Annotated in this window: 53 protein-coding genes, 1 tRNA gene and 2 rRNA genes (1 of these 56 running past the window's edge); 20 read left to right on the top strand and 36 right to left on the bottom strand. The window is 63.8% G+C overall.

Translation table 11 applies throughout. The features are described 5' to 3' along the window. Window positions 1–91: 91 nt before the first annotated feature. Window positions 92–1,360: a phosphonoacetate hydrolase gene (gene phnA, locus shn_RS17315; protein WP_064331523.1), complete on the top strand. Its 1,269-nt coding sequence runs from the start codon at window positions 92–94 to the stop codon at window positions 1,358–1,360. 76 nt (window positions 1,361–1,436) lie between these two features. Next, a complete protein-coding gene (gene phnY / locus shn_RS17320; protein WP_371328608.1) occupies window positions 1,437–2,849 on the top strand; it encodes a phosphonoacetaldehyde dehydrogenase in 1,413 nt (470 codons plus the stop codon). 59 nt (window positions 2,850–2,908) lie between these two features. Here phnY and shn_RS17325 read toward each other — a convergent pair whose 3' ends face one another. The 4 genes from shn_RS17325 to shn_RS17340 form a co-directional block, all read right to left on the bottom strand. Then, complete coding sequence (locus tag shn_RS17325; RefSeq protein WP_064331525.1) at window positions 2,909–4,195, bottom strand: ABC transporter substrate-binding protein; 1,287 nt, start codon at window positions 4,193–4,195, stop codon at window positions 2,909–2,911. 128 nt (window positions 4,196–4,323) lie between these two features. Next, a complete protein-coding gene (locus shn_RS17330) occupies window positions 4,324–5,409 on the bottom strand; it encodes an ABC transporter ATP-binding protein (RefSeq protein ID WP_064332669.1) in 1,086 nt (361 codons plus the stop codon). 29 nt (window positions 5,410–5,438) lie between these two features. Next, entirely contained in the window at window positions 5,439–6,299 is an 861-nt protein-coding gene (locus shn_RS17335) for a carbohydrate ABC transporter permease (protein WP_064331526.1), read from the bottom strand. Continuing rightward, entirely contained in the window at window positions 6,292–7,215 is a 924-nt protein-coding gene (locus shn_RS17340; protein ID WP_084438114.1) for a carbohydrate ABC transporter permease, read from the bottom strand. Before shn_RS17340 ends, shn_RS17335 begins: the two co-directional genes overlap by 8 nt. A 149-nt stretch (window positions 7,216–7,364) precedes the next feature. Here shn_RS17340 and shn_RS17345 point away from each other — a divergent pair, with 149 nt between their 5' ends. Continuing rightward, the gene (locus shn_RS17345) at window positions 7,365–8,552 is read left to right on the top strand and encodes a glycoside hydrolase family 88 protein (protein ID WP_084438117.1); all 1,188 of its coding nucleotides are present in this window, start codon (window positions 7,365–7,367) and stop codon (window positions 8,550–8,552) included. A 53-nt stretch (window positions 8,553–8,605) separates the two neighbouring features. Then, window positions 8,606–9,646: a LacI family DNA-binding transcriptional regulator gene (locus shn_RS17350; RefSeq protein WP_168168926.1), complete on the top strand. Its 1,041-nt coding sequence runs from the start codon at window positions 8,606–8,608 to the stop codon at window positions 9,644–9,646. Between the two features lie 44 nt (window positions 9,647–9,690). Here the strand turns inward: shn_RS17350 and shn_RS17355 are convergent, their stop codons facing one another. The 4 genes from shn_RS17355 to shn_RS17370 all read right to left on the bottom strand — a co-directional run bounded on the left by shn_RS17355 (window position 9,691) and on the right by shn_RS17370 (window position 14,256). Further along, a complete protein-coding gene (locus shn_RS17355) occupies window positions 9,691–10,452 on the bottom strand; it encodes a hypothetical protein (RefSeq protein WP_064332672.1) in 762 nt (253 codons plus the stop codon). Between the two features lie 97 nt (window positions 10,453–10,549). After that, window positions 10,550–12,007: an amidohydrolase family protein gene (locus shn_RS17360; protein ID WP_206362182.1), complete on the bottom strand. Its 1,458-nt coding sequence runs from the start codon at window positions 12,005–12,007 to the stop codon at window positions 10,550–10,552. 362 nt (window positions 12,008–12,369) lie between these two features. Then, a complete protein-coding gene (locus shn_RS17365) occupies window positions 12,370–13,329 on the bottom strand; it encodes a VOC family protein (protein ID WP_064331528.1) in 960 nt (319 codons plus the stop codon). Window positions 13,330–13,374: 45 nt separating this feature from the next. Further along, window positions 13,375–14,256 carry a fumarylacetoacetate hydrolase family protein gene (locus shn_RS17370; protein WP_064331529.1) on the bottom strand — a complete coding sequence of 294 codons (882 nt, stop codon included), beginning with the start codon at window positions 14,254–14,256 and terminating at the stop codon, window positions 13,375–13,377. A gap of 186 nt (window positions 14,257–14,442) precedes the next feature. Between shn_RS17370 and shn_RS17375 the strand changes: the two genes are divergently transcribed. Further along, window positions 14,443–15,126, top strand: a complete 684-nt coding sequence (locus shn_RS17375; RefSeq protein ID WP_064331530.1) for a GntR family transcriptional regulator — start codon at window positions 14,443–14,445, stop codon at window positions 15,124–15,126. A gap of 41 nt (window positions 15,127–15,167) precedes the next feature. Here the strand turns inward: shn_RS17375 and shn_RS17380 are convergent, their stop codons facing one another. Both shn_RS17380 and shn_RS17385 read right to left on the bottom strand, forming a co-directional pair. Then, complete coding sequence (locus tag shn_RS17380; RefSeq protein ID WP_064331531.1) at window positions 15,168–16,448, bottom strand: ABC transporter substrate-binding protein; 1,281 nt, start codon at window positions 16,446–16,448, stop codon at window positions 15,168–15,170. Between the two features lie 35 nt (window positions 16,449–16,483). After that, window positions 16,484–18,109 (bottom strand): bifunctional 3-(3-hydroxy-phenyl)propionate/3-hydroxycinnamic acid hydroxylase, encoded by a 1,626-nt coding sequence (locus shn_RS17385; RefSeq protein ID WP_064332674.1) that lies wholly within the window; start codon window positions 18,107–18,109, stop codon window positions 16,484–16,486. A 159-nt stretch (window positions 18,110–18,268) separates the two neighbouring features. Between shn_RS17385 and shn_RS17390 the strand changes: the two genes are divergently transcribed. The 6 genes from shn_RS17390 to shn_RS17415 are packed head-to-tail and all read left to right on the top strand — an operon-like array spanning window position 18,269 to window position 22,963. Further along, complete coding sequence (locus shn_RS17390; protein WP_245337317.1) at window positions 18,269–19,015, top strand: ABC transporter ATP-binding protein; 747 nt, start codon at window positions 18,269–18,271, stop codon at window positions 19,013–19,015. Further along, window positions 19,008–19,712, top strand: a complete 705-nt coding sequence (locus shn_RS17395; RefSeq protein WP_145925956.1) for an ABC transporter ATP-binding protein — start codon at window positions 19,008–19,010, stop codon at window positions 19,710–19,712. Before shn_RS17390 ends, shn_RS17395 begins: the two co-directional genes overlap by 8 nt. Window position 19,713: 1 nt before the next feature. Further along, window positions 19,714–20,577 carry a branched-chain amino acid ABC transporter permease gene (locus shn_RS17400; protein WP_064331532.1) on the top strand — a complete coding sequence of 288 codons (864 nt, stop codon included), beginning with the start codon at window positions 19,714–19,716 and terminating at the stop codon, window positions 20,575–20,577. Between the two features lie 12 nt (window positions 20,578–20,589). Further along, a complete protein-coding gene (locus tag shn_RS17405; protein ID WP_064331533.1) occupies window positions 20,590–21,588 on the top strand; it encodes a branched-chain amino acid ABC transporter permease in 999 nt (332 codons plus the stop codon). Between the two features lie 44 nt (window positions 21,589–21,632). Next, window positions 21,633–22,337, top strand: coding sequence for a CoA transferase subunit A (locus shn_RS17410; RefSeq protein WP_064331534.1), 705 nt, complete (start codon window positions 21,633–21,635; stop codon window positions 22,335–22,337). Further along, complete coding sequence (locus shn_RS17415) at window positions 22,334–22,963, top strand: 3-oxoacid CoA-transferase subunit B (protein WP_064332677.1); 630 nt, start codon at window positions 22,334–22,336, stop codon at window positions 22,961–22,963. Before shn_RS17410 ends, shn_RS17415 begins: the two co-directional genes overlap by 4 nt. A 60-nt stretch (window positions 22,964–23,023) precedes the next feature. Here shn_RS17415 and shn_RS37620 read toward each other — a convergent pair whose 3' ends face one another. From shn_RS37620 to shn_RS17455, 9 genes are all read right to left on the bottom strand, one after another. After that, complete coding sequence (locus shn_RS37620; protein ID WP_084438121.1) at window positions 23,024–23,302, bottom strand: hypothetical protein; 279 nt, start codon at window positions 23,300–23,302, stop codon at window positions 23,024–23,026. A gap of 115 nt (window positions 23,303–23,417) precedes the next feature. Continuing rightward, complete coding sequence (locus shn_RS17420) at window positions 23,418–24,440, bottom strand: ABC transporter permease (protein ID WP_064331535.1); 1,023 nt, start codon at window positions 24,438–24,440, stop codon at window positions 23,418–23,420. 29 nt (window positions 24,441–24,469) lie between these two features. Then, the gene (locus shn_RS17425; protein WP_064331536.1) at window positions 24,470–26,011 is read right to left on the bottom strand and encodes a sugar ABC transporter ATP-binding protein; all 1,542 of its coding nucleotides are present in this window, start codon (window positions 26,009–26,011) and stop codon (window positions 24,470–24,472) included. A gap of 62 nt (window positions 26,012–26,073) precedes the next feature. Next, window positions 26,074–27,006, bottom strand: a complete 933-nt coding sequence (locus shn_RS17430) for a sugar ABC transporter substrate-binding protein (RefSeq protein WP_064331537.1) — start codon at window positions 27,004–27,006, stop codon at window positions 26,074–26,076. Window positions 27,007–27,175: 169 nt separating this feature from the next. Further along, on the bottom strand, window positions 27,176–28,351 hold the full coding sequence (locus shn_RS17435; RefSeq protein WP_245337318.1) for a Gfo/Idh/MocA family protein: 1,176 nt from the start codon (window positions 28,349–28,351) through the stop codon (window positions 27,176–27,178). Between the two features lie 12 nt (window positions 28,352–28,363). After that, a complete protein-coding gene (locus shn_RS17440) occupies window positions 28,364–29,416 on the bottom strand; it encodes a sugar phosphate isomerase/epimerase (protein WP_064331538.1) in 1,053 nt (350 codons plus the stop codon). 19 nt (window positions 29,417–29,435) lie between these two features. Continuing rightward, window positions 29,436–30,245, bottom strand: coding sequence for an SDR family oxidoreductase (locus tag shn_RS17445; RefSeq protein WP_064331539.1), 810 nt, complete (start codon window positions 30,243–30,245; stop codon window positions 29,436–29,438). A gap of 14 nt (window positions 30,246–30,259) precedes the next feature. Beyond that, window positions 30,260–32,101 carry a 3D-(3,5/4)-trihydroxycyclohexane-1,2-dione acylhydrolase (decyclizing) gene (gene iolD, locus shn_RS17450; protein ID WP_064331540.1) on the bottom strand — a complete coding sequence of 614 codons (1,842 nt, stop codon included), beginning with the start codon at window positions 32,099–32,101 and terminating at the stop codon, window positions 30,260–30,262. A gap of 94 nt (window positions 32,102–32,195) precedes the next feature. After that, window positions 32,196–33,386, bottom strand: a complete 1,191-nt coding sequence (locus shn_RS17455; RefSeq protein WP_064332679.1) for a Gfo/Idh/MocA family protein — start codon at window positions 33,384–33,386, stop codon at window positions 32,196–32,198. A 115-nt stretch (window positions 33,387–33,501) separates the two neighbouring features. On the opposite strand from shn_RS17455, the gene iolG reads away from it, so the two are divergent. Continuing rightward, window positions 33,502–34,503, top strand: coding sequence for an inositol 2-dehydrogenase (gene iolG / locus shn_RS17460; protein WP_064331541.1), 1,002 nt, complete (start codon window positions 33,502–33,504; stop codon window positions 34,501–34,503). Between the two features lie 43 nt (window positions 34,504–34,546). Here the strand turns inward: iolG and shn_RS17465 are convergent, their stop codons facing one another. The 6 genes from shn_RS17465 to shn_RS17490 all read right to left on the bottom strand — a co-directional run bounded on the left by shn_RS17465 (window position 34,547) and on the right by shn_RS17490 (window position 41,704). After that, window positions 34,547–35,398, bottom strand: coding sequence for a MurR/RpiR family transcriptional regulator (locus shn_RS17465; RefSeq protein WP_245337319.1), 852 nt, complete (start codon window positions 35,396–35,398; stop codon window positions 34,547–34,549). A 216-nt stretch (window positions 35,399–35,614) separates the two neighbouring features. Next, the gene (locus shn_RS17470) at window positions 35,615–38,140 is read right to left on the bottom strand and encodes a methyl-accepting chemotaxis protein (RefSeq protein WP_064331543.1); all 2,526 of its coding nucleotides are present in this window, start codon (window positions 38,138–38,140) and stop codon (window positions 35,615–35,617) included. A gap of 111 nt (window positions 38,141–38,251) precedes the next feature. Further along, complete coding sequence (locus shn_RS36825) at window positions 38,252–38,449, bottom strand: hypothetical protein (RefSeq protein ID WP_064331544.1); 198 nt, start codon at window positions 38,447–38,449, stop codon at window positions 38,252–38,254. 2 nt (window positions 38,450–38,451) lie between these two features. Further along, complete coding sequence (locus shn_RS17480) at window positions 38,452–39,441, bottom strand: hydroxyacid dehydrogenase (protein ID WP_064331545.1); 990 nt, start codon at window positions 39,439–39,441, stop codon at window positions 38,452–38,454. Beyond that, window positions 39,442–40,257 (bottom strand): HpcH/HpaI aldolase/citrate lyase family protein, encoded by an 816-nt coding sequence (locus shn_RS17485; RefSeq protein ID WP_064331546.1) that lies wholly within the window; start codon window positions 40,255–40,257, stop codon window positions 39,442–39,444. A 10-nt stretch (window positions 40,258–40,267) separates the two neighbouring features. Continuing rightward, window positions 40,268–41,704 (bottom strand): NAD-dependent succinate-semialdehyde dehydrogenase, encoded by a 1,437-nt coding sequence (locus tag shn_RS17490; protein WP_064331547.1) that lies wholly within the window; start codon window positions 41,702–41,704, stop codon window positions 40,268–40,270. Between the two features lie 397 nt (window positions 41,705–42,101). On the opposite strand from shn_RS17490, the gene shn_RS17495 reads away from it, so the two are divergent. Beyond that, window positions 42,102–42,491, top strand: coding sequence for a tautomerase family protein (locus shn_RS17495; RefSeq protein ID WP_064332680.1), 390 nt, complete (start codon window positions 42,102–42,104; stop codon window positions 42,489–42,491). An 11-nt stretch (window positions 42,492–42,502) separates the two neighbouring features. Here shn_RS17495 and shn_RS17500 read toward each other — a convergent pair whose 3' ends face one another. From shn_RS17500 to shn_RS17520, 5 genes are all read right to left on the bottom strand, one after another. Beyond that, window positions 42,503–43,255 (bottom strand): sulfite exporter TauE/SafE family protein, encoded by a 753-nt coding sequence (locus tag shn_RS17500; RefSeq protein ID WP_064331548.1) that lies wholly within the window; start codon window positions 43,253–43,255, stop codon window positions 42,503–42,505. 16 nt (window positions 43,256–43,271) lie between these two features. Then, window positions 43,272–44,705, bottom strand: coding sequence for an NAD(P)(+) transhydrogenase (Re/Si-specific) subunit beta (locus shn_RS17505; protein ID WP_064331549.1), 1,434 nt, complete (start codon window positions 44,703–44,705; stop codon window positions 43,272–43,274). A gap of 19 nt (window positions 44,706–44,724) precedes the next feature. Continuing rightward, window positions 44,725–46,311 (bottom strand): Re/Si-specific NAD(P)(+) transhydrogenase subunit alpha, encoded by a 1,587-nt coding sequence (locus shn_RS17510; protein WP_064331550.1) that lies wholly within the window; start codon window positions 46,309–46,311, stop codon window positions 44,725–44,727. A gap of 69 nt (window positions 46,312–46,380) precedes the next feature. Next, complete coding sequence (locus tag shn_RS17515; protein WP_064331551.1) at window positions 46,381–46,560, bottom strand: hypothetical protein; 180 nt, start codon at window positions 46,558–46,560, stop codon at window positions 46,381–46,383. A 23-nt stretch (window positions 46,561–46,583) separates the two neighbouring features. Next, a complete protein-coding gene (locus tag shn_RS17520) occupies window positions 46,584–47,705 on the bottom strand; it encodes a Gfo/Idh/MocA family protein (RefSeq protein ID WP_064331552.1) in 1,122 nt (373 codons plus the stop codon). A 196-nt stretch (window positions 47,706–47,901) separates the two neighbouring features. Here shn_RS17520 and iolE point away from each other — a divergent pair, with 196 nt between their 5' ends. Next, window positions 47,902–48,801 (top strand): myo-inosose-2 dehydratase, encoded by a 900-nt coding sequence (gene iolE, locus shn_RS17525; protein WP_064331553.1) that lies wholly within the window; start codon window positions 47,902–47,904, stop codon window positions 48,799–48,801. A 168-nt stretch (window positions 48,802–48,969) separates the two neighbouring features. Here iolE and shn_RS17530 read toward each other — a convergent pair whose 3' ends face one another. Further along, a complete protein-coding gene (locus tag shn_RS17530; protein ID WP_064331554.1) occupies window positions 48,970–49,995 on the bottom strand; it encodes a LacI family DNA-binding transcriptional regulator in 1,026 nt (341 codons plus the stop codon). A 201-nt stretch (window positions 49,996–50,196) separates the two neighbouring features. Between shn_RS17530 and shn_RS17535 the strand changes: the two genes are divergently transcribed. From shn_RS17535 to istB, 6 genes are all read left to right on the top strand, one after another. After that, on the top strand, window positions 50,197–51,228 hold the full coding sequence (locus shn_RS17535; RefSeq protein WP_064331555.1) for a sugar ABC transporter substrate-binding protein: 1,032 nt from the start codon (window positions 50,197–50,199) through the stop codon (window positions 51,226–51,228). A 102-nt stretch (window positions 51,229–51,330) separates the two neighbouring features. Beyond that, on the top strand, window positions 51,331–52,287 hold the full coding sequence (locus tag shn_RS17540) for an ABC transporter permease (RefSeq protein WP_064331556.1): 957 nt from the start codon (window positions 51,331–51,333) through the stop codon (window positions 52,285–52,287). A 17-nt stretch (window positions 52,288–52,304) separates the two neighbouring features. After that, the gene (locus shn_RS17545) at window positions 52,305–53,081 is read left to right on the top strand and encodes an ATP-binding cassette domain-containing protein (RefSeq protein ID WP_064331557.1); all 777 of its coding nucleotides are present in this window, start codon (window positions 52,305–52,307) and stop codon (window positions 53,079–53,081) included. Further along, window positions 53,081–53,254, top strand: coding sequence for a hypothetical protein (locus tag shn_RS35885; RefSeq protein ID WP_245337320.1), 174 nt, complete (start codon window positions 53,081–53,083; stop codon window positions 53,252–53,254). Before shn_RS17545 ends, shn_RS35885 begins: the two co-directional genes overlap by 1 nt. A gap of 55 nt (window positions 53,255–53,309) precedes the next feature. Next, window positions 53,310–54,842, top strand: a complete 1,533-nt coding sequence (istA, locus tag shn_RS17550) for an IS21 family transposase (RefSeq protein WP_145925847.1) — start codon at window positions 53,310–53,312, stop codon at window positions 54,840–54,842. Further along, a complete protein-coding gene (gene istB / locus shn_RS17555; protein WP_064328778.1) occupies window positions 54,832–55,626 on the top strand; it encodes an IS21-like element helper ATPase IstB in 795 nt (264 codons plus the stop codon). Before istA ends, istB begins: the two co-directional genes overlap by 11 nt. Before the next feature lie 116 nt (window positions 55,627–55,742). Here istB and shn_RS36830 read toward each other — a convergent pair whose 3' ends face one another. The 5 genes from shn_RS36830 to shn_RS17580 all read right to left on the bottom strand — a co-directional run. After that, window positions 55,743–56,120: a hypothetical protein gene (locus shn_RS36830; RefSeq protein WP_064331558.1), complete on the bottom strand. Its 378-nt coding sequence runs from the start codon at window positions 56,118–56,120 to the stop codon at window positions 55,743–55,745. Then, window positions 56,117–56,467, bottom strand: coding sequence for a hypothetical protein (locus shn_RS36835; protein WP_064331559.1), 351 nt, complete (start codon window positions 56,465–56,467; stop codon window positions 56,117–56,119). The genes shn_RS36830 and shn_RS36835 overlap by 4 nt, the downstream gene beginning before the upstream one ends. Window positions 56,468–56,597: 130 nt before the next feature. Continuing rightward, window positions 56,598–56,674, bottom strand: a tRNA-Met gene (locus tag shn_RS17570). 160 nt (window positions 56,675–56,834) lie between these two features. Further along, a 5S ribosomal RNA gene (gene rrf / locus shn_RS17575) occupies window positions 56,835–56,949 on the bottom strand. A gap of 226 nt (window positions 56,950–57,175) precedes the next feature. Beyond that, a 23S ribosomal RNA gene (locus shn_RS17580) occupies window positions 57,176–57,252 on the bottom strand; it runs 2,802 nt beyond the window's last position.

Raw genomic sequence — 57,252 nt, forward strand, 5'->3', positions numbered from 1 at the left:
TTCAAATGGATGACTTTGCGTCAGAAAAAGCGGGAGACAATGCAAGGCCGGCGGGACGCCGACCGCTCATCACAAGGAAGGACCGCCCGCCATGAACCAGATGTCGCCCGTCACCGTCACCGCCAATGGCCGCGCCTATCCCTGGCCCAAGGTGCCGGCCATCGCCATCTGCCTCGACGGCTGCGAGCCGGCCTATCTCGACGAGGCCATCAAGGCCGGCCTGATGCCGACCCTGGAGCGCATGCACAAGACCGGCACCGTGCGCACCGCCCACAGCGTCATTCCAAGCTTCACCAATCCCAACAACCTCTCGATCGCCACCGGCCGTCCGCCAGCCGTGCACGGCATCTGCGGCAATTACCTCTATAACCCGGCAACAGGCGAGGAGGTGATGATGAACGATCCGAAGTTCCTGCGTGCACCCACCATCTTCAAGGCCTTCTACGACGCCGGCGCCAAGGTGGCGGTGGTGACGGCGAAGGACAAGCTGCGCGCGCTGCTCGGCCATGGCCTTGCCTATGACGAAGGCCGTGCGATCTGCTTCTCCTCGGAAAAGGCCGACACGACCACGAAAGCGGCAAACGGGCTCGACAATGCGTCCGAGTGGCTTGGCCGCCCCGTACCGGAGGTCTATTCGGCCGAACTCTCCGAATTCGTCTTCGCCGCCGGTGTCAAGCTCCTCAAGGAGTTCCGCCCGGATGTCATGTACCTGACCACCACCGACTACGTGCAGCACAAATATGCGCCGGGCGTGAAGCAGGCGAACGACTTCTACGAGATGTTCGACAAGTACCTGACCGAGCTCGACGCGCTCGGCGCGGCGATCGTGGTGACGGCCGACCACGGCATGAAGCCGAAGCACAAGGCGGACGGGTCGCCGGATGTCGTCTACGTCCAGGACCTGTTCGACGAATGGCTCGGCAAGGATGTCGCCCGTGTCATCCTGCCGATCACCGATCCCTATGTCGTGCATCACGGCGCACTCGGTTCCTTCGCCACCGCCTACCTGCCGGAGGGCGCAGACCGGGAAGCCATCATGAAGCGGCTGCGGGCGGTCAACGGCATCTACCTCGTCCTCGGCCGCGAGGAGGCCTGCCGCACCTTCGAACTGCCGGAGGACCGCATGGGCGATATCGTCATGCTTTCCTCGGAGAACAAGACGATCGGCACCAGCGAGCACCGGCATGACCTGGCCGCCCTCAACGAACCGCTTCGCTCCCATGGCGGCCTGACGGAGCAGGCCGTGCCCTTCATCACCAACCGGGTGCTGCCCGACCAGCCCTACGCGCCCGCGCTGCGCAACTTCGACGCCTTCTATTATGCCGTCACGGCTGCGGCGCAGGCCGACCGGAAAGCCTGATGTTACCCGCCCTTTTCGCGAACAGGAGCAAGCCGTGACCCGCCCCGAGACAGCCATAAAGGTCCCTCACGAACCGATGCGCATCGCCGGCAAGCATGTCGATGCAGAAGGCGCCGTCGAGGTGCGCTATCCCTATACCGACACGGTGATCGGCACCGTGCCGGCGGGCGGCGCCGAGCATGCCCGCAAGGCCTTCGAGATCGCGGCCAGCTACAAGCCGACGCTGACGCGCTACGAGCGGCAGCGCATCCTGCTGCGCACGGCGGAACTGCTGAACGCCCGGAAGGAGGAGATATCAGATCTCGTCACGCTGGAACTCGGCATTTCCAAGCAGGACTCGCTTTACGAAGTGGGCCGCGCCTTCGATGTCTTCACGCTCTCGGGGCAGATGTGCATCCATGACGACGGCGAGATCTTCTCCTGCGACCTCACGCCCCATGGCAAGGCGCGCAAGATCTTCACCACACGCGAGCCATTGAAGGCGATTTCGGCGATCACACCCTTCAACCACCCGCTCAACATGGTCTCGCACAAGATCGCGCCGGCGATCGCCACCAACAATTGCGTGGTGGTCAAGCCGACGGAACTGACGCCGATCACCGCTCTCGTGCTCGCCGACATCCTCTACGAAGCGGGCCTGCCCCCGGAAATGCTCTCCGTCGTCACCGGCTGGCCGGGCGATATCGGCGACGAGATGATCACCAATCCCAATATCGACCTCATCACCTTCACCGGCGGGGTTCCGGTCGGCAAGCTGATCGCCTCGAAGGCGGGCTACAGGCGCCAGGTTCTGGAACTCGGCGGCAACGATCCGCTGATCATCCTCAACGACCTCTCGGACGACGATCTCGCCCGGGCGGCGGACCTCGCCGTGGCCGGTGCGACGAAGAATTCAGGCCAGCGCTGCACAGCCGTCAAGCGCATCCTGTGCCAGGAGCGCATCGCCGACCGCTTCGTGCCGATGGTGCTGGAGCGGGCGAAGAAGCTGAAGTTCGGCGATCCCATGGACCGCACGACCCAGCTCGGCACCGTGGTGCACGAACGGGCGGCGGCCCTCTTCGAGACGCGGGTGCACATGGCCGCCGAAGCGGGCGCCGAGATCCTCTATCACCCGGGCCGGCAAGGTGCGCTGCTGCCGCCGATCGTCGTCGACCGCGTCCCCCATTCCAGCGAGCTCGTCATGGAGGAGACCTTCGGGCCTATCGTTCCGATCATCCGGGCACCTGACGACGACGATGCCCTGATCGCGCTCTCGAACTCCACGGCCTTCGGCCTTTCCTCCGGCGTCTGCACCAATGACTTCCGCCGCATGCAGAAATACATAGCAGGCCTCGAAGTCGGCACGGTGAACATATGGGAAGTGCCGGGCTATCGTATCGAGATGTCCCCCTTCGGCGGCATCAAGGATTCCGGCAACGGCTACAAGGAAGGCGTCATCGAGGCGATGAAGTCCTATACGAACGTCAAGACGTTCTCCTTGCCCTGGTGACAGGAGGACATCCACGTTGCCGGGCTGAACGTCGCCATTCAGCCCGGCTGGAAGCGCCGCTAGCGGGACAGGATTGCCTGAGCTGCCGAAACCAGCTCCTGCCCTGCTTCCGCAGCGGAAATCTGGCCGAAGGCCAGGCGGTCTGCGACCGTTCGATAGACCCGATCCTCCAGTTCCGATGCCCCGACCGGCACCTGCGCCGGGAAATCGCCCACGAAATCAGCGATGGATTCGACATAATCGAAGGACCGCTTCTGGACATCGTCCAATGTCGGCGCCACGGCGGTACGGACATCGAGGTTGATCGGCACCCCGCGCTCGACACCGAGAATCTTGCCGGCTTCGACATCGTTGATGAAGAAGTCGAGAAACTTCGCGGCGAGTTCAGGGTCCGGCGCATTTCGGGCAATGCCGAAATGAAGCCCCGCGCGATAGAACAAGCCCGACCGCCCGCCGACCTCGGACACCGGCAGATTGGTTATTCCGACCGGGTTCTTCTGCAGCGCCTGATAGGCGACGAGCATGTTCGAGAAAGCAATGGCCATGACGGCATGCCCCCGGCTCATCGGATTGGAATCGATCTGGTTCTTGTCGAGCGCCTGCACTTCCGCCGATACGCATCCACCATTGGCGGCGAGGCTCTCCCAATAGCCGTACCAGTCCGTGGCATCCTTCACATCGAAGCCGATCTGGCCATCCTCGCCATAAAGGCGCTTGCCGCGCTGCACCAGGAACGCTTCGAGCGCATAACTGTAGCGCGCCGCATTGCCGACAGCCCAGACGCCTTTCTTGCCGAGCGCCTTGGTCATCTCGATGCAGAGGCGGGCAAAGTCATCCCAGGTCGTGCCGCGCCCGGGCGGCGTCAGGCCCGTTTTTTCGAACGCCTCGGTGTCGTAGAGCAGGGCGAAGGCGTTGTTTGAAAGCGGCAGTCCGGCCACCTTGCCCGCCACCGTTCCGAGCTTCATCGTACCCGGCAACAGCCGGTCCGTCCGTATGGTGCGGCCGAGATAGTCGTCGAGCGGGACCATCGTCCCCCGCCCGGCATAGTCGGCAAACCGCCCCGGCTCCAACTGGAAGATGTCGGGCGCATTGCCACCGGCCAGCATGGTCGTGAGCTTCGACCAATAGTCGTTTCCGCCGACCTCGCCCAGGATGCGCACGCCGGGATTGGCGCCCTCGAACAGCCTGGCGACGGCAAGCGTCCGCTCGGCGCGCCCGGGCGAGCCGAACCAGAACAGCCGCATGTCGCGCTCGTTCGCCCAGGCGGCACGCGCGGGAAGATGCGAAACGGCGGCGGCCGCGCCGAAAGCAAGGGTTTTCTGAAGGAAGGTGCGTCGGTTCAGCATGGATTGTTCTCTCGATGAAAGGGATCGGCTTGCGAACCTCCACACGGGAGGCACGCGGCGGAAGACACGCAATGGAGGCGGCGGGCTCGCAGAATGGTGTTGGCTTGGCAGACCAATTCTTGTCCGGTCTATGCCGATTGGACTGCGACCCTGCGGCCGCCAGCGTCAAAAACATGGCACTGCGCCAGGTCGGCGGTGAGGCGCAACTCCTCCCCGGCCCGTACCGATTTCTGGCCATTGAGCGTCGCGACGATCGGCTGCCGGTCCTTGAGCGATCCGTAGACGATAGTCTGGCCGCCGAGCTGTTCGACATGCGTCGCGATCATCGCCCCGAGCGGCGTGCCCCGGTCCGATCCGACGTCGAGATGTTCCGGCCGCACGCCGAGGCACAGCCCTTCCGGCCGCGCATCGATGCCGCGAACGGCCAGCTTCGTCCCTGCAAGATCGAGCGTCACGGCCTCGCCAGCGCGTCCGTCGACGCTAACATTGAGGAAGTTCATCTTCGGCGAGCCGATGAAGCCCGCGACAAACCGGTTGGCAGGCGTGTTGTAGATTTCCAGCGGCGTTCCCGCCTGCTCGATCCGGCCACCGTTCAGCACCACGATCCGGTCCGCCAGCGTCATCGCCTCGACCTGATCGTGGGTGACGTAGATCATCGTCGCGCCGATATCGGCATGGAGCTTGGCGATCTCGACGCGGGTCTGCACCCGAAGCTCCGCATCGAGGTTCGACAACGGCTCGTCGAAAAGAAAGACCTGCGGATCGCGCACGATGGCGCGGCCGATGGCGACGCGCTGGCGCTGGCCGCCCGAAAGCTGCTTGGGCTTGCGATCCAGAAGCTTGGTGATCTGCAGGATTTCGGCCGCCTTGCGCACGCGCTGGTCGATCTCGGCCTTGGGCATTCTGGCCGTTTCCAGCCCGAAGGACATGTTCTTGTAGACGCTCATATGCGGATAGAGCGCATAGGACTGGAACACCATGGCGATCCCGCGCTGTGCGGCCGATACCTCGTTCATGCGCGCGCCGGCGATGCGCAATTCGCCGCCGGTGATCGGCTCCAGACCCGCGATCATGCGCAGGAGCGTGGACTTGCCGCAGCCCGAGGGGCCGACGAACACGACGAACTCGCCGGGTTCGATGGCAAGGTCCACACCATGGATGATGTCGATGGCGCCGTAGCTTTTCTTGATGCCGGTGAGAGCCAGGGAGGTCATGTCATGCTCGCTTTCTGAATAACGGGCGATCAACGCTTCATGCCGGTCGTCGCGATACCCTCGATGAGAAGGCGCTGGAACACGACGAAGAGAATGAAGATCGGCAGGATGGTCAGGGTGGACATCGCCAACAGGGCGCCCCAGTCGGACTGGGCGGTGGCATCGACGAAGGTGCGCAGCCCGAGCTGGGCGGTGTATTTCTCGATGTCGTTCAGATAGATCAGCGGTGCGAAGAAATCGTCCCAGGTCCAGATGAAGGAGAAGACGGCGGCCGTGGCCAGGACCGGCGTGGACAGCGGAAGGATGATCTTGAAGAAGATGCGCAGCGGCCCCGCGCCGTCCATCACCGCCGCCTCGTCGAGATCGCGCGGGATGCCGCGAAAGAACTGGATCATCAGGAAGATGAAGAAGGCATCGATCGCGAGAAATTTCGGCACGACCAGCGGCAGGATCGTGTTCACCCAGCCGAAGTTCAGGAACATCAGATATTGCGGGATCAGCACCGCATGCTGGGGCAGCATCATGGTGCCCAGCATCAGGGCGAACCAGAAGCTCCGGCCCTTGAACTGCAGGCGCGTGAAGGCATAGGCCGCCATCGAGCAGGAGACGAGATTGCCCGCGACGGCCAGAAGCGCAATGACGGTCGAGTTCAGGAACATCCAGCCGAAGCTGACGCTCAGCCCGTTCCAGCCGCGCCGATAGGCATCGGTGGTGAAGGTTTCCGGGATCAGCGAGGTGGTGGAAAAGATCTCGTTTTCCGGCTTGAACGAGCTGGAGACCATCCACAGCAACGGATAGAGCATCACGAAGCTGACGGCGAGAACGGCCGCATAGGCGAAGGCGCGCAGCAAGGGCGAAGATCCGGTGGCGTCCACGGTGGTCTCAGTCATCGTAGTGCACCCAGTATTTTGCGGAGAGGAAGGAAAAGGCCGTGAACGCCGCGATGATCGCGACCAGCACCCAGGCGAGAGCAGACGCATAGCCGAAGCGGAAGTTGGTGAACGCTTCCTGGTAGAGGTAGAGCGTGTAGAACAGCGTCGAATCGATCGGCCCGCCCGTGCCGTCGCTGATGACGAAGGCCGGGGTAAAGGCCTTGAAGGCGTCGATCGTCAGGATCACGGCATTGAAGAAGATGACCGGCGTCAGGAGCGGCAGCGTGATCTTGAAGAACTGGCGGCTACGGCCGGCGCCGTCGATGCTGGCAGCTTCATACATATCCTGCGGGATCTGCCGCAGCCCGGCAAGGAAGATGATCATGGAGGAACCGAACTGCCAGACGGCAAGCGCGATCAGCGTGTAGATCGAGGTCGAGGGATTGGCAATCCAGCTCGGCCCCTCGTAGCTGAAGAGCGCCATCAGGACCTGGTTGAGAATGCCGTCGCCGGCAAAGACCTGCCGCCACAACACGGCAATGGCAACCGAGCCGCCGATCAGGGAGGGCAGATAGAAGATTGCGCGAAACCAGTTCAGCCCACGCAGTCCTCTGTTCAGCAGGACCGCGACCGCCAGCGCGAAGACGAGCTTCAGCGGAACCGAGAGCAGCACATAGGTGAAGGTGACGTTCATGGCGGCGCGGAAGCGCGGATCACTTGTGGCGATCTGCATATAGTTATCGGCACCGACCCAGCGCGGCGCGGACATGAGGCCGTAGTCGGTCAGCGACAGGTAAAGAGACGAGGCCGCCGGGCCGAGCGTGAGGACGAAGAAACCGAGCAACCAGGGCGACAGAAAACCGTAGCCTGCCAAGTGCTGGCGCAAATGTGTCCAGCGATGCACCCGCCGATGCGGTACGTCGTCGACAAGCATCGTTCACCTCCTCCTCTCTCACCGGAACCCTCTCTGCCCGGGAGTGACTTGAGCATGCCGACAAGAAATTTCTTCGTCAATCGAAATTTTCGTAGTTGACGAAATTTTCTTTTCGAAGGAAAGTTCTCTCAGCCTGAGGAGAGAATTCCATGAATGTCGAAGCCAGAAGTTACTTCGCGGCCACCGAGCCTGCCGCCGCAACCCGCAATCATGCGCGCCATCAGGCCGCGATCGAGCGGTGCGTGGAAAAGTTGCGCGCGACGATGCCGGTGATCGGCCTGCGCAATCCCAAGATCGGAACGGCCGACAACCAATGGGTCTATTGCGGTCCTTTCGACTGGGTGGTGGGCTTCCATGCCGGGCAGTTGTGGCTTGCCCTGCAACTGACGGGAGACCCCGCCTTCCTGCACGCGGCCCAGGCACGCCGGCCGGTGTTCCGGTCGATCCTCGCCCACCGGCAGGCGCAGGACCATGACCTCGGCTTCCAGTTTTCGCTCGCCTGCGTCTCGGACTGGCTGATGACCGGCGCGCGCGAACCGCGGGACATGGCCCTGGAGGCGGCGCGGCTGCTGCTGGAGCGCTTTCGCCCCGAAGGCAGGTATCTTCAGGCCTGGAACGCGATCGCCCCGCATGGCCAGGTCGATCCCCATCATGCCAGCGGCCGCATCATCGCCGATACGCTGCAGAACCTCGCGCTGCTCTACTGGGCGCATGGCGAAACGGGGCGGGCCGATTTCCGCGTGGCAGCCGATGGCCATGCCCAGACGGCTCTCGCCCATCTCGTACGGCCCGACGATACCAGCTTCCACACCTTCCTGTTCGACCCCGTGACCGGCGCGCCTCTGCATGGCGCAACACACCAGGGATATGCCGACGATTCCTGCTGGTCGCGCGGCCAGGCCTGGCTGATCCACGGCTATGCGCAAAGCGCCCGCGTCACCGGAAATCCCGTCTATCTCGATGCCGCACGCCGCCTTGCGGCAAAGGCCGAGGCCCTGATGGGCGAAGACAGCGTGCCGGCATGGGACTATATGGCACCAGGCGGCGCCAGCGCCTATCGCGACAGCTCCGCCGGGGCCATCATGGCGGCCGGCGCCTATATGCTCGCCGAGCAACTCCCGATGGAGGTGGCCCGCTGGCGGGATTTCGGCGACCGGCTGCTCGGCGGCCTGCTCGATACATGCGACCTGACGGCCGATCCCAAGGCGCTCGGCCTGCTCGCCCATGGCGCGGCCCATGTCGGCTCGCAGTTTGCCGACAACATGCTCCCCTATGGCGACTATTATTTCATGGAGGCTTTGATGCGTTCGCTGGGACACACGCAATTCTTCTGGTGAGAATGCTCCCGCCAAGGGATACAAAGATCGAGCCAAACGTGCCGGGGAAGAGAATGTCTGATACGCCTACAACCACATTGCGCGACATCGCCGAGGCCGCCGGGGTCTCGGTCGCCGCCGCGTCCAAGGTGCTGAACAACCGCGGCGGGGTCAGCGACGAGAGCCGCCAGCGCGTGCTCGCCGCCGCCGACCAGCTCGGTTACCAGGGGCGAACCGCAAAGGCGATGCAGCGCGCCGGTGTGGCCACGGCGACGATGATCATTCCCGCCGCCTACTATTCGGACTCACAGTTCTACGAAGACATCATCAAGGGCGTACTGGACGCATGCGCGGCCAATGCGCTGGCGGTGGAGGTCAGGTTGATCGCGACGGCGAGCGAAGGCGGCTATGCCGAGATCGAGGAAATTCTCGCGGCCGAGGATCGCGGCGCCCTCATCCCCATCGGCCTCGACGATGCCGGGATGATCCGCCGCATCGCGGCGGCAAACGTTCCCGCCGTGCTGATCAACGTCATGGACCGGTCGATGCGGCTCGACAGCGTGCTTCCCGACAACTGGTCGGCCGGATGGCTGGCCACGCAGCATCTTCTGGCCGCCGGCCACCGTAACATCATGCACGTCACCCTTCCGCACCGGTTGACGATGCAGCGCCGCATGGACGGCTTCTCCGTCGCGATCGACGAGGCCGGCCTCGCCTTCGATCCGGCCCGCCACATTCTCGACCTCGGCGAGATGGGATATGCGGAAACACAGGCTCGCGCGGCCATCGTTTCCGCTTTCGAAGCCGGGCGGCTGGAGAACGTCACCGCCCTTTTCTGCAGCTCGGACATGGTCGCGTTCGGGGTTATGCAGGGCCTGCAGTCGCTGGGTTTTGTCATTCCCGAGCACTTCTCGGTTATCGGCCTCGACGATGTCGCCATGTCGGGCAATAGCCGCCCGCCGCTCACGACGATGCGGATCGAGCGGACCGAGCTTGGCCGCACCGGCGTGGAACTGCTGCTCGACCGCATCGCCAATCCGACCCGAAGCGCTGTCCGGTTGAACCTCGGCGTCGATCTTGTCGAGCGCGCCACCGTCGGCCGACCGCGAGGCTGACGGAAGGGCCGGACGACGCCCCACCCGAACCGTACCTTTCCAGATCAAAACCGATAAGTCAGTCCAAGCACCGGACCGGAGAGCCGGGTATCGAAGACATGCCCGTCCTTCTCATAGTCGACATCAAGCACCTTGTACCCGGCCGAAACGGACAGGCTGTCGGTGAACGTGTAGTTCACCGTCGCCAACACCGACCACGTAATGTCGGATCCAACGCCAAAACCGCCGACATCCGCCTGCGCCTGAACGGAAAGCTTGTCCGTCAGGCTGAAAAAGAGCCGCGCGCCGACAACCGGGTCCACCCAGCTGAAACTTTCTTCGTGGCTGCCGGAGATCGTGCCGGCAAGAGGATGGGTTGCCGTGACCGACACGTCGTTCGAAATGTACCAGAACCGCGCGCCGCCGAGCGCATCGAGGGTGAACTCCGGTGTATCCACAACGCGATAGCCGCCTTGCAGGGTCGCCATGAATTCAGTCGTATCGACATCCGCATCGACGCTCGCCCCGGGCGGGATCACGCCGAGGCCGGGGATCTGAAACGCCGGCAGCGGGCCGGTTGCATGGCTGTCCGTCGTGTTGACATACATGATGTCGCCGGAGAGCACGAAGCGGTCGTAACGCCCCCAGACATTGAGGAAGCCACCGAAATTGAGGTCGTCCATCACATCGGAGAACGACTTCTCGACGTGCAGCGTCGGTGCACGGCGGAAGGGCGAGATGTCCCCGTCAAGACCCGTCGCCCACATATAGGGCGTGACCTGCAGCGCCCAATCCGAATGCCTGCTCGCGGCGGCCGGGTCGGTAATACCTTCAACGGCATTCTCGTCGGCACGGGTCGCGTGAGCGGTGCACAGCGTCACGATGACCGCAGCAAAATATCTCTTCAAGGAAGCCCCCTCCCTTTCACGCCGGCAGCGTATTCTTGTGAATGCGGCCATCCTTCATCACCAGCATCAGCGTCCGCTCCGGATCGGCGATCAGTGAAATGTCCTCGAGCGGATCGCCGTCGAAAACCAGCAGATCGGCATAGGCGTCCGCTTCGATGTGACCAAGCTTTGCCGGATAGGGATTGCGCGGCCCCGAGAGCCCCATCAGCCCGGCATTGCCGCCGGTCAGCATGCGCAGCACCTCGGCATTGTCATACCATCGGGCAAACTTCGCAAGCTGGCGGCCCTGGGTCGCAGTCCCCGTCGGGCTGAACAGAATGTCCGTGCCCAGCGCCATCTTGACCCTGTGCGTTCTCCCCAGCTCGATGGCGCGCACCGTTCCCCCGGCAATCTGCTCCTGCTGGGCACGTTGCTCCGGCGACGGTTTCGCATTGGCATCCTCGTCGGCAAGGAAGGGCTGGATGCTCCACCAGGCATCCGCGTCCGCAAGGCGCTTGACCGTCTCCTCGTCGATCAGTTGGCCGTGCTCGATCGATTTCACGCCACAATCGAGCGCCCGGCGAACGGCCGCGGATGTATAGGCATGGATGCAGACATAGGTCCCCCAGTCTGCCGCCGCAGATACGGCCGCCTTCATCTCGGCTTCCGTATACTGGAGCGAATCGATCGGATCGAAGGACGACGAAACGCCGCCGCCGCCCATGATCTTGATCTGGCTGGCACCGAGCATGAGTTGCTCGCGCACACGGCGCAAGACCTCGGCTTCGCCATCCGCGATGGCGGAGATACCCGCCTGCTCGGCGACGCTGAGGTCGGTTTGCGCCGCGCGCGGCAACTCCGTGCGCATGCGGAAATCACCATGCCCGGACGTCTGCGAGATCATGGCGCCGGAGGGGTAGATGCGGGGGCCGGCAATGCGTCCTTCATCGATAGCCCTCTTGAGGGCGAAGGACGGGCCGCCGACATCGCGGACCGTCGTGAAGCCGCGAAGCACGGTCCGTTCCGCCTCCTGCGCGGCGACAAGATGCACATAGGGGATATCGGCGGTCATGGCCGCGACTTGCGAAATGCCGGCAAGGATCGAATGCCAATGGGCATCGATCATGCCGGGCATCAGCGTGCGCCCGCCGCAGTCGATCACCTCGGCATCGGAAACGGTATCGGCAGCGGGAACCAGCGCCTTGATGCGGCTGCCTTCGACAAGCACGCCCTGGCCGCGGATCAGCGGGCTACCGGTTCCGTCGAATATGCTGGCATTGCGAAGCAGGAGCGGTTTTGCGGAAACCTGTGCGAAAGCCGGGCTTGCCGCGCCCAGAGCCGGTGCGGCGAGGCTGGCCGCGATGCCCTTCAGCACGGAACGGCGCGAAAGGCCGGCATCGATGCGGGCGAAGAGCTTTTGGGCCTGCGGGTTGTGACACGGGCAATCGAGACCGTGGACGAGATGGCGGTATTTATCTCCGAAACGAAGCGCCAAGATATGCCCTCTTGTCTCTGTGACGTGCGATCCGTCAACCGCTTGCCAACCAGTTAAGCCGATTTGCCGTCCGCCAACAAGTCGATTTTCCATTGCACGTTGCACCCGCGTCCGAAGACTCGGAGACGATACGATGCCCCGAGGGCGTCACCCCGAGGCTTGGGAAACGGGAATCCACTTCATGGATGGAATATCTCGTCCGGGATTTGGCCGAACCTTCACAATTCGCAAAGGCCGTCTGCAATCGGGAGAGATTGGATTGAGCGCTTTCCGATTGCGCTATCCCCGGCGAAAGCGCTTGTTCAAAGCGTGTCGGCTGGGCGGTCGTTCGGCCATCCCCGTCGCCCGCGCCGGCAGATAGCTTACCCTTCGGCTTCGTGATTGACGACGAAGTCCTTGGGCAGTTCCGGGCCCCAGAGATAGAGGGAGTCCTCCGGCGGGTAGTCGCCCGCCTCCCAGTCACAGGTCGCCGGGATGTAGTCGATGTCGGCGGAATATTCCGCGTAGCTGCCCCAGGGATCGCGGACATAGTGGAAGTAGTTCGAGCCCAGCACGTGCCGGCCCAGGCCCCAGCCCTTCTGGAATCCCTTCTCCGCCATCTGCATGGCGCCCTTGCCGATCTCGTTGATCGAGCCGACATCCCAGCTGCAATGGTGCAGGCCCGGCGCGTCGGATTTGGCAAAGGCGATCAGGTGGTGGTCCGAGCCGTGGATGCCGTGCATGAAGCAGATGCCGTCGCCGGAGCGGTCGGACAGGCGCAGGCCGAGGACCCGGCTGTAGAAATCGATGGCCTTCGACACATCCGCGGTGAAGATCAGCACATGCGCAAGGCGGGTGGGGTGTACCTTCGGCGCCTTGGAGCGCTGCGGCGAACCTGCAACACCCGGCGGGCAGGAGGCCATGTCGAACGGCATCTTCTCGTCCGGCGAGGTCTTTTCCGCGACCTTGATCTCGATGAGCACGCCGTTGTGGTCGTAGAACCAGACGCCGTTGGAATCGAAGCCGCGCGGCGCGTCCAGCAGGCGCACCCCTTCGGCCTCGATCCGCCGCTTCATCGGCTCGAAGTCTTCCTCGAAGAGGCCGAAGGACAGGAAGTTGAGCTTCTTTCGGCCGCCTTCGCCGATGCTGACCCAGCGATGATCGGACCCGAAAGTGTAAAGCCCGAGGCCGTTACCCTCCTCGCGCACGTCGAGGCCGAAGGCCTTGTAGAAGTCCTCGGCGACGCGCAGGTCCGGAACGACCATGTTGAAGGTGTCCATCGAATGCACCCCGAGCTCGCCGGGGCGCTTGACGATCTGGACCTTGCCGGTAATCGCAGTCATGTCTGGCTCCTCCTCCCAAATACCTTGGCCAAATACCTTGGCCGCTCAAGCGACCAGGGCGGCCTTCGCTGTCGCCCGGTCGCGCACCGGATTGGACAGGATGCCGATCTTCTCGATCTCGACCTCGACGGTGTCACCGTCGCGCATCCAGAGCGGCGGCTTGCGGGCAAGGCCGACGCCCGAAGGCGTTCCGGTGACGATCACGTCGCCCGGCTTCAGCGTCATGAAGCCGGACAGGATCGAGACGAGCCGGGCGACCGAGAAGACCATGTCGGAGATCGACGCCTCCTGCACCACCGCGCCGTTGAGGCGGGTCTGGAGGCGCAGGCCCTCGCAGCCCGGCGGCAGTTCGTCGGCCGTCACGAAGACCGGACCGAAGGCGCCCGTATCGTCGAAGTTCTTGCCCGGCGTCCATTGCGGTGCCTTGAACTGGTAGTCGCGGATCGAAGCGTCGTTGAAGATCGAATAGCCGCTGACATGGGCCAGGGCGTCCGCCTCGGCGATGTCCCGGCCGGCCTTGCCGATGACCGCGACCAGTTCGCCCTCATAGTCGAGCTGCTCGGAGAAGGACGGGCGCAGGATCGGCGCGCCATGGGCGATGAGGCTCGAATTGAAACGGCCGAAGATCGTCGGATAGTCGGGCTGCTTGAAGCCGCTTTCGGCGGAATGGTCGACATAGTTGAGGCCGACGCAGACGATCTTCTCCGGATGGGACAGCGGCGGAAGCAGCGTCACGGCATCGATATCCACGGCAGGCGCCGAAGAAAGGGCGTTGCCCGCCTTTGCCAGCGCCTCGCCGCCCGTTTCGATCAGGGTCTGAAGCGTACCGGGAAAGGCCGGATCGGCCTCCGTCAGTCCATGCCAGGCATCGCCCACGGCGACGGCGAGGCCCTGCTTTCCATTCTGCCGATAGGACGCGAAGCGCATGGGAAATCTCCTTGGTTGGCTTTCCTGTATCCTGACTCACATGCGTACATTCGTCAACATAAAATATATTATTTCTTATTTCATACTTTTTATGAGGAAGCCGGCATGCTCGCTCTGGCGCTGATGCCGAAAATATATTATTTGATGGATTATCTGAGTTTCAGGCTTAATAGGAAATGAGAGATCATGGCGCGACCCGAAAGCGGCAGCCTCACGGCGGAAGCCTATGCGCAGATCCGGGCCGAAATCCTCGCCTGCCGTCTTGCGCCGGGACAGAAGCTCGTGATCGCAGATCTTTGCGAGGAATTTCAGTTCAGCCTCGGGGCCGTGCGCGAAGCCCTTGCACGCCTCAGCTCGGAAGGCCTGGTCGTCTCCGAGCCGCGCAAGGGGTTTCGCGTGGCGCCTATCACCGAGGCTGAACTGCGCGACATCACCCGCGTGCGGGCGACGATCGAAAGCCTCTGCCTGGAGAATGCGATCCAGAATGGCGACCTGCGCTGGGAAACAAGCATCGTGGCGACGCAATTCGAGCTGTCCAAGTTGAGCCTGCAGGACCCCGCCGACCCCGCAAGGGTCAGCGAGGCATGGGCGGAAGCGCACCAGCGCTTCCACGAAGCGCTCGTCGCGGCCTGCGACAGCCCCTGGCTCCTTCGGCTGCGGGAACTTCTGTTCATCCAGTCCGAACGATACCGGCGCGTGTCCGTGCCGCTCAACCGGGCCAAGCGCGACCTCGTGTCGGAACATCGCGACATCGCCGATGCCGCCGTGGGCCGCGACGTGGAGAAAGCGACGGCCGCCATTCGCGCCCACCTTGAGAAGACGACCCGCATTCTCATCGAATCCGATGTCGTGAAGGCGCACGAAGGCTGAGCGAACGGCGGGCTGCCGCCCGCCGTCCGCGCCTGGTCAGGCTAAAGGGCCGCGAAGGCCTTCTGCACGGCGATTTCCGGGGCCGATTTGTTCTCACAGATGGAGAGATCGAACGTCCCGCCGCTTCCAGCCAGCCACTGACCGCCGACGAGCGGGGTCTGGCAGGCGTTCTTCACCGGCCCGTTGGCCCAGGAAATCGGGCCGACGATGGACTTGTAGTCCGTCCTGGTGATCGCATCGAGGACCGCGCCCTTGTCCTTCGGATTGCCGGAGCGCTTCAGCACGTCGATGGCCACTTCCAGCAGCGCGTGCTTGTAGCCGGTCGGCTGGATCCATTGCTGCCCGCTCTCCGCCTCGTAGCCCCTGGCGAGATCGGCCGAGCTGATGCCCGTCAGGCCGGACGTGTAGGGATGGTTCGGCGACCACCAGACTTCGGACGACACCCCGTTGCCATTGCCGCCGAGGGTTTCGACCGCGGAGGGGAAGAGCAGCGCCTTGGCGACGGTGACGGCCTTCGGGCGAAAGCCCTGCTGTGCGGCCTGCGTCCAAAAGGTCGTGAAGTCCGGCGGCAGGAAGACGCCCGAGACGATATCCACCCCGGCGGCCTTCAGCTTTGCGATCTGGGCGGAAAAATCGTCGCTCAGCGGCTGGTGGAAGCCCGCGTCGACGACCTCGTAGCCGTTCTTCGCAAAGAGCGGCGGCAGGCCGGTCGTGGCGCTGGAAAGCGGAACCCCGTCGCTGTCGTTGGACCAGAGCACGCCCACCTTTTTGTTCGTCGAAAGCTGGTCCCAGAGCGAGGTGTAGCAGTCGACCAACTGGCCGGCGCCCCAGAAGAAATGATAGGTCCAGTCGAAACCGGTCGACGGATCGCCGCCGCGTCCGAAGAAGTGGCCGTCCCAGGGCGTATCCGTCGAAATGCAGGGCATCTCGTTCAGTTCGCACTGGTCGGCCACCGGGTTGGTCGTGTCGGCGGTGGACGAGGCGAGCATCAGGTCCACCTCGTCCTCCAGCATCAGCTGGTTGGCGACTTCGGCCGCCCGGTTGGGGTTGGACTGGGTGTCCTTGACGATGATCTCGACGGGATAGGTGGTCCCGTCGATCTCGATGCCGGCGCCGATCGCCGCGCGCACCTGCTTCAGCACATAGTCGTCCGAAGCGCCGAAGGCCGCGACGGGGCCGGTCCGCGGCGAGACGAAGCCGATGCGGATCGTCTGCGACTGCGCATGGGAGCGGCGGCTGAGAAGGCCCGGCAGGGCCAGCGCGCCGCCGGCCAGGACGCCGGTGCGAAGAATGGTGCGTCTCGTATATCCTCGATTGTTCATTGGGTCTCCTCCCCTGTCGATTGCGTGGCCCGCCGTCAGACGGGCTCGGCCTGCCGTTGCTCTGCATTCATGCCGAAGGCCTGTGTCTGGCGGGCGAAATCGGCCAGCATCCGGTCGAGCCGCGCGCTGTCGGCAGCGCCGCCGAAGAGGTAGAAATCGGGCCGCACCAGCATCGCGCCGATGCCGTGCGCCTTCATGAAGCGCCCGAACTGGCCCTGCGTGTCGCCGATCTGGCTATCGGTCGCGGAACGGCGGTCGGCGATGGTGACGACCGTTATGCCGAAACGCCGGCACGTCTCCTTCGCCGAGGCGGACAGGGCGAACCCCTCCTCCAGCACCAGCGTGAAACCGCCGGGCGCGACGAAATCGTCATAGCGTCCGGTCCGTCCGCCGAAGCGCACGGCGCCGGCGCAGGAAAGCTCGCCGGCGGGAGCGACGACATGGCCTTGCGCGTCCCGCTCCAGCATTCCATCGGTCAGGATGGGGAACGGCGCGGGCTTCGGCGCATTGCCGCCAAGGAACATCTCGTCGCGCTTGCGGGCCTCTTCCGGGTCCGGCATGCAGATGATCGAGCCGAGGAACATCGAGATCCTGATGACGTCGGTGACATGCGGCGCACGCTCGGGCGTGTAGGTGTCGAGCAGCGAGGGATCGGCCTTTCCGCGCATCACGCGGTCCAGCTTCCACGAGAGGTTCCAGACGTCGCGCAGGCCTGCACACATGCCCTGCCCCATGAAGGGCGGCATCACATGGGCGGCGTCGCCCGCCAGGAAGACCCGGCCCTTCTGGAACGTATCGGCGACGAGGCTGCGGAAGGTGTAGAGCGCGTGACGGATCAGCTCTCCCTGGTCGGGCTTGATCCAGGCATTGAGCAGTTCCCAGACCTTCTCCTCTTCGACCATCTCCTCGCGCGTCTCGTGCGGCAGCCGCATGAACTCCCACCGGCGCAGCACGCGCCCGTCGGCCTCGACGCCGCCCGGAACGATGGTGGTCGGACGCACCGGATTGGCATACTGGCCGCATTCGGGAATGCCGAGGTCGCGGGCGGTCAGGCCGCCGTTCAGGGCGAAGTCGATGACCAGCCAGTCCGCCTCGAAACCGAGATCGGCGCGCCCGATGCCGAGATTTTCGCGCACGAAGCTGTTGGCGCCGTCGATGCCGATCAGGTAGCGGGCCGTATAGTCCCTGGTCGTGCCCGTCTTGGTGTCGCGGATGGTCACCGCGACACCGTCGTCGTCCTGACGGAAGGCAACCGCTTCGCAATGGAAGTTGAGGGCAATGCCGTCGCTCGCCTTGATGCGCGCATCCATCGCCCATTCGAAGCTGGGCTGGTGGATGAAGTTGACCTCGGAACCGCCGGAGATCGATCCGGCCGCCCAGTCGATCGCCAGCAGCTCCTTCCATTCCGCGTTGAACCAGCGATAGGTCGGCGCGTCGTTGCAGACACGGCCGGCGACATCGCCCAGTCCCGCCGCATGCAGCACCCGGTAAAGCTCGTGGTCGATGCAGACCGCGCGGGGCAAGGGATAGACCTCCTCCCACCGCTCGAACACGCCCACGCTCCAGCCGAGACGCTGCAGGAACAGCGCGGACGCCTTGCTGACCGGACCGTAGCCGATCTGGATCACGTCGAAATCGAATTTCCTTGCGGGACCAGCCATGGCCATCCTCCCTTTCTCCATCCTGTTCCCAGCCTGCCAAAGTTTGATAGATAATGCAACAGAAAATATATTATCTTGCAATTAGTGCATTCTTGTCCTAGCACTATCGTCATCGGCGCTGGGAGGCGCACCGGGTTCAAGCGATGGGGAGGAGGCGGAATGATGCAGTCGACCGCCGCGATCGAGGCAACGGGCCTGAGCAAGAGTTACGGTGCGCTGGCCGTGACGCGGGACGTCAGCTTCGCGCTGGAGCCGGGCTGCGCGCTCGGGATTATCGGCCCGAACGGCGCGGGAAAGACCACCCTTTTCAACCTCCTGACCGGCGCCGTGCGCCCCGATGCGGGCTCGATCCGCTTTTTGGGCAGGGACATCGGCGCGACGGACGCGCGGGCGCGCTGCCGCATGGGCATCAGCCGCTCGTTTCAGGTGCCGCAGCCCTTTGCCGGACTGACCGTCTTCGAAAACGCCCTCGTCGCGGCGACATTCGCGCAAGGCATTTCCGAACAGGCCGCCCGTCCGCAGGCCGAGGATGCGCTGCGCCGCACCGGCCTGTGGCCGAAGGCGGCGAAGAAGGCGGGCGAACTCGGCCTGCTCGACCGCAAGCGGCTGGAGCTGGCCCGCGCAATCGCGACCGCTCCGAAACTGCTGCTGCTCGACGAGATCGCCGGCGGGCTGACGGACGCGGAATGCGTCGAGCTGATCCAGCTTATCCGCTCCATCAAGGAGAGCGGCGTCACGATCATCTGGATCGAACACGTCCTGCACGCCCTTCTCAGCATCGTGGACCGCGTGATGGTGCTCGATTTCGGCCAGAAGATCGCCGAGGGCGAGCCCCGCGACATCATGCAGAGCCCCGAGGTGGCGGCAATCTATCTCGGTCTCGACGGGGAGAACACCCATGCCTGATCCGCTGCTTTCGATAGACCGCTTGTCATCCGGCTACGGCGACTTCCAGGCCCTGTTCGACATCTCCTTCGACCTGCAACAGGGGCACGTCATGGGGCTCATCGGTGCGAACGGCGCGGGAAAGACCACCCTGTTCAAGGCCATCATGGGGCTTCTGCCGCGCTCGAAGGGCACGGTGCACTTCCAGGGCAAGCCCATCGGCGGCGCGGCGGCGAACACGCTCGCCCGGCTCGGCCTCGCCCTGGTGCCGGAGGGCCGCCGCCTGTTCCGCTCGCTCTCGGTGGAGGAAAACCTTCGCCTCGCGGCCGACCATGGACGCAAGGGCCATTGGGATCTCGGCAAGCTCTACAGGCTCTTTCCCATCCTTGAGGAAAAACGCAACCAGCCCGCGCTGTCGCTTTCCGGCGGACAGCAGCAGATGGTCGCCATCGGCCGCGCGCTCGTGGCGAACCCGCGCCTCATCCTGTTCGACGAGATCTCGCTCGGCCTCGCCCCCGTCGTGATCAACGACGTCTATGCCGCCATGCCCGAAATCGTCGGATCCGGGATCAGCGCCATCCTCGTCGAGCAGGATATCGACCGGGTGCGCAAGACCGCGGACACGCTCATCTGCCTGCGCGAGGGCCGCAAAGCCCTGCAGGGGCCCACGGCCGCCATCGGCAAACACGATATCACCGTCGCCTATTTCGGAGAGTGACATGGCAAGCCTGCTCGATCCGATCCTTCAGGGCCTGCTTCTCGGCGGCCTCTACACCATGTTCGCCATCGGCCTGTCGCTGATCTTCGGGGTGATGCGGCTGGTCAACATCGCCCACGGCGACTTCATCGTGCTCGCCGCCTACATGGCCCATGCCGTGTTGGTGGCGACGGGCTGGCATCCGCTGGCCACGCTCCTTATCGTGGTGCCAGTCATGGCGGGACTGGGCTACGCCCTGCAACGGGTCGTGCTGACCCGCACCCTCGGCGACGACATCCTGCCGCCGCTGCTCGTGACCTTCGGCGTGGCGGTCATCATCCAGAACGGCCTGCTCTCCGCCTTCACCAGCAATGCGCTGCGCCTGCCGTCCGGAAACATGGAGACGGCAAGCCTCGCGCTCGGCAGCGTCAATATCGGGGTCCTGCCGCTCCTGACGCTTTCGGTCGCCGTCGCGCTGATCTTCGGGCTGGAAACGCTCTTCGCCAGGACGGCCATCGGCCGGGCCTTCCGCGCCACATCAGACGATCCGGAGACTGCGACCGCGATTGGCGTGAAGACCCCGCATCTCTTCGCGCTGGCGACGGCGCTCTGCTTTGCAACCATCGCGATTGCCGGCGTCTTCCTCGCCATGCGGTCGAACTTCGACCCCTTCGCCGGCCCGGCCCGGCTGCTCTTCGGCTTCGAAGCCGTGATCATCGGCGGCCTCGGCAGCTTTTGGGGAACGCTGGCCGGCGGCCTCATTCTCGGTGTGGCGCAGTCGCTCGGAGCACAGATCTCGCCGCAGTTCCAGGTTCTCGCCGGCCACATCGTCTTCTTCCTGATCCTCGCCATCCGCCCGCGCGGCCTTTTCCCCAAGACAGCCTGACGGGGTACGACCATGACAACACTTGCCGAAACCACGAAGAGATACGCCCGCCCCGATGCGCGCGCGCTCGTCGCACTGCTTCTCGTGCTCACCGTCGCCGCCGCGCCGTTCTGGGCGGGCCGCGCGGAACTCAGGCTGTTCAGCGAGTTCCTGAGCTTCCTGGCGCTCGCCGTCCTGTGGAACCTGCTCGCGGGCTATGCCGGACTGCTGTCCGTCGGCCAGCAGGCTTTTGTCGGGCTCGGAGGCTATGCGCTCTTCGTGCTGTGCGCCCATGCGGGTCTTTCCCCCTATCTGGCGATCCCGCTGGCGATCGTTGCCGCCGGCGCGCTGGCGGCGGTGTTCGCGCCCCTGCTGTTCCGGCTGGACGGGGCCTATTTCGCGGTCGGCACATGGGTCGCGGCCGAAACCGTGCTGCTCGTCTTCGCCATGATCCCCGCGCTCGGCGGCGGCGCGGGCATGTCGCTGCCGGCCGCATCGGTCAAGGCCATCGCGGCCAGCAAGGAACTGCGTGAAACCATCGTCTTCTGGCTCGTGGCGGGCCTCAGCCTCGCCACGCTCCTCGGGGCCTACGGGCTCTTGCGCTCACGGGCAGGCCTTGCCCTGATGGCGGTGCGCGACAACAGGCTGGCGGCCGCCTCGCTCGGCATCGACATCTGGCGCACCCGGTTCGTCACCTATGTGATCATCGCCGCCATGTCGGGCGGCCTCGGCGCGGTCATTTTCCTTCAGAAGCTGCGCATCTCGCCGAGCGCCGCCTTCAGCCTCAACGACTGGACGGTGATGGTCATCTTCGCCGTGGTCATCGGCGGCATCGGCCGGCTGGAAGGCGCGGTGATCGGCGCGATCGTCTATTTCCTGCTGCGCGAGATGATGGCGGATCTCGGCGCGATCTACCTGATCGTCCTCGGCTCGCTCGCCATCCTCGTCATGCTGTTCTCCCGAAAGGGGCTCTGGGGGCTGGTCGAGAACCGTTTCGGCTGGTCGCTCATGCCGACCGAACGCAAGCCGTAAGCGAACCCGCATCCCTTCCCTTCAGACGACCACAGGATCTGCCCATGAAGAAAGTTCACCCCGATGCGGACAGCGCGCTGTCCGGCCTGCTGTTCGACGGCATGACCATCGCCGCGGGAGGCTTCGGCCTGTGCGGCATCCCGGAACTGTTGATCGCCGCCCTCCACAGGGCGGGCACGCGTGGGCTGACCATCGCCTCCAACAATGCCGGCGTCGACGGCTTCGGCCTCGGCATTCTTCTGGAAAGCCGTCAGGTCAAGCGGATGATCTCGTCCTATGTCGGCGAGAATGCCGAATTCATGCGGCAATATCTGAGCGGCGAACTGGAGCTGGAATTCACCCCGCAGGGCACGCTGGCCGAGCGCATGCGCACCGGCGGGGCCGGCATTCCCGGCTTCTACACCCGCACCGGCGTCGGCACGGTGATCGCCGAGGGCAAGGAACACAAGGATTTCGACGGCAGGACCCATATCCTCGAACGGTCGATCGTCGCCGACCTCTCGATCGTCAAGGCCTGGAAGGCCGACCCCTCGGGCAACCTCGTCTTCCGCAAGACCGCGCGCAACTTCAACCCGCCGGCCGCCACCTGCGGCAAGGTCTGCGTGGCCGAGGTCGAGGAAATCGTGCCGCTCGGCAGCCTCGATCCCGACCATATCCACCTGCCGGGCATCTATGTGCACCGCCTCATACAGGGACAGCACGAAAAACGCATCGAGCAGCGCACCACCCGCAAGAAGGAGACCGTCTGATGTGGGATCGAAACCGGATGGCAGCGCGGGCGGCGCAGGAGTTGCAGGACGGCTGGTACGTCAATCTCGGCATCGGCATCCCGACGCTGGTCGCCAACCATATTCCCGATGGCGTGGAGGTGACGCTCCAGTCCGAAAACGGCATGCTCGGCATGGGGCCATTCCCCTTCGAGGGCGAGGAGGATGCCGACCTCATCAATGCCGGCAAGCAGACGATCACCGAATTGCCGCAGACGGCCTTCTTCGATTCCGCCCAGTCCTTCGCCATGATCCGCGGCGGCAAGATCGCCATGGCGATCCTCGGCGCGATGGAAGTCTCCGAAACGGGGGACCTCGCGAACTGGATGATCCCGGGCAAGCTGGTCAAGGGCATGGGCGGCGCGATGGATCTCGTGGCCGGCGTCGGCCGCGTCGTCGTCGTCATGGATCATACCTCGAAGCAGGGCGAGTCCAAGGTGCTGAAGGCCTGCACCCTGCCGCTGACCGGAAAGGGCGTGGTCGACCGAATCATCACCAATCTCGGCGTGCTCGACGTGGTGCCCGGCGGGTTGAAGCTCATCGAGCTTGCCGACGGCGTGAGCGAAGCAGACCTGCGCGCCGCAACCGAGGCGTCCATCGTCGGGTAGCGCCCAGGACACGAGGCTTATCCAGACCCTCACGGTCGCGAAAAAACGATAGCAGGGGGACTAATCAACCGATCCTTGGGGGGAACAGTACGATGACCGCTCAAGAAGGTGACGCTGAAATGCCGCGCGCATTTCCTTGAACCCGAGAAATCCGGCTTTCTTTGCCAAGTGCACAATAGTCGTTTGGGAGACGCCGCAACGGTTCGCCACGGATGGCAGTCGTCCGAACGCGGCTACGTCAGGGTGATCGAACAAAAGGCTAAGTGCTCGTTGCTGCTCGACGCCGAACGAGTGCTCTCCACGGGCAATCTGTTCTTTCAGCTTTTGAATGGTGGGCACGCGAGGTCATCCCAGCGGGAGTGATTTCGGGATTTTAGCGATGCGCAGCAGTACGGCGACAGCGCTGCACGGCTGCGCATCATCAGGCTTGGTGGGCCGATATTTACTATCTCCCTTAGACCTTGCGCTTCTTCTGTCTGTAGACGTCGGTTACGACAGCGGCCACGATGATCGCACCCTTGATGATCTCCTGATAATACGCGTCGACACGCAGAAACGTGAAGCCCGAGGTCATGACGCCGAGAATGACCGTACCGATGACTGTCCCGGTAATCCGGCCGACGCCGCCCGCCAGCGACGTTCCGCCGATCACGGCAGCGGCGATCGCATCGAGTTCGTACATGACGCCCATGCCGGCCTGCGCCGTTTGTGCACGCGCTGCGGTGACGATACCCGCCAACCCTGCAAGCATGCCGGCGACGACGTAGACCTTGACCAGATGTCTCTCGACATTGATGCCCGACACGCGCGCCGCCTGCACATTCGCACCGATGGCGTAGGTGAACTTGCCATAGCGGGTGTATCGAAGCGCAATGTGAAACACGGCCGCAACGACCAGGAAGACGACGACGGGCCAAATCCCCGAACCGATGAAGCTGAACTGGTCCGTCAGGCCCGAAACCGGCTGTCCCTTCGTGTACCATTTGGAAACGCCGCGCGCCGAGACCATCATGCCGAGCGTCGCGATGAAGGGAGGAATCCGCGTGTACGCGATCAACGCGCCATTGATCAATCCGGCCAGAATGCCGATGAGAAGGCCAACACCGATGGGAACAATTGCCGGCAGGTCGGTCAGGGAGGGGTAGATGACCCGGCCCCAGGTCGATGATTGCGCAAAGCCGGCCGCAATCATCGCGGTCATCCCGACCACGGAACCGGACGAGAGATCGATGCCGCCGGTGATGATCACCTGGGTCACGCCGATGGCAATGATGCCGATGACCGAGACCTGAAGAATCATGATCGTGAGGCGCTGCTTGTTCATCAGAAAGCTCTGGCCGGCGAAAATCCAGCCAAGCACCTCGAAGACAAGGGCGATTCCGATCAGGACGAAAAAGATGTTCAGCTCCGGCGGCAACCGCCGGCGCGTCGTGTTCATCCCTGCTGGCGTGTCACCGGCCGTCACATTGGTGTTCATTCTTCTTCTCCCTTTATCGAGTGTCGCGCCTAGCGCGCCGCCAGTTCCATGACCTTCACCTGCGTCGCCTCGGCACGATCGAGGAAGCCGGTGGCGCGCCCTTCGTGCATGACCATGATCCTGTCGCTCATGCCGAGCACCTCGGGCAGTTCCGACGAGATCATGATGACAGCGACACCGTCGCGGGCGAGCTCGGTGACGAAACGATGAATTTCCGCCTTGGCGCCGACGTCGATGCCACGCGTCGGCTCGTCGAGGATCAGGATGCGCGGATTTGTCAGGAGCCAGCGGCCGATCAGGACCTTCTGCTGGTTGCCGCCCGACAGGTTCTCGATGCGTTCGTACATATTGGGCGTCTTGACCCGCAGCTTGCGGCTCATTTCCTCGCAGACCCGGCTCAATTCCCGTTCCTGGACGAAGCCCGATTTCACGAACTTGTCCTGAAGCACGGCGATCTGCATGTTTTCGAGCACGTCGAGGATCAGCAGGCAGCCGGTGTCCTTGCGGTCTTCCGTCAGGAACGCCATGCGGTTGCGGATCGCGGTGTTCGGGCTGTCGATATCGACCGGCTTGCCGTTGATCTCGATCGTCCCGGAGCTTGCCGGCGTGACGCCAAAGATCGTTTCGGCAACGTTCGAGCGGCCCGAGCCGACGAGGCCGGCGAGGCCGAGGATTTCGCCGGCGCGCACGTCGAAGGACACGTCGTGGAAGACGCCCTTGAGGGTGAGGTTCTTGACCGACAGCACGACGTCGCCGATCGGCACCTCTTCCTTGGGGAACATCTGGGTGATCTCGCGGCCGACCATCATGCGGATGATGTCGTCGCGCGTCACATCTGAAGAAGCATGTGTGCCGATATACTTGCCGTCGCGGAACACCGAGAACTCATCGGCGATCTCGAAGAGTTCGTTCATCTTGTGGGTGATGTAGACGATGCCGATGCCGTGACTGCGCAGATCGCGGATGATCTCGAAGAGGTGCTCGACCTCGCGCTCGGTCAGCGCCGAGGTCGGCTCGTCCATGATGAGCACGTCGCTCTCGTAGGAGACGGCCTTGGCGATCTCAACCATCTGCCGGCTGGCGACCGAGAGGTGGCGCACTTCCGTTTCCGGGTCGATGTCGATCTTGAGCCGCTTGAACAGCTCCGCCGTCATCCGTCTCATCTTGCCGTGATCGACGAAGCCGAACCTGTTCTTCGGCTCGCGGCGGATCCAGATGTTCTCCGCAACGGTCATGAAGGGCATCAGGTTGAGTTCCTGATGGATCATGGCGATGCCGTTCTCCAAGGCATCGAGCGGCGACTTGAGCTCGATGTCGTGTCCACGCAGCCGGATTTCACCGTGGTCGGGCGTATAGATGCCGGCGAGGATCTTCATCAGCGTCGATTTGCCGGCGCCGTTCTCCCCCATCAGGGCATGCACGGTGCCGCGCTTCAGCTTGAACTGCACATCGTCGAGCGCCACGACCCCCGGGAATGCCTTGCGGACCCCCTCTGCCTCCAAGAGAAACTCCGAATTCGGAACGGCTCCGCTGGCACGAACCGCCGCCATTGTACCCGGACTTATCATCACTTCCTCCTCCCATCCTGCCACCTTGAGCGGGAGCGCCGTGAACGGCGCTCCCGAGGATCGGATCAGTTCTTCGTCGCGTAATCGGCGACGTTCTCCGGCGTGACGAGTTCGAAGGGAATGTAGGTCTTCTTTTCGACCGTCTCGCCCCTGGCGATCTTCAGCGCGGCATCGATGGCGCCCCTCCCCTGGCCGACGGCGTTCTGGAAGACGGTGACGTCGAGATCACCCGCCTGCATGGCGGTCAGGGCGTCCTGGGTCGCATCGACGCCCGCCACGACGACGCTGTCCATCGACCTGCCGGCGGCCTTCAGCGCCTGGATGGCGCCGAGGGCCATTTCGTCGTTGTTGGCGATCACGGCATCGAATTCCAGGCCGGCGGAAAGCCAGTTGCTGACCAGGTCGAGGGCGGGCGTGCGCATCCAGTTGGCCGTCTGCTCGTCGAGAACCTTGATGTCGCTGCATTCGGGCCGTGCGAGAACGTCATGCGTGGCCTTCGTGCGGCCGCGCTGGCCGGTCGTGCCGAGCTGGCCCTGGAGAATCACCACGCTGCCCTTGCCGCCCAGGCTCTTGCAGACGGTTTCGGTTTCGAGCGTGCCGGCCTGCTCTTCGTTCGAGCCGACGAACGCCTGCTTGTCCGGAAGGCTGTCGACATTGGACGGTGCATTGTTCACGAAGATCAGCGGGACACCGGCCGCTGCCGCGGTCTTGGAAATCGCAGCGCCGGAGTCGGCGTCGACCAGCATGATGATGATGGCATCGACGCCGGATGCGATGAAGTTCTCCACCTGGCTCTGCTGCTTGGCGATATCGCCCTGCCCGTCTTCCATTTGGATTTCCACGCCGTCGAGCGTCTTGCCGTAGTCTTCCATGCCGTGCCGGAGAACGGTGAGCCAGTTGTCGTCGAACAGGGACATCGCGACGCCGATGGTTTCGGCACGCGCCGAGCCGGACATCAGCGCGAGAGCCGCGACAGCACCCATAAGATATTTCTTCATTGCATTTCCTCCTCTTGGATAGGTCGACCCCTTGTCGCCCTTGTTAAAGATCAAAGCTTCGCCAGTGCCGGGAGACGCTGTCTCCCGGATCAAACGGCCTTTCGGCCCGATCCATCTCTCGTGTTCCATGACACTCCCAGGGAGTGCCGAATGTCAGCCGTGCGCTACCTCAGGCAAAGCGCGGTGCAAGCCATCCTCCATTGTGCTTTTCATGGCTGTCGACGACGGCGTCGACGAAAGCCACACCCTTGAGACCATCATACGAAGCCGGGATGCCCTCCCCCATCGGTCCTGCCGCTCTTCCCTCCGCATTGGCGCGAATGATGGCAGCGAAGCCGGAATAGAGGTTGGTGAAAGCCTCGATGTACCCCTCGGGGTGGCCCGGCGGGGTGCGCGTGCGGGCACGCGCGTCCTCCGAAAGATCGTCGCGGCCCCGCTTGATCGTCTCGGGCGCGCCGAAGAGTTTGGTGAAGCCCAGTTCGTTCGGATGTTCCTGATGCCAGGCGAGGCTGCCCGTCTCGCCGAAGACGCGCAGGCGAAGGCCGTTCGACTGGCCGATCGCCACCTGCGAGGACCAGAGCAGCCCGCGCGCGCCGCCTTCGTAGCGGATCATCACATGGGCGTTGTCGTCCAGCGCCCGGCCCTCGACGAAGGTCGCAAGGTCCGCGGCGATGGCCTCGGCCTTAAGGCCGGTGACGAAACCGGCGAGATGATAGGCATGGGTGCCGATATCGCCGATGGAGCCGCCGCGGCCGTTCTTCTTCGGATCGGTGCGCCAGGCCGCCTGCTGGTTGCCCTGAAGCTCGATTCCGGTCGCCATCCATTCCAGCGGGTACTCCACCTGCACGACCCGCACCCTGCCGATATCGCCGCGCGCCACCATGGCGCGGGCCTCGTGCACCATCGGATAGCCGCTATAGGTATAGGTGACGCCGAGGAAACGGCCGGTCTGCTGCGCCAGTTCGTGCAGCGCGACGGCATCCTCCAGCGTCGTCGTCATCGGCTTTTCGCAGATCACGTCGATGCCGGCTTCGAGGAAGGCCTTGGCGATGGGGTAGTGCGTGTGGTTCGGCGTGCAGATCGCGACGACGTCGATCCGGTCTTCCCGATCGCGCTCGCCCTCGACCATCGCGGCATAGTCGCCGTAGGAGCGATCCTGCGCGATGAAATTCTCGGCCGCAAAGGCGTGGCCGCGCGCCGCATCGACGTCGAACGCCCCCGCGACGAGGTCGTAGTGGTTGTCGAGGCGCGCGGCAAAGCGGTGGATGCCGCCGATATAGGCCCCTTTACCCCCGCCGACCATGCCGAGGCGCAGCCTGCGATTGGACAAGTTCGTGTTCGCCATGCCCTTTTTTCCTCAGATACCCAGGATTTCATGATTGACGGAACGGTCCGCGCCGGACTTGACGAAATCGTCGAAGGCGCGATCCGACACGCGGATGATGTGGTCGGCGATGAAGCGCGCGCCTTCGGCGGCGCCGTCCTCCGAGTTCTTCAGGCAGCACTCCCATTCGAGCACGGCCCAGCCGTCGAAATCGTAGCCGGTCAGCTTGGCGAAGATCGCGCCGAAATCCACCTGCCCGTCGCCCGGTGAGCGGAAGCGCCCGGCGCGGCTCACCCAGGGCTGGTAGCCGCCATAGGCGCCGGTCTTGCCCGTCGGGCGGAACTCGGCGTCCTTGACGTGGAAGGTCTTGATGCGCTGGTGGTAGTGGTCGATATAGGTCAGGTAGTCGATCGACTGCAGCACGAGATGGCTCGGATCGTACATGATGTTGCAGCGGGAATGGTTGTCGACCCGCTCCAGGAACATCTCGAAGGTCAGGCGGTCGTGCAGGTCCTCGGTCGGATGGATCTCGTAGCAGACGTCGACACCTTCGGCGTCGAAGGCATCGAGGATCGGCCGCCAGCGGCGCGCCAGTTCGTCGAAACCGTCGGAGATCAGGCCGTCCGGCCATTGCGGATAGGGATAGAGGTAGGGCCAGAGCAGCGTGCCGCTGAAGGTGGTGTGGCGGTCGAGGCCGAAACGCCGGGAGGCCTTGGCCGCGGCCAGAAGCTGGCGAACCGCCCATTCCTGGCGTGCTTTCGCATTGCGGTGAACGGCCTTCGGCGCGAAGGAATCGGCCGGCAGGTCAAAGGAGGGATGAAGGGCGACGAGCTGGCCCTGGAGATGCGATGCGAGGTCGGTGACGACCAGACCGTGCTCGGCGAGCACGCCCTTGAACTCGTCGACATAGTCCTGGCTTTCGGCCGCGCGCTCAAGATCGATGACGCGGGTATCCCAGGTCGGTATCTGGACGCCCTTGAAGCCTTTATCTGCAGCCCAACCGGCAAGCCCCTTGAGCGTATTGAAGGGCGCTTCGTCCGCAGCGAACTGTGCGAGGAACACGCCGGGTCCCTTGATGGTCTTCATGTCCGTTTCCAATCGAAATTCAAAGCGGTGCGGCGGGATGGGGCACGCCGTCGTAAGCGCCCCAGATGCCCTGGTCGAAATTGACGATCGCGCCGGTCATCAGCCCGGATTCCGCCGAGGCGAGGAAGGCGATGGCGCGGGCGACCTCGTCGGGATCGATGAGACGGCCGTTCGGCTGGGCGCTAGCGGCCTTTTCCAGCCAATCGTCCGGCTGGCCGTCCAGCAGGCGCTGCGTCTTGTCCTCGCCTTCCGAGGCCATCCAGCCGATGTTGAGGCTGTTGACGCGGATGCGGTTGCGCAGCACCGCATAGGCTGTATTGCGCGTCAGCGTGTCGAGCGCGCCCTTGGAGGCGCAATAGGCGGCAAGGAACGGCTGGCCGCCCATCGACGACATGGAGGAGATATTGACGATCGTGCCGGCCACATCCTCGCGACGGAAGAGGCGGATCGCCTCCTGCATGAGGAAGAAGGGCGCCCGCGTGTTGACCGCAAACAGCATGTCGAACAGTTCGGGCGTCGTTTCGAGGATGTTGCCCCGGTTGGTGGCGCCGGCGACATTGACGAGGATATCGAGCCGGCCGAACGCCCGGTCGGCGGCAGCGATGACGGCCCGGCAATCCTCGACCTTGCCGAGATCGGCGGCGACGAACACGGCCTTGGCGCCGAGCTTTTCCAGCGCGGCCACCTGTGCCGCGCCCTTTTCGGCCGAACGGCCGCAGATGACGATGCCTTCGGCGCCCCGCTCGGCGAAGAGCCGGGCGGTTGCCGCACCCAGACCCTGGGTGCCTCCGGTGATGACCGCGATTTTTCCTGCAAGTTGCGCTGTCATGGACCCGCTCCCCCTCAGACGCCGACGCGCTGCTTCTTGCGGCCGGCCTGCTGGTCGGCGGCAGCGGCGTTGACTTCCGCCCGCTCACTTACCTGCGGTACGCCCACATCCCACCAGGCGTCGCCCGGCGTCCAGGTGAAGGCATCGGAGACGATGGTCAGCACGGTGGTGCGGTCGGTGGTCTGCGCCCATTCGACGGCGTCGCCGAGATCGGCGAGGCTTTCGACGCGGCGCGTCAGAGCCCCCATCGCCTCGGCATGCTTGATGAAGTCGACGGGGAACGGCTCCTTGACGCGGCAATCCTTCAGGAGGTTGTTGAAGCCCGGCGTGCCCTTGGCGTTCTGCAGGCGGTTGATGACCGCATAACCGCCGTTGTCGCAGACGATGAGGATCATCTTGTGGCCGGACAGCACGGTCGAATAGATGTCCGAGTTCATCATCATGTAGGTGCCGTCGCCGATCATGACGATGGGCGTGCGGGTGGGATCGGCCATGGCCGCGCCCCAGCCGGCGGCGATCTCGTAGCCCATGCAGGAGAAGCCGAACTCGCAATCGAAGGTGTGCGGCGCCTTCACGCGCCAGTTCTTCATCACCTCGCCCGGCAGGCCACCGGCGGCCGTGATGAGGAGATCGCGATCCTTGGCCTTGGCATTGACGATGCCGACGACCTGGGCATAGGTCGGCACCGGCGCATTGGTCGGCTTCTGGTAGCCGTCGAGCGCCTCGTTCCACTTGGCGAACTCCAGTTCGCCCTTCTTCGTCCAGGCGCTATCGGCCTTGTAGTCGCCGATGGCGGCTTCCAGTTCACCCACCGTTTCCAGCGCATCGCCGACGACGGCGACGGCGCGGTGCTTGTTGGCATCCCAGCGCGCCGCGTTGATCGAGACGAAGCGAGCGTCGGGCGAGAAGGCCGTCCAGGAGCCGGTGGTGAAGTCCATGAGCCGCGTGCCGACGGCGAGCACCACGTCGGCCTCGCCGGCCAGCGCATTGGCCGAGGTCGAGCCGACGATGCCGATGGGGCCGACATGGGCCGGGTGGTCATGGGTGACGGTGCCCTTGCCGGCAATGGTCTCGCAGAGCGGGATGCCGTGCTTCTCTGCGAAGTCGGCCAGCGCCGTTTCCGCGCCGGAATAGCGCACGCCGCCGCCGGAAATGATGAGCGGACGTTTCGCCGCCTTGAGCACGCGAACGGCCTCGGCAAGGCTGTCGCGATCCGGCCGGGGGCGCGGGATCTTGTGGACGGTCGGCGCAAAGAAGCTTTCCGGATAGTCCCAGGCGATTTCCTGCACATCCTGCGGCAGGCCGATGAAAGCCGGGCCGCAATCGGCCGGGTCCAGCATGACGGCGACGGCCTGCGGCAGTGAGGCGATGATCTGCTCGGGATGGGTGATGCGGTCCCAGTAGCGCGTCACGGCCTTGAAGGCATCGTTGACGGTCGTGGTCGGATTGCCGAAATGCTCGACCTGCTGCATCACCGGGTCGGGCCGGCGGTTGACGAAGCTGTCGCCGGCAAGCAGCAGGATCGGCAGGCGGTTGGTATGCGCCACGCCGGCCGCCGTCACCATGTTCAGCGCGCCGGGGCCGATGGAGCTGGTCGCCACCATGATCTGGCGGCGGCGCGTCGCCTTGGCAAAACCGATGGCGGCCAGCGCCATCGACTGCTCGTTCTGGCCGCGCCAGGTCGGAAGCGTATCCTTCACCGCCTCCAGCGCCTCGGAAAGGCAGGTGACGTTTCCGTGGCCGAAAATGGCGAAGACGCCCGGGAAAAGCGGCTCGCGCTTGCCGTCGATTTCGGTGAACTGGTTGCAGAGATAGCGCACCAGGGCTTGCGCCATGGTCAGGCGGATCGTGGACATAAGAAACCTCCCTTGACCGGCGTAACGGTGCCGATCGAACTGCGGAACTTTTATTGCAAGAATTTAAATATTGCAAGACTGCTTGTGAAATGAGTCACGCAAGCGTGCAATCCAACCACACCCCGCCCGCCCTGCTGGACGCTGCGGCCGCCTCGACGAACCGCACGCCCAGGGCGCCGTCGAGCACGGTCGGATATTCCAGCAGGCCTTCCGGAATGGCGCGCCCCGCCCGGCGGGCCTCGATGGCAATTGCAAGTTCTTCGTAGAGATTGCCCCATGCATCGCTCAGTGCTTCGGGGTGGCCACGCGGCATATGGATGAAGCGCGCCGCATGAATGCCGATACCACTGCCCTCGCCGCGCGTCAGGATGCGCGCGGGCTCGGCGAAGGGGCGGAAGTGCAGGAGTTCCGGCTCTTCCTGGTTCCATTCGAGGCTCGCCTTTTCCCCGAACACCCGAAGGCGGATACCGCAATGCGTTCCGGCCGCCACCTGCGAGATCATGATGGTGCCGGGGATGTCGCCCTCGTAGCGAACATGCATGAAGGCGGTGTCCTCCAGCGGCTTGTCCGGGCCGAGCGTATGGAACTCCGCCCTGAGGCGCGTCACGGGGCGTCCGCAAACGAAGGCGCCGAGATGATGGCAATGGGTGCCGATATCCCCGGTCGTGAAGGCCGGGCCGACGACGGCCGGATCGATGCGCCATTGCGCACCGGCGCCCGCATCCTTTGGCGGCGTCAGCGCCCATTCCTGGAAATATTCGACATGCACCTGCTGCAGCGCGCCGAGCGCACCGCTGCGCACCATCTCGCGCGCCTGCCGTACCATGGCATAAGCGGCATAGGCATAGGTGACGCCGAAGACGAGCCCCGTCTCCTGCTGGCGGCGCACCAGATCAAGCGCATCCGGCAGGTTGGTCGTCAACGGCTTGTCGCTGATGATATCGATGCCCTTTTCCATGAAGGCGACAGCGATGGCGTGGTGCGAATTGTTCGGCGTCGTGATCGCGACGGCATCGATCCCGTCGGCGCGCGCGGCCTCGCGCTCGGCCATCTCGCGATAATCCGAGTAGATGCGATCCTCCGCGAGCAACCATTCACGCCCGGAGGCGCGGGCCACATCGGGACGTGACGACAAGGCCCCGGCGACCACATCCCAGCGGTTCGAAAGGCGCGCGCCGCGCGCATGCACCTTGCCGATGAAACTGCCCTGCCCGCCCCCGACGACGCCGAGGCGCAGCCTTCTTTCCGGCTGTAGAAAATGCTCGTCCTGCCCGTGCTGCGTCATGTTCGTCTCCTCCTTCAATCCTGCGACAGATCGCTCTTGCAGAATTATTATTGACGGATTATCACAAGCGCAACAAATTTTGCACAACCTGTAACCGGTCTTTTGGAGGAACCCGATGATCAAGATCGCACTGCTCGGCTGCGGGCGAATTGGGAAAATGCATGCCGCCACCGTTGCGCGCGCGCCGAGTGCTGAACTCGCCGTCGTATATGATCCGATCGGGGCTGCGGCAGAGGAGGTCGGGCGCCATTACGGCTGCGCGGTGGCGGCGAGTGCCGAGGAGGCCATCGCCCAGGCAGACGCCGTGCTGATCGCGACGTCCACACCCACCCATGCGGATCTCATCGAAGCCTCCGCGAGGGCGGGAAAGGCGATCTTCTGTGAAAAGCCGATCGACCTGTCGCTTTCCCGGGTGGCTGCCTGCCGCCAAGCCATCGGCGGCTTTTCCGGGCCGATCCAGATCGGCTTCAACCGCCGCTTCGACCCGGGACACCGGGCGGCGCGCGATGCGGCGCGCGCCGGGGAGATCGGCGAGCTGCAGCAGGTCGTCATCACCTCCCGCGACCCGGGCCTCGCATCCCGCGACTATCTCAAGGCGTCGGGCGGTATCTTCAAGGACATGACCATCCACGACTTCGACCTTGCCCGCTTCATGCTGGATGAGGAGCCGGTGGAGGTGTTCGCCACGGGAAGCACCCTCATCGACCCGACGCTTGCCGAACTCAACGACCTCGACTCCGTCATGGTGGTGATGCGCACGGAAAGCGGCAAGCTTTGCCACATCAACAATTCCCGGGCCGCCGTCTACGGCTACGACCAGCGTGTCGAACTGTTCGGCTCGAAGGGAATGGTGATCTCCGGCAACCGCAAGGCCCACGAACTCGAACGGTTCGGCGCCACCGCGACCGGCGTGGGCGAACCCTATCTCAACTTCTTCATCGAACGCTACGCGGAGGCTTTCACCCTCGGGCTCGAATCCTTCCTGAAATGCGTCGAGGAGAACAGGACGCCGGACGCGACCTTCGAGGATGGCGAGAAGTCCCTGGCGCTCGCAGAAGCGGCGAACCTCTCCCTCGCGGAAGGCCGCTTCGTGAACATCCGGGAAATCCGCGCCTGACCTCCACGACCGCCGGCTCGGCTGACCCGGCGGTCGCCCGTCCCTACGGTTTGCGGCGCTGGTTGCCCGTAACCGTCGGGATCTTGGGCGATCCCTTCTTGTCGTCCTGAAGCAGCGCGGCAAGCGCCACCGCAATCGCCTGTGTCAGGCACATCGGCGCCGCAAGCGAACGCGAGAACGAATACTCATCCTCCGGAATCGTGAAAAGCACGCTGGCATTCTTGGCGAGCGGCGAAAGCTGGCTGTCGGTGATCGCCACCATGGGGGTCCCGTTCTGCGCGGCGACGTCGGCGATCGCCACCACTTCCTTGGCGTAGTGCCTGAATGCGATCGCGACGAGCACGTCCTTCTTGCCCATGACCTGCGCCATTTCCGGCGCGAGGCCACCGGCGGGATCGAGAAGGATGACCCGACATTGCAACATGGACAGAACGTAGCGCAGGAATTTCGCGATCGGCTCCGAACGCAACTGGCCTGCGATGAAGATCGTGTTGGCGTTCTTCAGCGCCCGGGCGGCCTGCGCGAGGCTTTCCTCCGTCGTTACGTTCAGCAATTCCTGCAAGGTCGCAATGTCCCGCACGACCAGGTCGTGGAGGAAGCCGAGATTGCCCTTGCGCTTGTTCTTTTCCAGGTCGACGTCAAGCGCGCTGATCCGCTCCCGGTAGCCGGGTGCAGCCGTCGACAGCCGGCTCTGGAAAACCGTCTGAAGCTGCTTGAAACCCGAAAAACCAAAATGCTGGGCAAATCGCACAAGGATCGAGGGGTGCGCACCGCACTCATCCGCAATGAAGTTGATCGATTGCATCGCCACGACATTGGGATTTTGCGTGATATAGCGAGCAACCTGCTGGAAGCGATCACTTAGCTCCGGATAGGCCTCCGTTACGATGTTCACGAACGTCTCGTAGTTCGCTGTTCGCGGTGGCGGCTGATCCGATTGCTTCACTCGTGGCATCAGTCACAACTCCCAGGATTGATTTACGCAAGGGCGGCGCGTAACCAGCGCGGTCCAACTTCACAGGCAATCGCAGTATTGCAAAAACACGAAACCTGCAATGGTTCTTGAGGAGACGCGGAATCCTCCGACAGGCTGCGCGGGATCCAAGACCGTTCAAGCTGCAGACACAGTGACGTCATCCCTTGCCTCGGGCAAGTTGAACTGCGCCACCAACGACATCAATGCCTTGGTCTGCATGGCAAGGTGGCTAGTGGCCGTGTTCGTTTCCTCCACCATGGCCGCGTTCTGCTGCGTCATCTGATCCATGGTGTTGATCGACGCGTTCACCTCGTCAAGCGCCGTCGATTGCTCCCGGCTGGCTCGGGCAATCACCGCCATCTGCTGGGAAACGGTCACGACTTTTGACGAGATCGCACCGAGTACCGAACTGGTTTCCTGGACGACGCGCGCTCCGGAGACGATTTCCGCATTTGATCTCGCAATCAACTCCTTGATTTCCTGCGCGGCATCCGCGGATCGCTGGGCAAGCTCGCGCACCTCCTGCGCAACGACCGCAAAGCCCTTGCCAGCCTCGCCGGCGCGAGCCGCCTCGATACCCGCATTCAGCGCGAGCAGATTCGTCTGGAAAGCGATTTCATCGATCGCAGCGATGATCTGAACGATCTGCGTCGATGCTTCCTCGATTTTCGCCATCGCGTCGATCGCACTGACGACGACTTCCGAGGAGGCGTCTGCCGTGCGTTTCGTTTCCGCGATGATCTGATTGGCTTCCTCCGCCTGCACCGCGGATGCCCTGACCGTCGCGGTGATTTGCTCGACTGCGGCGGCGACTTCCTCCAGCGCGACGGCCTGCTGTTCGGTCCGCCTTGCGAGATCAACGGCCGAGAGGCTCATTTCGCCGGCATTGCCTTCGATCATCTGCGTGTTCGAACGGATCTGCGTCACGGTGTCCTGAAGCCGAAGTAGCGACGAATTGAAGTCTGTACGCAGCTGTTCGAGGCGGCCGAAGAACGGCGTCTCGATCGTGTGGGAAATATCGCCGTGCGCCAGGCGCTCCAGGCCTGCCGCAAGCGCACTGACCGCAACGTCGATCTGGCGTTCCACCTCCCGCTTGTCGGCATCGTTCCGCAGACGCTCCTCTTCGGCTTTCGCCCTCTCGGCATTGCTTCGTTCCTCGATCTCGACCTTTGCAAGCGCGTTGTTCTTGAAGACACCCAGCGCGCGGGCCATGTCACCGATCTCATCGATGCGGTTGTCGCCAACGATCGCGGTTTCGAGCTTGCCTTCCGCCAGACGACGCATGGCTCCGGTGATCTGGCTGATTGGCCCCTTGAACGTCAGGGTCAATCCGATGCCGGCGAGGACCGAGATGGCTATCCCAAGGCTTGTCGCCCCCGCGGAGATGGAATTCGCACCGCGCCGCTCGGCTGCCGCAGTCTGCCGCTGAAGCTCTGCATATGCGGTCAATTGCTGCCATGTCTGATCCAGATCGACGGCGGACGCCGTGAACTCGTTCAGACGCTGGTCATTCGCCTTGACGAGCTCGGCGCCAGCCTTCTCGATGGCATCAAGCGCCGGGAGCATTTTGTTCTTCAAGCCACCAAAATGCTGAAACTCGCCCGCAGTTTTCTCCAGGGTGTCGAGATCGCGGCGTACGCCGGCGAACTCCTGGAGCAGCCGCTGCAAATTATGCTCGCTCGGCGCCATGGTAAAACGCGCCATCAGGATCTGGATGGCGTAGGCGGAGTTGATCAGCTTCTGTCCATCCCGTTGGGCCGTTCGCGCCTTTTCGACCGGCTCGACGCTCTCTGCGAACGTCTTCGTCGCCTGCTTGATTTTCTGGTCTGCCGCGGCTTCGAGTGCGCCCTTGACAGCTACCAGGGATCCCAGAGCATCCTCCAGGCCGGCAGCGCGTTCCATCGATATGTCGTTTGCCTCCACGATCGATTTCAGCTTCGTGGCAACATCGGCGACCACCTGTCGGATCGTCGTTTCGTCGGAGGGCAGCGACATGCCGAGCATGCGCTGATGGCGGATCAATTCCTTCATGCCAGCCGATACGGCGGCGAATTTGGCTTCAGGATCAGTGGCTCTGGTCACCTCTTCGCGCAGGCGCGCCGCGAAAGATGCAAGCTCGGTGACACGGTCCGCATCGCGGAGCAGATTGCGCGCGACCGTCTCCTCCTCGTCCGCCGTGCGCTGAACGACCTTCATTCCCTCAGCAATATCGAACTGAGCCGAAACGATCGCGCTCTGGGCTCGCTGGAGATCGTTCGCCAGGGCCGTTGTTTTGACATGCAAGTCCCAAAGCGACCCCATCCGCGCCGAAATCCCATCGATGGACGTCACGGCGCGTTCAAGATCATCACGCCCCTCGGCGGTCGGATCGAGCTGTTGGAGCCCTTCCCGCAACAGGGATTGCTGGGACACCAGCCTCTCCGCGACCTGGTCGCGGCTTTCCTCCGACGCCGCTTCCAGGAACCTTGCCATTGCCGCCGAGAGGTCGCGAAAGCCGCTCAAGGCCTGGAGAACGGAGTTGGAAATCTCCATGCGGGCTTGCAGCAGGCCGGATGTGTAGAAGCCCGTGACGCCGACGGCGGCAATGCTCAGGATGAAAGGTATGACGAAGATGAAGACCTTCGTCTGGATGCGAACCCGCGACAACAGCTTTTCGAACATAAGCTCCCCCGTCTTTGCTCAATTTTTCTGCGCAAAACAACGGGCGTGATGACCGTTGTCGTCGTTACCGCAAGAAGGTGCGCCCTTTCGGGCGCACCAAGGCGGACACCCTCAATACGGAGCGTCAGGGAAGTAGTATTCCGCGGCATTGTCCTTGGTGATCAGCGGGCTGCCGAGCACGTGGCGGCCGTTGATCGGAGCCTGCGTTGCGAACTTCCCTTCGCCCGGCTCGACCGAAAGATCGATGCCCTTGAGCACCGGCACGGCGCCGTACGACTTGGCAACCTCGCGAAACGAAAGGAGCGACATGGTTAGCTTCCGACCGCCGGGATCTTCGTTTCCGCCCGTTCAACCCCGTTCACGACGAGCGCCGGATCGAGCGCGCCCTTGAAGAAATCGAGGATGTTCTGCGCTGCGGCGACTGCCATCCGACGCGCGCAGGCCTCCGTAAGGCCGGCATTGTGCGGGGACATCACAACCCGCTCGTTGGCGAGCAGAGGAGAATCCGCGCGCGGCGGCTCGTCCTCGAACACGTCCAGGCCGGCAGCAGCAATGCGACCCTCGTCGAGCGCCGCAACAAGCGCCGCCTCGTCGATAAGCCCGCCGCGCGCCGTGTTGACGAGGATGGCCGACGGCTTCATCACGGCCAGTTCCGCCGCGCCGATGAGCGCCTTGTCGCCGACCTTGGGCACATGGAGCGAAACGACGTCGGCCCGGCGCAGTCCATCCATGAGGTCGTCGACCGGGATGACGCCCGCCGCCGCGATCCCGGCAGCATCCTGGAACTTGTCATAGGCGAGCACCGTCATGCCGAGCGCGCCGGCGATCTGCGCCAGCCGCTTGCCGATGCGGCCGAAGCCGACGAGAAGCAGCGTGCCGCCGTCGAGCTCGGTGGCGTCCAGGCTGTTCCTGTAGTTCCAGTCGCCCGCACGCATCTTCCTGTCGAAAAGCACCGTGCGCCTGGCAGCGGCGAGCATGAGCATGGCGGCGTGCTCCGCCACGGCCCGGGAATTGACGTCGCCGACCACGGCAAGCGGGATGTGACGGCTATTCAATGCACCGACATCGACGGAGTCGTAGCCGACGCCGTGGCGTGACACGATCCTCAGATTCGGCGCTTCCTCGACATGCCCCGCGGTGAGAGGCTGCGTGCGGATCAGCAGCGCATCGGCGGTGGGAAGGAATGGACGGTAGCTCTCCGCCGAAACCTCCTCGACGTAATCGACCACGACGCCGGGCGCCTGGCGCAGGATGGCCAGCCCGTCAGCGTGGATCTTGCCGGCAACCAGAACACGCGGCATTCAGTATCCTCCCGTATCGATCTTGTTTGCCGGAACCACCTCCTGCGTCAGCTCACGGAATGTCCGCACGCTCGCCTCAGCGGCGCCGGCCAGAAGGCGCACGTCGTTGGAGACGGTCACGAGATCGAAGCCCCAGCCGACGGCCTCGGCAGCGTAGTCGGGCGTACCGTTGTGCAGCGCCGCGCGTTTTCCCGCCCGGTGGGCCGCGTGGAGGATGGTTTTGATCGCCTCGATCATTTCCGGTTCCCGGCGGTCGAAGCCGGGTGCGTAGCGCTTGCCCTGCAGGCCGAGCGTCAGGTCGGCGGGGCCGATATAGACACCGTCGAGGCCGGGCGTGGCGAGGATGTCCTCCAGGTTCTCGTAGGCCTGCGCCGTCTCGATCATGGCAAGGCAGATGATCTCGCCGTCGGCCTCGGCGGCATAGCCGGGACCAGCCGAAAACAGCGCCCGGCTCGGCCCGAAGCTGCGCACGCCTGCGGGCGGATAGCGCACATAGGAGACCAGCCGTTCGGCCTCGGCGCGCGTGTTGATCATCGGGCAGATGACGCCGTAGGCGCCGGCATCCAGCGCCTTCATGATATCGGCGGGGTCGAGCCAGGGCACGCGCACCAGCGGCGTCACGCCGCTCGCCCGCATGGCCTGCAGCATCGGCACCGCGCCGTCATAACCGACGATGCCGTGCTGCAGGTCGATGGTGATGCTGTCGTAGCCCTGCGCGGCCATGATCTCCGCGCTGAAGGAATTGGCAATGGAGAGCCAGCCGTTGAGCACCGGCTTTCCTTCTGCCCAGCGCTGCTTGACACCGTTCCTGATCATGGGAGCCTCCTCAGACCGTCATTTGCGCAAGCTTGACATTGGTATAGTCGAGGATGCCCTCGGTGCCGCCTTCGCGGCCCATGCCGCTCGCCTTGATCCCGCCGAAGGGCGCCTCGGCCGCGGCCAGGGCAAAGCTGTTGACGCCGACCATGCCGGCCTCCAGCCGCGCCGCAGCCTCGCGGGCGCGGGCGGCGTCGCGGGTGAAGACATAGGCGGATAGGCCCATCTCGGAGGCGTTCGCCCGCTCGAAGACCTCGTCGGCTTTGGAGAAGGGCGTGATGGCGGCGATGGGGCCGAAGTTCTCTTCCGCGATGGCCTTTGCATCGTCCGGCAGGCCGGTGATGACGGTGGGCTCGAAGAAGAAGCCGGCATTCATGTCCGCAGGACGACGCCCGCCGGCAAGGATCCTGCCGCCCCGGTCGCTTGCATCCGCGACGACCTCCTCGATGGCGGCGATGCGGCGTTCGTTGATCAGCGGCCCCATCTGCGTCGCCTCGTCGAGGCCATGGCCGAGCTTCAGGGCGCGGGCGCGGGCGGCAAAGCCCTCGGCGAAACGGTCATGCAGCGACTCGTGCACGTAGAACCGGTCCGGCGTGACGCACACCTGCCCGGCATTGGCGTATTTCGTCGGCACGGCGAGATCGAGCGTCCGTTCCAGATCGGCGTCGTCGAAGACGATCATCGGCGCATTGCCACCGAGCTCCATGCTGACGCGCTTCACCGTCTCGGCGCTGTCGCGGATCATCTGCTGACCGACGCGGGTGGAGCCGGTCAGCGAGACCTTGCGCACCGCCGCCGAGGCCATGATGGGCTTGTAGGTATTGCCGGTCGGGCCGATGAGAAGGTTGGCGACGCCGGCAGGAATGCCGGCCTCACGCAGGCAATCGAAGAGGATCATCGCCACGCCCGGCACCTCGACGGAGGGCCGCACGATGACGGCGCAGCCGGCGGCAAGGGCCGGCGCAACCTTGCGGGCGATCAGCGCGGCCGGGAAGTTCCAGGCGGTGAAGGCGGCGACGACGCCGACCGGCTCGTGCGTCACCTCGATGCGGCCGCCCGGCGCGCGGCTCTCGACGATCCGGCCATAGATGCGGCGGGCTTCTTCGGCGTACCAGCGGAACTGGTCTACGGCGAGGCCCCATTCGCGGCCGGCCTGGGCGAGCGGCTTGCCGGTCTCCAGCGTCATCTGCCGCGCAGCTTCCGCCGCGCGCGCCGCCATGACGTCGGCGACCCTGTGCAGCGCATCGGCGCGCGCCCAGGCGGGCGTCGCCTTCCAGGCCTGAAAGGCGCGGGCGGCGGCCGCAATGGCGCGCTCCGTGTCATCAACCGTTGCGACAGGCACGACACCGAGGACATCGCCATTGCCCGGGTCGGTGATCTGCGTCGTGGTGCCGCTCGCCGGCCCCGACCAGACACCGTCGATGAACAAGCCGTATGCGCCGTACATGTCTCCTCCTTCTGCAAGCACCCTTGCGCCCGCAAAGCAATGTTAGTTTTACAAACAAACGAAGAGCAATTTTTGTTGCGCGTCAAGTGCGAACATGCGCATTCGGCCATACCATGCGCGGGATTGGCGCACGAAAGGGCTCGCAACAGCTCCTCCTCCATAGGGAGAAATTATTATTGCATTACGATATCAATTGCAAGATAAGTTGCCGAAAGAAAGACGGGGGCGTGCCGGGGCGTTTGGATCCACCCTGCCGGCGTGGCGACAATTTGAGCAAGTGCCGCAAGCAAGGCCTGGCTGCCGCAGCACGATCTGCGAAATGCCCGTGCGCTTCGGCGACCAGATCGACGCAAAGATCTGCGGATCGTTTCCGGTGCGTGAACAGAAAGGACTTGTCATGCCGCTTCTGAAAATTCACACGATCGAGGGCCGCACGTCGGAAGAAATCTCCACCTTGCTCGATGTTCTTCATCGCGCCATGGTCGATTCCTTCGGTGTCCCGGAAGATGATCGCTACCAGATCCTGTCCCAGCATCCGGCAGACCATTTGCGGGCACTCGACACCGGCCTCGGATTTACGAGGACAAAGAAATTCGTGCTCGTCGAGATTGTTTCCAGGCCGCGGCCCCGAGCGCAAAAGGAACTGTTCTATGAAAAGGCGTGCTCCGGTTTGCTCCGGGCGTGCGGCATCGGCTCAACGGACGTGATGTTCACATTCGTGACGAATTCAGACGAGGACTGGTCTTTCGGGCTTGGCCAGGCGCAGTTTCTGACAGGCGCTCTCTAGCACAGATGACGCTAGAGAGCGGTCGCCAGATAGTCCCAGACCAGCTTCAGCGACAGGCCGAGAAGCGTGATCTCGATGAGGCGGAAGAAGATGCCGTCGGGGATCATCATCGTCAGCCGCAGCCCGACGACGGTCCCGGCAATGGCCGGCACGGCCAGCCATAGTGCCAGCGGGATATCGAAGTTCTCGAACTGCCGCATCTGCCAGTAGGGGACGATCTTCGCCGCATTGACGATCGCAAACAGGATCGTCGCCGTTCCGGCGAAGTTCATCTTCGAAAGCCGCTGCGGCAAGACATACATCTGGAACGTCGGCCCGCCCGAGTGCGATACAAAACTCGTCAGGCCCGTCAGCACGCCCCAGAACAGGCCGCGCCCGACATCCGCCGGCCTTGCGGCCTTGCGGAAACGTTTCCCGAACCACGCATTGGCGCAGAAGAGCACGCCGACGAGGCCGACGAGCATGCCGATGAACAGGCTCGACAGGTTGGCGCTGAAGAGCCAGCCGATCCCGACGCCGACCAATGCCGCCGGGATCAGGATCAGCAAATTCCTGCGCGAAAACTCCTTCCGGTAGAGATAGAGGCCGACGAAATCGCTCGCGACGAAGATCGGCAGCAGCAGCGCGGCCGCCGTGATCGGCGGGATGGCCATGGCGAGGATCGGCACGGCCAATGTCCCGACCGATGGAAGCCCGCCTTTCGACATGCCGACGAAGAAGCAGGCGATGGCTGCAACGGCCAGCAACCCTGGAGAATGTTCCATCGCCCCATTCACCGATTCAGACCAGTGCCGGGAGCAACTGATCGATGCTCTTCTTTGCATCGCCATAGAACATGCGTGTATTGTCCTTGTAGAAGAGCGGGTTCTCGATGCCGGAATATCCGGTGCCCTGGCCGCGCTTGGAGACGAACACCTGCCTGGCCTTCCACACTTCGAGGACGGGCATGCCCGAGATCGGCGAGTTCGGGTCTTCCTGGGCGGCCGGGTTGACGATGTCGTTCGAGCCGATGACGATGACGACGTCGGTGTTCGGGAAGTCCTCGTTGATCTCGTCCATCTCCAGCACGATGTCGTAGGGGACCTTGGCTTCGGCGAGCAGCACGTTCATGTGGCCCGGCAGGCGGCCGGCGACGGGGTGGATGGCGAAGCGCACGGTCTTGCCGGAAGCCCGCAGTTTTCGCGTGAGTTCCGAGACCGATTGCTGGGCCTGCGCCACCGCCATGCCGTAGCCCGGCACGATGACGATGCTGTCGGCCTCGTTGAGCGCGGCGACGACGCCCTCCGCATCGATGGCGATCTGCTCGCCCGTGATCTCCATCTGCGGGCCGGCCGTCGCGCCGAAGCCGCCGAGGATGACCGAGACGAAGGAGCGGTTCATCGCCTTGCACATGATGTAGGAGAGGATCGCACCCGAGGAGCCGACCAGCGCGCCGGTGACGATCAGGAGATCGTTGCCGAGCGTGAAGCCGATGGCCGCTGCCGCCCAGCCGGAATAGCTGTTCAGCATCGACACGACGACCGGCATGTCGGCGCCGCCGATGCCCATGATCAGGTGATAGCCGATGAAGAAGGCGGCGAGCGTCATGAGAACAAGCGTCCAGGCCCCGGCGCCGTTGACGTAGAGGATGAGCAGGACGAGCGACAGCAGCGCCGCGCCGGCATTGAGGGCATGGCCGCCCGGCAGCTTCCTCGCCTTGCCGTCGACCTTGCCGGCGAGCTTGCCGAAGGCGACGACCGAGCCGGTGAAGGTGACCGCGCCGATGAAGACGCCGAGGAACACCTCGACCTTCAGGATCGTGAGCTCGACCGGCTCCTTGTGGGCGAGGAGCGCGGCAAAGCCGGTCAGCGCGGAGCGGCCGGCCTCGTCGAGCCCGGCGACATGGGCCGCCTCGATATGGGCGTTGAAGCCGATGAAGACGGCGGCAAGGCCGACGAAGGAGTGCAGCGCCGCGACGAGCTGCGGCATCTCCGTCATCTGCACGCGTGAGGCGACGTAAGCCCCGAGCACCGCGCCGCCCGATATCATCAGCACGATGACGAACCCGTTGCCGACATCGGGCCCGAAGACCGTGGCGATGACGGCAAGGCCCATGCCCACCATGCCGTACCAGACGGCGCGCTTGGCGCTTTCCTGGCCGGACAGGCCACCGAGCGAGAGGATGAAGAGGATGGCTGCCGCGATATAGGCGGCCGAAACGATACCGATCGTCATGTTGATGAGCCCTACCCGATCAGGATTTCTGGAACATGGCGAGCATGCGCCGGGTGACGAGGAAGCCGCCGACGATGTTGATCGTGGCGATCAGCACCGAGAGCGCCGCCAGCACCACCACCAGCCCGTTGCCGGAGCCGATCTGCAGCAGCGCGCCGAGGATGACGATGCCGGAGACCGCATTGGTGACGGCCATCAGCGGCGTGTGCAGCGAATGCGAGACGTTCCAGATCACCTGGAAGCCGACGAAGCAGGCGAGCACGAAGACGATGAAGTGGCTCATGAAGGCGGCGGGCGCGAAGGCCCCGACGATCAGGAGAGCCGCCGTGCCGACGGCCAGCAGCGCAAGCTGGTTCTTCGTCCCGGCCTTGAAGGCGGCGGCCTCGGCCGCGCGCTTTTCCTCCGGCGTCGGTTCCTTGGCCTTCTCCTTGGGTTTCTGTGCGGCGATGGCCGCGATCTTCGGCGGCGGCGGCGGCCAGGTGATCGCGCCTTCGAAGGTGACCGTCGCCCCACGGATGACGTCGTCCTCCATGTTGTGCACGATGACGCCGTCCTTGCCGGGCGTCAGGTCCGTCAGCATGTGGCGGATATTGGTGGCATAGAGCGCGGAGGACTGGGCGGCCATGCGGCTCGGGAAGTCCGTATAGCCGATGACGGTGACGCCGTTGTCCGAGACGATCTTCTGGTCGGCGACCGTCAGGTCGCAATTGCCGCCGCGTTCGGCGGCGAGGTCGACGACGACGGAGCCCGGCTTCATCGCCGCCACCATGTCGGCGAGCCACAGTTTTGGCGCGTCACGGCCGGGGATCAGCGCCGTGGTGATGACGATGTCCATCTGCGGGGCAAGCTCACGGAACTTCGCAAGCTGCGTCTCGCGGAACTCGGGCGAGGACGGGGCGGCATAGCCGCCGGTCACAGCACCATCCTGCTGGCCGCCCCCCTGACCATCGGCAAAGTCGAGATAGACGAACTCGGCGCCCATCGACTCGATCTGCTCGGCGACCTCGGGACGCACGTCGAAGGCATAGGTCTGCGCGCCGAGCGAGGTGGCGACGCCGATGGCGGCAAGGCCCGCAACGCCCGCGCCGATGACCAGCACCCTGGCCGGCGGCACCTTGCCGGCGGCGGTGATCTGGCCGGTGAAGAAGCGGCCGAAATGGTTGCCCGCCTCGATCACCGCGCGGTAGCCGGCGATGTTGGCCATCGACGACAGCGCGTCCATCTTCTGCGCTCGGCTGATACGCGGCACCATGTCCATGGCGATGACGGTCGCGCCCTTCGAACGGGCCTGCTCCAGCAGTTCGGCATTCTGGCCGGGGTAGAAGAACGAGACCAGCGTCTTGCCGGGCGACAGGAGGCCGACCTCTGCCGTCGTCGGCGGGCGGACCTTGACGATCACGTCCGATGCCGCCACCAGCGCAGCCGCATCCTCCACCACCGTCACCCCGGCCGCACGGTAGGCATCGTCCGATATGCCCGACCCCTCCCCGGCGCCTGCCTCCACAAGGCACGCATGGCCCAGCTTCTGCAACTGCATGGCGGATTCGGGCGTCAGCGCGACACGCGCCTCGCTCTGGAACACCTCGCGCGGCGAACCGATCTTCATTCTGGATATCCTTAAGGTTTGTGCTTCCGGCGAGAGGATCTTTCGTTCCGGGACGTTTGGCGATCCTGCCTACACGACGTTATGCGAACCTGGCTTTGGAGGAAACTCGAACGCCGTCCGCTGCCGCGTGGCCAGCGCCGGATGCGCCATGCCGACGGTCCCGATTGCACAAACGGCTTCGGCGAGGATGCGCGCATGTTCCGCCCCCATCACGCCCGCGCCGATGACCCCGATTCCGATACTCGTCATGCCCCCTCCCCCGTCTTTTGGTTTCAGATGCCGTCCACGGCGAGCCAGGCGCCGGCACGGGAGGATTTCTGGATCGTCTCCACCAATGTCTGGATGCGCAGGCCCGCGCGGAAGTTAAACGGTTCGGGCCTGATGCCGGCGATCGCCTCCAGATAGCCGGCGACCTCGATCGCCTTCAGGTCGTTGAAGCCGAGCTGATGGCCCGGCGCGACGCAGAAACGGCCATAGGGCACATGGTCCGGTCCCGCCTCGATGCGTCGGAAACCCTGCCGGCCTTTCGCATCGGCCGTCGAATAGAAGTGCAATTCGTTGAAACGCTCCTGCGAGAAGGCAAGCGCGCCCTTCGTGCCATAGACCTCGAAATCGTGCTGCATCTTGCGGCCGGTCGCGATCCAGTTGCCCTCGATGGAGCCGGTGGCGCCGCTTTCAAAGCGCAGGAAGGCGCGGCCCACATCGTCCGTCTCGACGGCACGCATTCCGCCCTTGCCGTCGGGGCGGCTGGCGATGACCGTCACGCAATCGCCCATCACCTTGACGATGGGGCCAAGGAGGAATTCGGCGGTGGCCAATGCATGGCTGCCGATATCCGCCAAGGCACCGCCGCCCGCCGGATCGTGGCGGAACGTGAAGGGGCCGCTCGCATCCGCCATGTAGTCTTCCGCATGGAGGCCGCGATAGCCGCGGATTTCGCCAAGCTCCCCGCCGGCGATCATCTCCCGCGCGAGGCTCAGCATGGGATTGCAGAGATAGTTGAAGCCGACCTGCGTCCTGATGCCGGCCTTTTCCGCCGCCTCGGCCATGTCGCGCGCGTCGGCAGCGAGCGGGGCCAGCGGCTTCTCGCAATAGACATGCTTTCCGGCGGCGATGGCGGCGAGCGCCATTTCCTTGTGCAGGGCATTTGGGGCGGTGATGTCGATGACGTCGATTTCGGGGTCCGCCACGAGACTGCGCCAGTCATCCGTGGCGCGCTCGAAACCGAGGGCGGCGCGGGCAGCCTCGGCCTGCGCCATGGTCACGTCGGCAATGGCGGTCAATTCCACGTCATAGGGCAGGTCGAAGACCCGCGCGGCGGCGGCAAAGCCGAATACATGCGTCTTGCCCATGAAACCCGACCCGATGAGGCCAAGACGGAGCTTCTTCTTCATTCTCTCTGTTCCTCGGATGATGTGCCTGCGGCCTCCTCCGGCCGGCTGAATGCAATTATCTTTGCAAGAATATTGAAATGTCAACATATGTTTTGTATGAGACCTCCATGCGAGGAGGAGGCGACAGTGAGGGCCGTTTTCGGCGGGTCGGACTTCACGCAGACGAGACATCGACCCTTTGACGCGGAGACAGACCATGAAAGCCAGACTCGGCATTGCCCCCATCGCGTGGTGGAACGACGACCTGCCGGAAATCAGCAGCGATATTTCGCTGGAAGGCTGCCTTGCCGAAGCCGCGGAGGCCGGCTTTACCGGCATGGAGACCGGCCGCCGCTTCCCGATGGACGCGAAAATCCTGCGCCCCATCCTCGACAAATACGGCATCCAGGTCTGCGGCGGCTGGTTCTCCGGCCTGCTGCTCGATGGCGACATCGAGGCGGAGAAGGACCGGATCGCCGCACAGATGGCGCTCTTCAAGGCGGTGGGCGCCCCCTGCATCGTCTATGGCGAGACGGCCGGCACCATCCAGGGCGACCGCAGCGCGCCGCTTGCCACCAAGCGCCGGCTTTCCGAGGACGAGATCAAGGCCTATGGCCGCAAGATGACGGCGTTCGGCGAGTGGTGCTCCGACCAGGGCATGCCGATCTCCTATCACCACCACATGGCCGCGCCCATCGAGACCGAGGAAGAACTCGACCTCCTGATGAACCATTCCGGCGAAGGCCTGCCGCTGCTCTTCGACGCCGGCCACATGGCCTTTGCGGGCGGCGACGTGCTGCGCGTCATCGACAAGCATCACAGCCGCATCACCCATGTGCACACCAAGGACGTCCGCCTGCCGGTGATCGATGCGCTCGACCGCACGAAGGAAAGCTTCCTCGACGCCGTCATCAAGGGCGCCTTCACGGTGCCCGGCGACGGCAGCCTCGATTTCGAGGCCATCGTCAAGCGCCTCGCCTCCCATGGTTATGAGGGCTGGTTCGTCGTCGAGGCGGAGCAGGACCCGGCCCACAACCCGCCGCTCGACATGGCGAAGATCGGCCACAAGGAACTCCTGCGCGTCATGGCCGCCGCCGGCTACGAGGTGGTCCGCTGAGAATGCGGCGCGCTGGCGGCCGCCGCCACGCCGTCCCTGTCTCTTTTCGAGCCAACGTGGAGGGCGCGGGAATGGCATTCGAGATGGCCCGCCAGAGATCAAGCAGGTGAGATCAAGCAGGTCGAGTGCGACTTGACCTGCTTGCCGTGGAGCGCTCGATGGCAGGCCCTATAGCCCGCAATTGTATCGCGTGTGAACGAGGATCTGCGAGTGGCCCGGTTCGGTCGTCACACCATGCAGATTGTCCTTGATCCACCTTGCCGCCGATGCGAGCTCGGCTCCGAAATCGTGCGAGATCACGTAGTTCATCGTTCCCGTCTCCAGCAGGATGCGGGAATGGTTCGACAGTTCGTGCCCGACAAACACGGCTTCGTCCGCTTTGCCGGCATTCTCCAACGCTCTGGCGACGCCGCGATTTCCGCCGGCGACATTGTAGATTGCGGCGGGATGCCCATTCGCCTCGAAATACCGCGTCAGTTGATCGCATGTGCTGTCCGATCTCTCGTCCGAGATCACGCGCTCCTCGATCTTGAGATAGGGAAAGTCGGACCGCAAGACACGCCGGAACCCCATCTCGCGCTCCTGCTGGCACCGGAATGGCGCGCTCATGACGATCAGGATGCTGTTGCTTTCCTTTGGCAGCGCATTGCCGATCAGGAGAGCGGCCACGCTTCCGGCCGCATATTGGTCATTGCCGATATAGGCGCTTCTTCGCGAACTCGGCAGATCCGTGGTGAGGCAGATCACCGGTCTGTCGATCATGCGCAGCTTGCGGATCGCCCTGTTGACCGACGGGTGTTCCCGCGCGATGACGATGACGCCGTCGGCTTCGCTGCCTTCCTGCTCGACACGCCTTGCAAAGGCGAGCGGATCGATCTCGCTGGTCGTCACGTAGGCAGCCTGGATGTCTACGCCGGCTAGGGTCCGGTTCACCTCTGAAACCGCCGCGGCGATCGCCGCATTGAATGTTTCTCCCGAATCGCAGAACAGGCGGATCAGCACCGGGATCTCCCTGCCGGTGTTCTCATCGCGAAGTTTCTCCAGGGCGCCCAGGACACGCGCCCTGGTCTTTTCCCGGACCCCGCTGCGATTGTTCAGCACCCTGTCCACGGTCGCCGAGCCAACGCCCGCGAGCCTGGCGATTTCCTGGACCGATGGTCCTTTCCACGTTCGCACCTGCACAGGCTCCGCCATTTTCACTCCCGTTTCCTGATGTGTTCCCGATCACCACGCGGAAAGCCGGCCATGGAAGAACAGGTTTCCGAACACGTTACGGCAAAATGGTGCCACGCAGCATAGTTGATGGAAAGCACATCGCCAAAGGCCCCTCGGTTTCGTTGAATGATGGCATTTCAATCCGGATAATCAAGCCGTCAATTGGAGGAGGAGGATCCGATGAACTTCAACAAGCCCCTGCTGGTTTCTGCCTTGCTGGCCGCAACCGCTCTCGGTGGCGCTGTCCACGCACAGGACAGCGAGAAGCAGTACCGTTTCGTCATGGTCTCGCATATCGGCTCGAACGACCCGAACATGGGCTGGCTGACGACGTCGATGGCGGAGTTCGAAAAGCGATATCCGAACGTCAAGACCGAGTATATTTCGACCAACAACTACTCCGTCCAGGAGCACGTCCGTCTTCTGGAGCAGGCGATCTCGACCCAGCCGGACGGCATCGCCGTGCCGATCGTCAGCTCGGACGCCTTCGAAGGCCCGCTGCGCAAGGCGATCGAGGCCGGCATTCCGGTCGTCGCCTTCAACATTCCCGACAGCCGCCCGGAGGGCGAGCGCATTCCCTACCTCACCTATGTCGGCGGCGACGAGTTCCTGACGGGCAAAAAGCTCGGCGAATATGCGTTCCAGAAGGTGGAAGCCGGCGAGATCCCGAAGCCGGCGCATGTGGTCTGCGCAAGCCATGACTCCGCCCACCAGGGCCTCAAGGCGCGCTGCGCAGGCATGAAGGAGGTGATGGAGGCGGCAGGCGCCAAGTTCGACGAACTCTTCATCGGCGCGGAGCCGGCGACGGCGCGCAACACGCTGCAATCCTTCCTGCAGGCCAACCCGGACACCAACTATATCTTCACGGTCGCCGGCTGGTCGTCTCCCTGGGCCTGGGGCGTCGCCAACGAGATGAATCTCGATCCCGATGTCGACGACAAGGGCGTGACCGTGCTCACCGTCGACGAAGGCCCCGTGTCGATCGAAGGCGTGCGCGCCGGGCACATTCTCGCGACGAACAGCCAGGGCTTCTGGCTGCAGGGCTACGCGCCGATGGAATGGCTCTACTGGAACAAGCAGTTCGGCTACGCGCCGCAGTCGGACATCCTGACCGGCCCCGTGGTGATCAACAAGGACAATGCCGACAAGTGGGCCGAACTGGTCCGCGGCGTCTTCGGCGACAAGGCCTACGACGAGCAGAACACCTGGTAAGGTTTCCTCCCGGGAAGGCAGCGGGATACCCGTAAGGGCCTGCTGCCTTTTTTTCCTGTGCGCGAGCCTTGCGCGCGCTCTGAAACCACAGGGCAGAGTATCATGAAGCAGCTTGTTCGAGGCCAGGGCTTCGGCGCGATCATCGGTGTCGTCGTCATGCTGGCCGTTTTTACCCTGATCGACTTTTCCGGCTGGTGGACGATCCAGACCATCTCCAACGTCACCCAGTTCACCGCCATCCTTGCCTTCGTGTCGATGGGCCAGGCCCTGGTGATCATGACGAAGGAGATCGACCTGTCCGTAGGCTCGGTCTACGGCCTGGCGGGCGTCGCCTTTATCACCATGGAGCCAGCGTTCGGTGTTCCGGGCTCGTTCCTGTTTGCCATGGGCATCGCGGCGCTCGTCGGGCTCGTCCAGGCGATCGCCGTGGTCAAGGGCGAGCTTCCCTCGATGATCGTGACGCTGGGCGGCCTGTTTGCGGCGCGCGGCATCATCTATGTCTGGACGGGCGGCTCCGTGCACAATTTTTCGCCGGACGCACGCAGCCATCCGCTGACCCGCCTGTTCGGCGGCGAGCTCTTCGGCATCGAGGCCGCCATCCTCTGGCTGGTCGTGATCGCCGTCATTCTCAGCCTCGTTCTCCGGGCGACCCCGTTCGGAAACCGGCTGCTGGCCACAGGCGGCAACCGGGAGAGCGCGGAGTCGCGCGGGGTGCGCACGGACCGCATCAAGATCGCCGCCTTCGTCCTCTGCTCCCTGCTGGCAGGCTTCGCGGGTATCCTGACGCTCTGCAACCAGCCCCAGACCCATGTGACGCTCGGCGAGAACATGGAGCTGGAGGCGATCGCTGCTGCCGTCATCGGCGGCTGCCTGCTGACGGGCGGACGCGGCTCGATCCTCGGCGCCATTCTCGGCGCGCTCATCGTCGTCAGCTTCCGCTACGAACTGATCGCGCTCGGCGCGCCGTCGTCCTGGTACATCACCTTCGTCGGCGTGGTGCTCATCGTGGCGGTCATCTTCAACCAGAAACTGGCCCGTTTCCTCGGGCACAGCGTTTGACGCGGGAGGACGCGCCCATGACCAGCAATCACCCCCTTATCCAGGTCCGGAACCTCGACCTCCACTTCGGTGCCTTCCACGCCCTCAAGAACGTCTCGGTGGACTTCCATGCCGGCGAACTGATCGGCCTCGTCGGCGACAACGGCGCCGGCAAGACGACGCTGATCCGCGTTCTCTGCGGCATCTATGCCCCAAGTTCCGGAGAGGTGTTCTTCGACGGGAAGAAGGTGGAGAAATTCCATCCGAAGCTCGCCATCGACCAGGGCATCGAGACGATCCAGCAATCCGTCGGGCTTTGCGACAACCTGTCGATCGCCCGCAATTTCTACCTCGGCCGGGAGCCCGTGAAACGGATCCTCGGCATCCCGTTCCTCGATTTCGCCCTGATGCGGGAGAAATCCACCCGCGTCATCCGCCAGTTCGGTCTGCGCGACAACGTCTCGGCCGACGACGAGGTGGAACGCCTCTCCGGCGGCGAGCGCCAGTCCGTCAAGATCGGTCGGGCCGTCGAGTTCAAGAACCGCGTCGTCATCATGGACGAACCGACGAACCACCTTTCGGTGCGCGAGCGCGAGCATGTCAACGAGCTTGCCGTGCAGCTCAAGGAACAGGGCCTGCTCGTCATCTACATCACCCACGACATCTTCCAGGTGCACAGGCTCGCCGACCGCATCGTCATCATGGAGAACGGCGAGAAGGTCGCGGACGCCGCGACCGACGCCATGACGGCGGAGGAGCTAGAGGAAGTCATCCGTCAGGGCGGCCGCGTGGTCGAGAAGCGGGAGGCCGTCTGATGGCCCTTTCCGCCGCCAAGCCCCTCATCCGCCGTCACACGGAACTCGGCATCTTCCTGATCGGCGCCGTGCTGATCGTCCTGTTTTCGACCACCTCGGACGGCAAATGGGCCAACTGTTGGTTTCCACGCAGAACTGAGCCGGTTAGGCGCATAATTTCCATTGAGAATTGAGCCATGTGAACCTTCCCCCAACGCGGAGAGCGACGGGGGCAACGGAGTGATCCACATGGGACTTTTAAATATCATTCGTCGGATGGCGCTGCGTGAGAAGCAGTCGATCCGCGAGATCAGCCGGCGAACAGGGCTGTCGCGGAACACGATCGCGAAGTATCTGAACGCTGGTACAATCGAACCAACATTCACCGTACCGGAACGACCGAGCAAGCTTGATCCGTTTGCCGACAAGCTGGCGGCCTGGCTGAAGACCGAGGCCGGGAAGTCGCGCAAACAGCGACGAACACTGAAGCAGGTTCATGCCGACCTGGTGGCTCTCGGCTTTACCGGCTCCTATGGTCGGGTTGCCGCCTTCGCCCGTGATTGGCGAGCGGAACGACAACGTGAGCAGCAGACGACGGGCCGCGGCATATTTGTTCCGCTGTCTTTCCGCCCAGGCGAAGCATTCCAATTCGATTGGAGTGAGGACTATGCCGTCATTGGCGGCGAGCGCACAAAGCTGCAGGTCGCGCATATCAAGCTATCGCACAGTCGCGCGTTTTTGGTCAGGGCGTATCTGCTGCAGACGCACGAGATGCTGTTTGACGCCCATTGGCACGGCTTCCGTGTGTTCGGCGGCGTCCCTGCTCGCGGCATTTACGATAACATGAAAACCGCGGTCGATCGCGTCGGTCGTGGCAAGGAGCGACAGGTCAATATCCGTTTCCTCGCGATGACGAACCACTACGTCTTTGCGCCTGAGTTTTGCAATCCTGCCGCGGGCTGGGAGAAGGGCCAGGTCGAGAAGAATGTCCAGGATGCCCGGCCGCGACTGTGGCAACAGATGCCGGACTTTCCTGATCTGGCGGCATTGAATGCCTGGCTGGAACAGCATTGCCAGGACCTGTGGCGCGACACAGCACACGGCACCTTGCCCGGCACGATCGCGGACGTCTGGTCCGCGGAACAGCCAGCATTGATGGCGCTCCCCGCTGCGTTTGACGGCTTCGTCGAGCAGGGCAAACGTGTCTCTCCGACATGCCTGATCACCTTCGAGCGGAACCGCTATAGCGTGCCTGCATCGTTTGCGAACCGGCCTGTCAGCTTGCGAATCTATCCCGAGCGACTGGTCGTTGCGGCCGAGGGTAATGTCCTATGCGAACATCCGAGGGTGATTGAGCGCAGCCACGACAAACCGCCGCGGACGATTTACGACTGGCGACACTACCTTGCCGTCATTCAGCGCAAGCCCGGTGCCTTGCGCAATGGTGCGCCTTTCCTGGAATTGCCGCTGGCCTTTCGACAGTTGCAGGACCAGATGCTGCGTCGCCTGGGCGGCGATCGTGAGATGGCCGATATCCTTGCTCTGGTGCTTCATCACGACGAACAGGTCGTCGTCAGGGCTGTGGAGCTGGCTCTGGATCAAGGCGTCGCGACCAAGACGCATGTGCTGAACCTGCTGCATCGTCTGATCGATGGGAAGACGACTGACGGCCCCGACATCGACACGCCACAGGCGCTGACCTTGTTGCGTGAACCCAAGGCCAACGTCGAACGCTACGATGGCTTGCGTGTCCGGATCGTGGGAGGTCGCCATGCGTCATGATCCCGCAAGTGCCGCCGTCGTCATCATGCTGCGGAGCCTGAAGATGTATGGCATGGCCCAAGCCGTCACAGACCTGATTGAGCAAGGGGCTCCAGCTTTTGATGCGGCCGTGCCGATCCTGTCCCAGTTGCTGAAAGCCGAGATGGCCGAACGTGAGGTTCGCTCGATTGCCTATCACATGAAGGCTGCTCGCTTCCCAGCCTATAAGGACATCTCCGGGTTCGACTTCGCCGCCAGCGAAATCAACGAAGCGACGGTGCGCCAACTGCACCGATGCGAGTTCATGGACGGGGCGCAGAATATCGTGCTCGTCGGTGGGCCGGGCACAGGAAAAACACATGTCGCGACTGCCCTTGGGGTCCAGGCGATCGAGCATCACCGCCGGAAGGTCCGCTTCTTCTCGACCATCGAATTGGTCAATGCGCTCGAGCAGGAGAAGGCAAAGGGCAAGGCAGGTCAGATCGCCGAGACGCTGGTCCGTCTCGATCTGCTGATCCTCGATGAACTAGGATACCTTCCGTTCAGTGCTTCCGGCGGAGCGCTGCTCTTCCACCTGTTGAGCAAGCTCTATGAGCGCACCAGCGTCGTCATCACCACCAACCTCAGCTTCAGCGAATGGGCAACCGTCTTCGGCGACGCCAAGATGACGACAGCTTTGCTCGATCGCCTGACCCACCGTTGCCACATCCTGGAAACCGGTAACGACAGCTTCCGCTTCAAGGCCAGCTCGGCCGCAGCAGCACAGAAGAGAGGAGAAAAGGCCAATCCCTTGACCAAACCCTGATCAGAAAACCATACTCAGAGGTGGCTCACTTCTCGGTGGAAAAACCGGCTCAGTTCTGCGTGGAAACCAACATTCTGGGGCATTCCAAAGTCCTCTCCAACGGCAAATAGCCTACTTCAGGGAGGACCACTTTTCAGGCGGCAGACCACATCGAGCGCGTCGGAGGTTTGGGATTCGTCGTCCGCGATGATCTCGGCGAATTGCGGCGCCAGCACGAAGGCGGGGCGCACGGCGTGGTCTTGCGGGCTTGCCCAAGCGACCGCGCCAAGCCCCTGGAACAGGGTTGTTCGCGTCTGGTCGCTGGTCGCGCCCGCATCGTGCATGAAAAGCACCAGCGGATAGGATGCTCCGGCATCATAGTCCTTCGGCACGAACAGATTATAGCGCAGGCGCTTGCCCGTCTCGGGATCGTTAAATTCCAGTTGACGAAAATCGTCGACGACGAGGTTCTCGACAGCCGTCGTCCCGATGGCGCTGCCGCCGCCCTCGATCACTCCGCCAGCCCGACCGGCCCGGACTGGACGAGCGTCGCCGAGGCCGGCGGATAGGTCGTGTCGTAGGCCGGGATGTCGCCCGCCTGACCGGGACCACGGCCACCAGCACCGCCCGGCCCCTCCTCCGGCTCGCCGCCCCCCTGCTGCCCGCTCTTTTGGGCAAGCGCCGCATTCGCATCTGCGAGCGAGAGGGCGACGATGACGAACGCCCCCTGCCCGGCTCTGCCCGCCGGATCGGCGCTGATACTGGCAAAGACGTCGGTGACGGTGCGCCCCTCGACCGTGAAGCTGCCGACGGAGAGGGAAGCGCTATCGACCGGTGCGTCGTATTCGACCGCCACGGCCACCAGCTTGACGCCCTCTAGGATCTGGCTGGGAAAACGGGGCTGGTTGCCAGGCAGGCGAGCCCTGTCGCCGACAGCAAAAAGCCCCGCGACATTTCTGTCTGCGGGGCTTTTTGATAAGTCACATAAATTCTGGTTGCGGGGGCAGGATTTGAACCTGCGGCCTTCAGGTTATGAGCCTGACGAGCTACCGGGCTGCTCCACCCCGCGTTATCCGGTTTTTGCTCGGTTTTTGCCGAAGGCAAATACCGTTTCTTGCAATGCAGAAAGGCCGCTTTTGGGCGGCCCTTTGTTTCGGCAGGGCCGAAGATGTGTCGAGAAGATGGGTCCCTTGACTTGCAAGGGACTGTGTTGAGATTGCCTTTAGCAGACCTGGCAGCGACCTACTCTCCCGCGTCTTGAGACGAAGTACCATTGGCGCTGGGGCGTTTCACGGCCGTGTTCGGAATGGGAACGGGTGCGGCCACCCCGCCATGACCACCAGGTCGGCTAAGGGCAATCTTTGAGAAGCTGGTAGAAGGCCTGGCCTTCGTTTGTCTTTGTGAACACGTCTTTGAACCTTCCTGCTACGCCTTCGGCCAGGGGCCGCAAGCGCAGAGCGCGTCGCCGGTTGTCCGGCGCGCCGTCCTTGGGGCGCAGCGATCGTCAGATCGCGGTGCGCCTGTGAGGACAAAAGGTCTTGCTCATCTTCGATGAGCATGAACAATGAGAACGATCAAGCCAATCGAGCGATTAGTACCGGTAAGCTTCACACATTGCTGCGCTTCCACACCCGGCCTATCAACGTG

Origin of the sequence: Shinella sp. HZN7 (genome assembly GCF_001652565.1) — a bacterium.
Lineage (GTDB): Bacteria > Pseudomonadota > Alphaproteobacteria > Rhizobiales > Rhizobiaceae > Shinella > Shinella granuli.

Coding starts and splice junctions, on each gene's coding strand:
- shn_RS36825 (WP_064331544.1), bottom strand. CDS start 38,449: ATGTCGCTCCTTTCGTTTCGCGAGGTTGCCAAGTCGTACGGCGCCGTG.
- shn_RS17350 (WP_168168926.1), top strand. CDS start 8,606: ATGTCTGATACGCCTACAACCACATTGCGCGACATCGCCGAGGCCGCC.
- istA (WP_145925847.1), top strand. CDS start 53,310: ATGGGACTTTTAAATATCATTCGTCGGATGGCGCTGCGTGAGAAGCAG.
- shn_RS17490 (WP_064331547.1), bottom strand. CDS start 41,704: ATGTACGGCGCATACGGCTTGTTCATCGACGGTGTCTGGTCGGGGCCG.
- istB (WP_064328778.1), top strand. CDS start 54,832: ATGCGTCATGATCCCGCAAGTGCCGCCGTCGTCATCATGCTGCGGAGC.
- shn_RS17510 (WP_064331550.1), bottom strand. CDS start 46,311: ATGAAGATCGGTTCGCCGCGCGAGGTGTTCCAGAGCGAGGCGCGTGTC.
- shn_RS17330 (WP_064332669.1), bottom strand. CDS start 5,409: ATGACCTCCCTGGCTCTCACCGGCATCAAGAAAAGCTACGGCGCCATC.
- shn_RS17340 (WP_084438114.1), bottom strand. CDS start 7,215: ATGCTTGTCGACGACGTACCGCATCGGCGGGTGCATCGCTGGACACAT.
- shn_RS17545 (WP_064331557.1), top strand. CDS start 52,305: ATGACCAGCAATCACCCCCTTATCCAGGTCCGGAACCTCGACCTCCAC.
- shn_RS17325 (WP_064331525.1), bottom strand. CDS start 4,195: ATGCTGAACCGACGCACCTTCCTTCAGAAAACCCTTGCTTTCGGCGCG.
- shn_RS17370 (WP_064331529.1), bottom strand. CDS start 14,256: ATGCGCTTCGCGTCCTATCGGCAGAATGGAAAGCAGGGCCTCGCCGTC.
- shn_RS17430 (WP_064331537.1), bottom strand. CDS start 27,006: ATGAAGAAATATCTTATGGGTGCTGTCGCGGCTCTCGCGCTGATGTCC.
- shn_RS17440 (WP_064331538.1), bottom strand. CDS start 29,416: ATGAAGACCATCAAGGGACCCGGCGTGTTCCTCGCACAGTTCGCTGCG.
- shn_RS17420 (WP_064331535.1), bottom strand. CDS start 24,440: ATGAACACCAATGTGACGGCCGGTGACACGCCAGCAGGGATGAACACG.
- shn_RS17505 (WP_064331549.1), bottom strand. CDS start 44,705: ATGACGATCGGTATCGTTTCGGCCGCCTATATCGCGGCAGCCATCCTC.
- shn_RS17380 (WP_064331531.1), bottom strand. CDS start 16,448: ATGAACAATCGAGGATATACGAGACGCACCATTCTTCGCACCGGCGTC.
- shn_RS17375 (WP_064331530.1), top strand. CDS start 14,443: ATGGCGCGACCCGAAAGCGGCAGCCTCACGGCGGAAGCCTATGCGCAG.
- iolE (WP_064331553.1), top strand. CDS start 47,902: ATGAAAGCCAGACTCGGCATTGCCCCCATCGCGTGGTGGAACGACGAC.
- shn_RS17405 (WP_064331533.1), top strand. CDS start 20,590: ATGACAACACTTGCCGAAACCACGAAGAGATACGCCCGCCCCGATGCG.
- shn_RS35885 (WP_245337320.1), top strand. CDS start 53,081: ATGGCCCTTTCCGCCGCCAAGCCCCTCATCCGCCGTCACACGGAACTC.
- phnY (WP_371328608.1), top strand. CDS start 1,437: ATGCGCATCGCCGGCAAGCATGTCGATGCAGAAGGCGCCGTCGAGGTG.
- shn_RS17435 (WP_245337318.1), bottom strand. CDS start 28,351: ATGGCGAACACGAACTTGTCCAATCGCAGGCTGCGCCTCGGCATGGTC.
- shn_RS17335 (WP_064331526.1), bottom strand. CDS start 6,299: ATGACTGAGACCACCGTGGACGCCACCGGATCTTCGCCCTTGCTGCGC.
- shn_RS17500 (WP_064331548.1), bottom strand. CDS start 43,255: ATGGAACATTCTCCAGGGTTGCTGGCCGTTGCAGCCATCGCCTGCTTC.
- shn_RS17470 (WP_064331543.1), bottom strand. CDS start 38,140: ATGTTCGAAAAGCTGTTGTCGCGGGTTCGCATCCAGACGAAGGTCTTC.
- shn_RS17515 (WP_064331551.1), bottom strand. CDS start 46,560: ATGACGAGTATCGGAATCGGGGTCATCGGCGCGGGCGTGATGGGGGCG.
- shn_RS17410 (WP_064331534.1), top strand. CDS start 21,633: ATGAAGAAAGTTCACCCCGATGCGGACAGCGCGCTGTCCGGCCTGCTG.
- shn_RS17395 (WP_145925956.1), top strand. CDS start 19,008: ATGCCTGATCCGCTGCTTTCGATAGACCGCTTGTCATCCGGCTACGGC.
- shn_RS17345 (WP_084438117.1), top strand. CDS start 7,365: ATGAATGTCGAAGCCAGAAGTTACTTCGCGGCCACCGAGCCTGCCGCC.
- shn_RS17485 (WP_064331546.1), bottom strand. CDS start 40,257: ATGATCAGGAACGGTGTCAAGCAGCGCTGGGCAGAAGGAAAGCCGGTG.
- shn_RS17540 (WP_064331556.1), top strand. CDS start 51,331: ATGAAGCAGCTTGTTCGAGGCCAGGGCTTCGGCGCGATCATCGGTGTC.
- shn_RS17495 (WP_064332680.1), top strand. CDS start 42,102: ATGCCGCTTCTGAAAATTCACACGATCGAGGGCCGCACGTCGGAAGAA.
- phnA (WP_064331523.1), top strand. CDS start 92: ATGAACCAGATGTCGCCCGTCACCGTCACCGCCAATGGCCGCGCCTAT.
- shn_RS17390 (WP_245337317.1), top strand. CDS start 18,269: ATGATGCAGTCGACCGCCGCGATCGAGGCAACGGGCCTGAGCAAGAGT.
- iolD (WP_064331540.1), bottom strand. CDS start 32,101: ATGTCCACGATCCGCCTGACCATGGCGCAAGCCCTGGTGCGCTATCTC.
- shn_RS17535 (WP_064331555.1), top strand. CDS start 50,197: ATGAACTTCAACAAGCCCCTGCTGGTTTCTGCCTTGCTGGCCGCAACC.
- shn_RS17385 (WP_064332674.1), bottom strand. CDS start 18,109: ATGGCTGGTCCCGCAAGGAAATTCGATTTCGACGTGATCCAGATCGGC.
- iolG (WP_064331541.1), top strand. CDS start 33,502: ATGATCAAGATCGCACTGCTCGGCTGCGGGCGAATTGGGAAAATGCAT.
- shn_RS17520 (WP_064331552.1), bottom strand. CDS start 47,705: ATGAAGAAGAAGCTCCGTCTTGGCCTCATCGGGTCGGGTTTCATGGGC.
- shn_RS17445 (WP_064331539.1), bottom strand. CDS start 30,245: ATGACAGCGCAACTTGCAGGAAAAATCGCGGTCATCACCGGAGGCACC.
- shn_RS17480 (WP_064331545.1), bottom strand. CDS start 39,441: ATGCCGCGTGTTCTGGTTGCCGGCAAGATCCACGCTGACGGGCTGGCC.
- shn_RS17400 (WP_064331532.1), top strand. CDS start 19,714: ATGGCAAGCCTGCTCGATCCGATCCTTCAGGGCCTGCTTCTCGGCGGC.
- shn_RS17365 (WP_064331528.1), bottom strand. CDS start 13,329: ATGACTGCGATTACCGGCAAGGTCCAGATCGTCAAGCGCCCCGGCGAG.
- shn_RS17530 (WP_064331554.1), bottom strand. CDS start 49,995: ATGGCGGAGCCTGTGCAGGTGCGAACGTGGAAAGGACCATCGGTCCAG.
- shn_RS17455 (WP_064332679.1), bottom strand. CDS start 33,386: ATGACGCAGCACGGGCAGGACGAGCATTTTCTACAGCCGGAAAGAAGG.